The sequence below is a fragment of the Rheinheimera metallidurans genome (genome assembly GCF_036983985.1).
Lineage (GTDB): Bacteria > Pseudomonadota > Gammaproteobacteria > Enterobacterales > Alteromonadaceae > Alishewanella > Alishewanella metallidurans.
Window position 1 is genome coordinate 346,029 of the sequence record NZ_JALAHQ010000003.1, and the last position, 57,671, is coordinate 403,699.

Genomic DNA, 57,671 nt, shown 5'->3' on the forward strand with positions numbered 1-57,671 from the left:
CTTAACAGTGCCGAAAAAACAGTGCTTAAAAGTGAGAAGTTAGTTAATTACTTGCGTGGTGAAACGGTTAATGAAGCGCCAGCAAGTGAGAATTTTCGTTCACGTAGTAGCGTACTGGGTGATATTTCTAATTCATCACCACTTTTTGTTGCTGAGCCGATAAATCGTAATTTAGGTCGTCATAGCTGGGCTGGTGCCAGCAGCTATAATCAATTTGTTGCCGCTAATAAAAGCCGAGCACCACGAATTTATGTTGGTGCTAATGATGGGTTTTTACACGGCTTTGATGCGAACAACGGGGCAGAAACCTTTGCTTACATGCCAAAAGCCATGCTTACGGCGAGTGCTAATTTAGTGTCGTATAGCGATCCGTTTTATGAGCATAAGTATTTTGTTGATGGTTCGCCGGTTGCAGCTGACGTCTATATTAATGGCGCATGGAAAAGCATTTTAGTTGGCTCATTAGGTCGTGGCGGCAATAGTTTGTTTGCATTAGATGTAACAAATCCTAATAGTATGCAAGCGTCAAATGTATTATGGGATAAGTCATATAATAACTTAGGCGTAATTACAACGAGGCCAGTTATTACCCGCATGAATAATGGTAAATGGGCTATCGTGGTTGGCTATGGTTATAACAACGCAAGTAAGGGATCCGGTTTACTTGTTATCGATATTGAAACCGGTACTGAGCTTGCCAATATTGCCGCGCCAAATACTGTGAACGCGAACGCGCATGGCCTAGGTCAAATAGAAGGTTGGGATGCTGATCGCAACGGAACAACAGATTGGTTTTTTGCTGGTGATTTATTAGGTAATATTTGGAAGTTTGACCTATCTGGCGCTAGTGCGGCAGATTGGAAGGTAGCCTATTCTGGCTTTCCTTTATTTAAAGCCAAAAATGCGACTAATCAAGCTCAAGCTATTACCGGCGGTTTAACCCTTACGTCTGAACCTGAAACTGGCCAATTATGGGTGTTCTTTGGTACCGGTAAAATGCTAGCGGCGGCGGATGTGAACAATACCGATGTACAAAGTTGGTATGGCATTAAAGACGTAGCGGGTATTAATGACCGCAGTAACTTGAAAAAACGTGATATACAAAACGTTATTTATACCGATGCCTCAGGTAGCCGCCCGGTAAGATCTGTGTCTGAGGCCACTGATAATGATATGGCCGGCAAGTTAGGCTGGTATATGGATTTAATTGACAGTAAAGAGCGTATTGTCACGCGGCCAGTGCAAGTTGGGAATAACTTAGTTATTAGTACAGCGATACCTAGTGGTGACGACTGTAAACCAGCCGGTGATGGCTATGTTATGTCGATTGATCCGTTTAAAGGTGCGCGTTTAAAATATCACTTTTTTGATTTGTCTAAAGATGGAAAGTTTGATGCAGGCGACGGTATTAACGCTGGTGCAAACAAAGTGCCAGCTAGTGGTATTAAGTTTAACGGTACACCTAGTGAACCGGTGGTATTTGAAGACAAGATAGCTATTGGCTTGGCAACAGCAAACATTGCTGTAGAGAGCTACAATGGCGGCATAAGACGTGGGCGTGTATCATGGCGGGAGTTAACAAATTGATGATAAATAAACAGCTAGGGGTAACGTTAATAGAGTTAATGGTCGCTGTAGCAATAGTTGGCATACTAGCGGCCGTTGCTGTGCCATCTTACCAAGCGCATATAGTGCGTTCTAACCGCACTGCTGCATCAGCTTGTTTAGCTGAGTATGCGCAGTTTATGGAAAGAAACTATACGTCAAATATGAGCTATAACCCTGCGGGTTTTACTATGCCAACCTTACAATGTCGCAACGATGTTGCTAGACGTTATACCCTAGGAATAGCCAATTTAGCTGCTCGTACTTATCGACTAACCGCAACCCCAACGTCGTTACAAAATGATCCGGATTGTGGGGTTTTGACGCTAGATCAAGCCGGGGCTAAAGGTGCTAACGGTGGCTTTGCTGCTGCCGATATACAAAAGTGTTGGTAATTTTGTGTTTTTAATTTGATCTTTTTAAAACATGTTGTAACTTTATAGTTAACTTTAGTTAACCGTGAGCATAGGGATATGCGACTACAACATGGCTTTAGTCTGATTGAAGTCTTGATAACCTTATTAGTGTTAAAAGTAGGTTTATTGGGATTATTAGCTGCGCAAACACTAAGTTTGCGCCAGCTACAAGATGCGATACAGCGTACGCAAGCTGTAGCCATGAGTAACGCGCTGTTTAATGAAATCTGGGCTAATCCGCGTTTAGCAGATGCTATTGCACCACAAATCACCCTTCAGTTTGAACCCTTAACTACGCCTGTTTGTAGCCAAAATACCCCTTGTAATGCGCAGCAACTTGCCATCGTGCAGTTAAATAGTTGGTTTGAAACGCTGCAAGCGTTATCAAGCACATTGCATCAACCGGTGTTCTGTTTTCAGTCACAGGCTAATACTGCGCAGCTTCAGGTAAGTTGGCAGCAACGCTCAGCGAATAGTGCGCCTCAGTTAGCGTCCTGTGATGCTAGTGCCGGGCGTGGTGCATTTGCTGTGCAAGGTGGAGCTTGGTAGCAGTGTGGCGCAAAAGTGGTTTCACCCTGACAGAGCTACTTATTGCTATGTTATTAGGCGTGTTTTTGCTGGGTATGGTAATAACCGCATTTAGTACTGTTAGTCGTTCAACTCGTCAGGCTCAGCAATTGGCCGAGCTGCAGCAAAACGCACAGTTGTTAATGACATTACTACAAAATGAGCTTACCAATACCGGATTTTGGGGTGGTAGAAGCATGCCTGAGCAAGCCACGTTATTTGCATTGCCAGCTATACCGAGCAACGACTGTGCTGAATCTATTATAGATAGCGGCAGTTTCCCGCAGTTAGCAAAGAGTTTTGTTACCTTATACGCGAAAACGATCACGAGTAATCAGCAACAACTAAATTGTGTTAATAACCCACTACCGCAAACTGAATTGTTACAGGTGAAGCGTTTAATTGGTTTGAATACACCCGTGAGTGAGATGCGACAAAATCGCTTTTATCTAGAAACAAATTGGCAACATGCGCGCTTTGTTGATAGTGACAGCCCTGCATTGCATCAGAGCTACAGCTATTATCCCTATCAACATCTGGTATTTTACTTAGCGCAGCAGCAGGTTAACGGGGAAAATATACCGGTATTAATGCGTAAACGCTTAAGTAGAAATCAAGCAGGACAAGCGGTGATGAGCACGGACTCAATACTTGACGGTGTTGAACGTATGCACTTTGAATTTGGTGTCGATAGCACTTTTGACGGTGAGTTAAACTATTACCAAGCGACCAACCAAGTACCTGCAGAGCTATGGCAGCAACAAAGTGGCAGAATCGTTAGTCTTAGATACTATTTATTATTACGCGCTAAACAGGCTGACTCACATTACACCAACCAGCAGGTATACGTTATGGGGCAACAACAGTTTGTTGCTCCGAGCGATAATTATCGGCGCTTGTTGGTTAGTAGCAGTATTTATTTTCATAATACGGCGTTATAGGAGCACTGATATGGCTGCGGTTAGGGGAATAGTATTAGTGATGGCATTGATATTTTTATTAGTTATGACGTTGTTGGTTTCTGCCATGCTATTAGTTAGTCAATTAAGCCATAAAGCCGCATTTTCTGGGCAACAGCAGCTGCAGTTATCCCATCAAGCGTTGCAACAACATATGCAGCAGATCCCGCAATTAGCCGATGCTGCTATTGCACCAAATGAGTTATTAACCACTTGTCCGGCAGAGTATGCAGCGTGGTCGGTTGGTAGTTTAACCTGTGAGGTATTGCAGTTAGATACTGACGTTTATTCTGACAATCGTTATTTTTATGCCAGTTATAGCAGCGTAGTTCTAAGAAAAACTGTGGTAGAAAACGAGGAGTAAGATCATGCAACGTTGGTTTTATCTCAATTTGCTTTTGCTTAGTGGTGCGGGTTTTTGTTGCGATTTAAATAGCCCTGTACCAATTGAAGTAAATATTCCTACTGTGCAAGATGTGCATACACCGCGCAAGGTGCTGTTAAGTAATAATGTGCAACTACAAGTGCCGCAAGCTGATGGCGTGCTAAAAATGCATAGCGCTGACACATTAGCGTTGTTAGACGAAGTTAGTAGCTGGCCGACATTAACGAGCAGTATTGGTCGTATTCAGGCGCAGCCAATAGCGATTGATCTTAATTATGACGGTTTAGCTGATGCGGTATATAGCATTGATATTACTGGGCTACTTTGGTTTGTTCCGCTCTCAGCGCAGGGGTTTGCATCACCCGTGTTGGTTGCCGATTTTAGTCAAACTCACGCGATCTTTAACCAACCACTGCAACTAGCTCAAGTAACGACACCGGATAGTAATGGTGTAATGCGCCGACAAATTATGCTGTTGGTGATTGCAGGAACTTCAGCTGGTGATATTTTGATTGCCGTTAAACATCAAGCTGGGCAAATAACGCCATGGCAGCTTACAGATCTTAGTGATCGCACAAACCTTACTGCTGATGAGCCGCTATATGGCATTGATGAGCTACTTTGGTCACAAATACAACAAGGCGGAGGTTGGTTTATGAGGCTTAATCAACGCATTACGGCAACACCACAAGTGTATGCGGGGGTGGTGTATTTAACCAGTGCACCTGCAGCGGTTGTTAATACTGATTGTTCAATTGCGCCGGGCGCTAACTTGGCGTTGCATGCGGTGCACTTACACCATGCCGGCTTAATTTATGCTAACCGCAGCTGGCTACTTAATACTACTGAGGCCGGTAAGCTGGTGTTGAAAAAGAATCAGCAAGGTGAGTTAGCACTAAGTTTACAAAATGCACAACTAAGCCAAACGCTTCTGACCGAGCTGTTGGCCATTAATGCCGACTGTGCTGATTGTGTCGATGAATTATCACAAACGGAATTTCCGCAATTGATAAGGCTTGCGACCTTTCAAACTGAGCATGGTGCACATTAAATGCAGCTGCTACGCACTAGAGGTTTTAGTTTAATAGAATTGCTAATTGCGCTGGCTATTATTGGTATATTGGCGGCAATTTGTTATCCAAGTTATCAGCATTACGTACTGAGAAGTTATCGTTCAGATGCTATTACCCAATTATTACAACTGGCCAACGCACAAGAGCAGTATTTAGCAGATTACGGTAGTTATTCTAACGACTTGATTATACTAGGGCTGAATACGCAGGGTGGTTCATCGCGTTATCAGTTTAACGTTACGATAGATAACACAGAACCGCTTTATGAAATTAGCGCAGAAGCTATCGGCGCTCAACGTGCTGATAGTAGCTGTTTGCTATTTACATTAAATCAAGCTGGGCAACGCAACGTAAATAACCTATCAAGTTTACCGTGCTGGGAATAGTTAATTAGGACAAGGCGTACTAAGTTTACTTAGACGATTTCGCCCAGCTTGGTTTACAGTAAGTGTATAGTGCCAGGTTGCATCATCTTTACCGCAGTAGATAAAGGTGCCATTGTCAAAGCCATTTAAGCTGCCATCACGACGAAAAGTTATCGCATCACGGTTAAAAGTTAACTTATGTGCTGCATAAACTTGGGGTAGTTCGCGAAGTAGTAAGCTGGTGTTATTGGGATATTGCAGTGCCAATTGTACAGGTGTGCTTTGCCATTGATTAACACATTGTCCAGCTTGCAGCGGGCAAACTTGCACCGGTAAATTGCTGCTAGTGGCGGCAACTCGGGCATAGGCCAAATGTTGGCTAAATTGTCGAACATAAGCGCTAGCGCGCTGCTGATCTATAAATTCCAACATATTAGGTAGCGCAGTACCAGCAAAAATAATTAAAATGGCAAGCGTAACCATGAGTTCGGGCAAGCTAAAGCCTGCAGATATGCGTGGCGACATACTATGCTTCCTGCAATGTTGAACTTATAGGAAGCATAGCGTTTATTGCTAACATGTAAAATATTTGCTTTTAATTTGTGTGTTTCTTAGCTAGTGCAGAGGCAACTAATTATAAATTGTAGGAATAGCTTGGCGTTTATGTTGAGATTTTAAGTAAATGCTAATCAGTTTTTCACTAACGCTAGCCGCTACGGGTTTACCTTCTAAAAAATCGTCTATTTGCTCATAACTAAGGCCAAGTGCTGACTCGTCAGTTTTTAGTGGTGCCAAACATTCTAAATCTGCGGTGGGTACTTTAGTCGTCAGTATATCTGCGGCGCCAAGGGTTTTAGCTAATAATCTTACTTGGCGCTTATTTAAACCAAATAGGGGGGCAAGGTCGCAAGCACCATCGCCCCATTTAGTATAAAAGCCGGTAATGTTTTCTGCCGAATGATCGGTGCCTAGCACTAAACCGCCGGTTAATGCGGCAATATGATATTGCACAATCATCCGCGTGCGGGCTTTTACATTACCTTTAGCAAAATCGGTTTGTGCTGCAGTAGTATTGGTTAGGTCTAGAGCCGCCATTGCGTTCCAGGTTGCGTCGTGTATGCCGTCGGCACCCGGTTGTACGTTTACTGATAGTGCTTTAGTGGGTTGAATAAAGTCTACTGCCAGTTGTGCATCAGCTTCATCTTGTTGTGTCGCGTAAGGTAGGCGCACAGCAATAAACTGATAACCGCTGTTGGTTTGGTTTAATTCGTTAATAGCTAACTGCGCTAAGCGACCGCAAACTGTTGAATCAACACCGCCACTAATGCCTAGCACTAAGGTTTTCATGCCTGAGTTTACTAGCCGGGTTTTAATAAAGTCGACTCGACGTTGGATCTCAAATACCGGGTCTATCTGCGGTAACACCCGCATTTCGGCAATAATCTGTGCTGCATTCATACTATTTTGGCCTCTGCTGAAAATACCAGTCTATCTTATCGTGTTTTACCCTCAGCAGATCAAGTGATTCTTAGTGATTAACTGCTGAACAGCATCCGGCCTTGTATTATACTGCCAATACCACCGACGCTTAACTGACGGAAATTGTGATGAAAAAAATTGAAGCCATTATTAAACCTTTTAAGCTGGATGACGTGCGTGAAGCGCTGGCAGATATCAGTATTACCGGTATGACAGTTACTGAAGTTAAAGGTTTTGGCCGGCAAAAAGGCCATACAGAGCTGTATCGCGGCGCAGAGTATATGGTCGATTTTTTGCCTAAAGTAAAACTGGATATTGTGGTTACCGACGATCAGGTAGAACGCTGTGTTGAAGCTATTATGAAAACCGCACAAACCGGTCGTATCGGCGATGGCAAGATTTTTGTGTTTGATGTTGAACGTGTAGTACGTATTCGCACTGGCGAAGAAGACGAGGATGCGATATAACAAGGTTAATAATTATTTAACCTGAGAATGTTATGCTCGTATACAAGCAGCTTTATATTTTGGTTGTTGGGCTCAGTTGCCTGAGCCTTATTGCTTGTAGTTCTGCTCCGGCGCAAGTAAGTAATACAGCTGTTTTACCTTACTCAGCGTTGTTAGAAAGCGCTAATGCTAATACGCCGACGGTCGATGATATTTTTCAGCTGTCAGCGTCGCAACAAGCAGAATTTCTTGCATATTTTAATGCCCCTGAGAATCAGGATATCGCAGGGCACCGGCGGGTATATAACTTTCTGGAACAACATTTAGCTGGTTTTGATTATCAGGGAAAAAACTACACGGCAACAGAGGCTTACGCACTTAAAAGCGGCAACTGTATATCCCTGGCCGTCTTGACTAAAGCGTTGGCAGATTTGGCAGGTGTGCAAATAGAGTTTCAAAGCATAGTATCTGCCCCAGTTTTAAGTTTTGAGCAGAATTTAATGGTGTCTTCAGATCATGTCAGAACTTTTCTATATGACCCGGATTTTACCCCCGAGAAAGATAAGCTTTATTTTATAAAGCCTTCGCTGGTAGTTGATTATCTGCCATCAGCAGCGGATATAACCGGCCCCAGAATTACCCAGCAAACCTTTATTGCTATGTTCTATCGTAATCTGGCGGCTGATGCTCTGCTGGCTGAGCAATATGACCAGGCTCTGGCACTGCTGAAAACTGCATTGCAATACGCTCCTGATTACAGTGCAGTTATTAATCTGACAGCAGTAGTTCACCGGCGTATGGATGAGATGCAACTGGCTGAGCAGTTTTATCAATATGGTCTTGATGTTTCAGCAAGTAAGGTCACATTGCTTACGAACTATGCAGTGCTAAAGCAAAGTCAGGGAGACCCGGATACTGCTCAGGAGATGCTACAATCCTTGTCGTCATTTAACGAGTATGACCCATACCTGTGGTATGTGCTGGGGAAAAACGCACAACAGAAAAACCAGTATCAGGATGCCGTAACTTATTTGTACAAAGCAGCAGAGCAAGCGCCTTATATGCATCAGTTACAACTGGAGTTGGCGTTGGCATATTACCGTAACAATCAGACTGGCAGAGCGCAGCAGGTGCTTAGCAAAGCGGCTGAGCTGGTCGCGGATAACAATACACAACAACGCTATCATGCAAAACTTGAAGCGTTAAAACTGCGGCAGTCTGCGCACTGATTATGCTCAGATTGCCTGTTGCTGCATTACTGCTAATCGCATTTTGTGCACAGGCAGATCTGCTGACAGATATCCAGAAACTGAGTGACACAGATATGCAGGGGCGTAAAACCGGCACTGCAGGTGCCGGTCTTGCCCGCGAACTGATTTCTGAGCGTTTTGCCCATTTGCGATTGGACAGGTTTAACAACAGCTATCAGCAGGCTTTTGTCTATTCATCCTGGCCTGAAAAAACCGGTATTAATGTGCTGGCCTGGCGCCGTGGGTGCACTTACCCGAATCACTATATTGTTGTTACAGCACATTATGATCATCTTGGCATACAGGGCAGAAAAATTTTCCATGGAGCTGATGATAATGCTTCCGGTGTTGCTGCTATGCTGGAACTGGCCGCCAGGCTAAACCACTTTTGCCCGGTGTATTCTTATATTTTTCTTGCCACCGACGCTGAAGAAAGCGGCTTACATGGCAGCAAAGCCTTTATCGCCAAACCGCCGGTGCCGCCTGGCAGCATAGTAATGAACCTGAATCTGGATATGATTAGCCAGCCCGATCGGCGTGGCAAGCTTTACCTGACCGGCGCCAGGCGCTATCCGGCGCTGGCAGCGCAATTAGATGCCACTTTTAGCACGCTGCAGTTTCTACATCATCGCGGCCCGGGCCGTATAGCACGCGACAATCCGCGTTACAACTGGCCTAATGCCAGCGATCACGGCCCCTTTCATCGTGCTGGTATTCCTTATTTATTTTTCGGCGGTCAGGAGCATGCGTATTACCATACGGTGCAAGATACCTGGCAGCGTATTGAGCCGGTATTTCTGGATATGGCAATGCAGGCTATCTGGCAGACAGTGCAGTGGCTGGAGCAACAACCCCCACAGGCACTGCGGCCGGATTCGCACTAACCAGCCGTTCAAACTCACTCCCAGTCAAAGCTAAGCTGATCCCGGCAAGCTATCTTTTTATGCGTTGCGGGCCTTTTGCGGCTGGCATGGCGCGTAAACACGGCTTGTTTTTGCTGTTGCCAGTCTGGTTTATTATGTTGCTTCAACCATTGGCTTAGCCGTGCTCTGGCTCGTTGTTGTGCCTGCTGTAAATCGACTATTGGTGCCGGATAATCCCGCGCTATAACACAAGCATAACGTTGTTGCAGTGCAGCGGGCATTAGCCAGGGCGTATGTAGCCAACTATCCGGCACCTGACGCAGTTCGGGCAACCACTGGCGGATAAAGCGGCCATCGGCATCTTTTTGCTGGCTTTGTTTTACCGGGTTATACATCCGGTTGGGGTTTATCCCCGTGGTACCGGCCTGCATTTGTATTTGGGCATAGTGAATGCCCGGATTATAATCGACAAAGCACTGGGCCAGATGCAAGGATACCGGCCGCCAATGTAACCATAAGTGATAGCTGGCAAAGGCCACTAACATGGCGCGGGCGCGAAAATGCAGCCAGCCGGTTGCCAGCAAACTGCGCATAGCAGCATCAATCAGCGGGTAGCCGGTTTGGCCGCTTTGCCAGGCCTGAAACAGCGCAGGGTTAAAATCGTGTTCCCGCAAGCCATCAAAACCACGGTGCATATTAAAAAACTCAATGGCTGGCTCATCTTCCAGTTTTTGCATAAAGTGGCAATGCCAGCGTAACCTGCTGAAAAATGCCTGCAAGCCCTGCTGTTTGCGTTGTTCTGTGCTGTGCTTTAACGCCGTAAAGCTGTGTTGTTGCAACTGGCGCAGGCTAAGCTGGCCGTAGCTGATATAAGGGCTGAGCCTGGAGCAGCTGCTTAGCGCTTTTGCCGGCAGTGAAATGTGCTGACGGTAGTGCATACAGCGTGTGGCGATAAAGCTGTCAAAAGTGTGGTTTGCAGCAGTCGCATCTTGCAGCGTAGAGCAAAGCGGTAAATCAGTTTTACGGCAGGGTGCCAGTTCCGTCAGGTTCCACTGTACGGCAGTTAAAAATGGTAGTGCTGTTACTGTTGGTGCCAGAGATGACTTTAGCCAGCTATCGGCCAGGTTAAACCAGTTATCCCGGTCTTTCAGTTTACGAAATACAGCGAACTGCCGGTACTGCTGCCAGGGTATATTCAGCTCGTGTAATAGCCGTGCTACTGCCAGATCACGCTGATAAGTCCAGAGGTTACCGGTTTCTTCATGGCTGCATACGCGGCTGATGGCAAATTGCTGGCAGAGTTGGCGCAGCACCAGGGTGGCCGGGCCTTTCACTATCAGCAAAGGTTGGCCAAGTGCAGTTAATTGTTGGTTAAGTTGCTGCAGTGCCGGGGCGATAAATTGCCAGTGGCGCAGCGATACATCACTTTGTTGCCAGTAATCCGGTTCAATAATGTAAACCGGTAATACTGCACCTGCTTTGGCCGCCTGATACAGCGGCTGATGATCATCAATGCGTAAATCGCGTTTAAACCACACCAAAGTGTTCATGACAGCGCTGATGGCAGCATAGCTTTGACGAATGCGCCTTGCGGATCATACATTTGCGCCTGTTTGCTGATATTAAACTGCCGCTGGGTACTATTGCCGGTGCCGGCAATATAGGCCCAGTTTCCCCAGTTGCTGGCGCAGTCATAATCGAGCAGGCGCTGCTCAAAATAAGCGGCACCCAAACGCCAGTCGATATCAAGATTATGCAGTAAATAGCTGGCAACATTCTGTCTGCCGCGGTTGCTCATTAAACCGGTTTGGTTTAACAGGCGCATATTGGCATCAATAAACGGCTCACCGGTATTGCCCTGGCACCACAGGTTAAATTGCTTAAGCTGAGCTTTGCTAAGTTGTGGCTGGCTGAAATCCGGCTGGCCTTTTATGGCACCTTTACTAAACCAGAGATTGGCGTATTTGCGAAATTGCCAGCGGAAAAACTCACGCCACAACAGCTCAAATTTAAGCCAGTAAGTAGAGTCGTTAGCCTGTACCTGCTGCTCAAAGCTGACAATCTGCTGCCATGAACAACGTACAGACAAACTGCCAAGTGACAGCGGCACTGAGAAAAAACTGGCGTAATTCTCGCCCATCAGCTGATTGCGGGTTTGTTTATAGTGCAAAATATGTTGCTGTTGCCAGATATAATGCTGCAGCCTTGCCAAAGCAGAAGCCTCGCTACCAATGCCTGCTGTTGAATAAGTATGGTATTGCTGGCTTAGCTGCATAAAAGCACTGTTATAAGGCTCGGTTTGTGCCGGTAACAGCCAGTTTTGGTCGGGTGCCTGCATTGCTGGCTCACTTACCTGCAGCAGCGGCTCGCGCTGTTTACGAAACGGCGTAAAGCTGTCTGGCATCATGGCAAGGTTGGGCCTTAAACTATCACCCAGCAAAGAATTACAATCGAGTTGAGTAACGTTAAGAGTCTGCTTCAGGCGGTTAATGGCGGCATATTCATAAGAAGCAACCGGCTCTGCACAGTACAGCTGTTCTGCTTTTAATTCACCGGCCAGAGTGCTGATACAGCTGGCAGTATCGCCAACCAGGGTGATAAGGCCAATATGCTTTGCCGCCAGAGTATTTTTTAGCGCAGCAATAACAGCTATCTGTTGTTGTAAACGCTGCAAATTGGCTCTGGGTAAACCATACTGGCGGCCAAAAAATGCGGCTTTATTCAGCACAATTACGGCTGCTTTGGGGCCTTCACAGGCGTTTAACAGCGGATTGTCGTGCCAGCGCAATGTGTCGTTTAGCAGTACCAGGCTGATATTCATAGCTGTTCCAGACGGTTTAACGTGTCGGCAGCTTTGGCCAGAATGGCGGCTTTGTCGCTGTCGCTGCGGTTTTGCCAGTTAGCAAAGGTCAGTGCCAGGCGCGGGTTAGCGCCAAATTGCTGCTGATGCCGGTGAAGAAAATCCCAATACAGTGCATTAAACGGGCAGGCATCAGTTTGTGTGGTGTGTTTAACCTGGTACGCACAGTTTTTGCAATAATTACTCATCCGGTTGATGTAAGCACCACTTGCGGCATAGGGCTTGGATGCCAGTACACCACCATCGGCAAACAATGCCATACCAAGCGTATTAGGCAGCTCAACCCATTCATAGGCGTCGGCATACACAGCAAGATACCAGTCAGTAACTTGTTTCACCGATAACCCAGCCAATAGTGCAAAGTTGCCGGTGATCATTAAACGTTGGATATGGTGCGAGTAAGCGTGCTCAATAGTGCTACTAATTGCTTGCTGCATACAACGCATCTGGGTTTTGCCGTGCCAGTAAAATTCAGGTAAATTACGCTGTGCATTTAACTGATTATGCTCTGCATAGTTTGGCATTAGTAACCAATATAACCCTCTAACATACTCGCGCCAGCCAATTAGCTGCCTAATAAAACCCTCTGCGGCATTAAGCGGTACATCGCCGTTATGATAGGCTGCGACGACCTTATTGCACATCCAGCGTACATCTAACAAGCCGCAATTTAGATACACTGAGCAAATGCTATGAAACAAAAAGGGTTTATCGAACAGCATGGCATCTTGATAATCGCCAAATTGGGGCAATTGCGTAGCGACAAAATGTAAAAATGCTTGTCTTGCATCTTTGCCGGTAACGGCGTAACTAAAATTATCTACTGAACCCATATGATCAGCAAACTGTTGCTGTACTAAACGTTTAACCGTGTCGGTTATGTCATCACAAGAAAATTGCAGCGGCATAATGGGCGTAGTGTTACTGGGGCAGGCTTTCCGGTTTTCTGCATCATAGTTCCACTTGCCACCTAACGGCTGGTTATTTGCCATTAGTAAACCAGTGTAACGGCGCATATCGCGATAAAAATACTCCATGCGTAGTTGTTTTTTACCCTCTGCCCAGCGAGTAAACTGTGTTGCAGAGCAAATAAACCGGTCGTCCTCTAGCTGGGTTACAGGTATAGCGAACTTTTGCGGCCAACTATTTATGGTTTGTTGTAGCCGATATTCACCGCATTGCGTGATCACAATTTCTTGTATGCCGCAGTGTTGTTGCAGCGCATAAGCTACTGCGTCCGTCATGCTGCGTATGCTGGCGCTCTTGTTGTATTCTAGGTAGCACACTTGCTTACCTTGCTGTTGCAATGTCGCAGCAAAATGACGCATAGCGCTAAAAATTAATATAATTTTGTGCTTATGGTGTTTAACGTAGCAGGCTTCTTCGGCCACCTCTGCCAGCAGTATTATGTCGTCAGGACCAATTTTTTGCAGGCTAGCTAAAGCAGGGCTTAATTGATCACCTAATACCACAACAAGCTTTGCCATAATTGTTACCTAGTTTAAATATTATGGGCATTACGGTTTGTGCTTGTGCATCGATCATAAGCTAGCGAAGACAATAAATTATGTGTTATGTTGTCACATAATTATTGGCTTATATTAGGCTCGATGCCATGAAGTTTTCATTATTATCTAGTTTGTTTTTTGCTTGTAATCTAATGTTATCAGGCACTGTTGTAGCACAGGAGTTTGCCCAATCTACAAATGAGCATGCTGCTCATGAACACGAAGATATCACCTCTCTTGGGTCTCACGTGCATGGCCATGGCATACTAACTATAGTGTTAGAGGGTAATGAAATGCAGTTGGCGTTTCAGGCAGCGGCGCAAAGTGTTGTTGGCTTTGAACATAAACCAGTGACGGCAGAACAACAGCAAGAAATAACCGCAGCTATTGTGGTGTTTAACCAAGCTGCTTGGTTTAGCTTTAATGTCGATGCTAATTGTGAGTTGGCGCAGGCTGAAGCGAGTACTGATTTAACCCAGCTTCATACCAAACAAGGGCATGCGGATTTTTATGCTAACTATGCGTTGTTATGCCAACGGCCTGCGAAGTTAAATGAGTTACAGCTGCATATTTTCAACTTAATTCCGACGCTAGAAAATATTGAGGTGCAGTGGGTTATAAATGGCCAACAAGGCGCGACTAATGCTACATTTGGTAATAGTACAATAAAATTTTAGTCATAGAAAAACCGCCAGTTGGCGGTTTTTTTGTTGCACGTTAAACGGATAATCAGTTTATTCTTCGTCGTTATCTGCTTCAATAATTACTGGAATTGCTTTACCCATGCTAGTCAGGATCTGGCGCACTTCTGCGGGGATCTGATGAGGGTTGTCTTTACGTAAATCTTCATCTGCAGGCAGCGGCTGTCCAGTAAAGGCATGTAAAAACGCTTCGCATAATAATTCACTATTAGTTGCATGCCTTAAATTGTTAACTTGACGGCGTGTACGCTCATCCGTTAGCACTTTTAATACGTTCAGCGGAATAGACACAGTAATTTTTTTTACGAGTTCTGATTTTTTACCGTGTTCCGCGTACGGGTGAACATATTCCCCATTCCACTTAGCCATATTGTTACCTTGTAATTAAGTCATTATGTTTTGTTGCTCGCGCAAGTGCGGAAATTCTATCGTGTTATGGCAACTAGTCAAATAGCGTGCAATAAATAATAATTTTAGACGTCTAAATGCTTTGACATCTAAATATCTAAATGTATACTTTTAGACGTCTAAACATCTAGAAGAGATTTGATTATGTCAACGGGTCATGCTGCAACTATTGCAGCTCAGGCTGGCATTGCAAAGGATACTGCATTTTCTGCGGTGATCCCGCCATTGTACTTAAGTACAACCTACAAGCTAGGCGCGTTTCAACAGCCTGAGCAATACGATTATTCGCGGTCAAATAACCCAACCCGCGATCTATTGGCAACAACGTTGGCTGACTTAGAAGGCGGTAGCAAAGCCATTGTTACTAGCAGCGGTATGGCCGCGTGCTTATTAGCACTGCAGTTATTAACACCTGACGATACCTTAGTAATACCCCATGATTGTTATGGTGGTAGTTACCGGCTATTTACTAATTTAGCTGCCAAAAAACATGCGTTTAAGTTATTAATTATTAATTTTCAGCAAGCGGGCTGGCAAGCGCACGTTAGCGCTGTGCAACCAAAGATGATCTGGTTAGAAACACCGTCTAATCCGTTACTACAAATTACCGATATTCGCGCAGTTTGCACATTGGCAAAAACGTTAGACGCATTAGTGGTTGTTGACAACACCTTCTTATCGCCAATATTACAGCAGCCTTTGGCTCTTGGCGCCGATCTTGTTGTGCATTCAACCACCAAATATATTAATGGCCACAGCGATGTAATTGGTGGTGTATTGATATGCAAAGCACCAGAGCTAGGCGACGAGTTAAAATGGTGGGCTAACTGTTTAGGCATTACTGGTGCGCCCTTTGATTGTTATCTGACGTTACGTGGTTTGCGTACACTGCCGCTGCGTATTGCGTTACAGCAAGATAATGCCGCACGCGTTGTTGATTTTCTTCTGCAACAGCCTTTGGTTGCTAAGGTGTATTACCCCGGCTTGCCTGACCATCCTGGGCATAGTGTTGCCGCTAATCAGCAGACTGGTTTTGGTGCGATGTGTAGCTTCGATTTAGCATGTGACGTTAGCCAATTACCGGTGTTTTTCTCTGCATTGCGTATTTTTACCCTCGCGCAATCATTAGGTGGTATTGAAAGCTTGATTTGCCACCCGGGTTCAATGACACAAGCGTCGATGAATGCCCAAGCACAAACTGAAGCAGGCATTGGGCCAGCTTTACTGCGCCTATCATTAGGCATAGAAAATATCGATGATTTGCTAGCCGATTTGCAACAGGCGTTAGCGGCCCTTGCGCTGGCTGTTGGAGACACACGTTATGCAGGCTAAATCAAATCCAACCTTGAGTACCGGGTTAACGCAGGTACATAAATTTGGTGGTTCTAGTTTAGCTACGGCGTCACGAGTTATTGCCGTAGCCGATATTGTTGCGACACAAGATAGTCGCCAAGCATTATGGCTAGTGGTGTCAGCTCCTGGCGATACCACCGACTTATTACTGCATATTATTGCGTTAGCTGATGACATAGCTAAGCGTGATCAAGCCGTATCGACGTTGTATCAGCAATTGGCATTGCTCATTAATGAAACCTTACCGGCTATAGCAGCACAACAGCTTATTGTGCTGCTACAACACTATTTAGCCGCAATACCGGAGGCTTTAGCACAGCAGAGACATAACGATGTGCTGGCCATAGGCGAGTTAGTATCCGCGCAGTTATTAGCTGAACTATTACGTCAACGCGGTTTATCGGCTGCGGCAATAGATGCCCGCGATTTTTTGCGGTTAAAGCAGCATCAGCCTGATTGGCTGCACAGCACTGAGTTATTACGCAGCCATATTCAGAACGTCGTTATTCATGTGGTCACCGGTTATATCGCCCGTGATGAACAGGGTACGAGTATTACGTTAGGGCGAAATGGCAGCGATTACAGCGCCTCTTTATTGGCTGCTTTACTGCAAGCCTCCAGTGTAACTATTTGGACTGATGTTAAAGCCATTTACAGCGCCGACCCGCGTAAGGTGCACAATGCCATTCCTTATCAGCAAGTAAGTTGGTCACAGGCGTGCCAGCTAGCACAGTTAGGTAACCCCGTATTGCATGCGCGTACGTTGTCACCGCTTACTAGCGGTAATACGGAGCTTATTGTTCGCAGCAGTTTTGAGCCCCAACTTGCTGGTTGCAAAGTAACGCAGCGCGCAGCGCAGCAACAAGGTTTTATTACTGAATTACAAAATGTCAGTTTACTGACGTTGCATCAAGCTAATCGTAGTAGCGCGGCCGAGCTGTCCCTGCAATTACAGCAACCGGTAATTGCTCTGCCGCAGTTAGGTGAAAATATAAGTTGGTTATTACCAACTGACGCAACCGAAAGCGCATTAGCGTACTTAAATAAGCAAAATATTAGCGCAGTACGCGATACCCAAGAATACTATGCCTTGGCGTTTTTAAAGCCTAATACCAGTGCACAAGTATCGGCAGTGGCTGAGGCCTTTATTCAAGCGCAGGGTGTGTTGCATCGCTATGAAAACGAGCAGCAAGTAATTTGGTTATTTGCCGCCGCTATTGCTAACTACACCTTAGAAGCAATACATCAACAACTACTGAAAGTTAAACCCGGGCTTAAAATTATTGTCGCTGGTAGCGGTAATGTCGGTACGGAGTTTCTATTAATGTTAGCCGCTCAGCAGCAACGCTTAGCAGCAGAAATACAGCTTGAACTCGTTGGCGTGCTTAATTCGCGCTACGCTTTGCTGCAACCTCATTTAGATGCGACAAATTGGCAAGATGCACTAGCGGGGGCTGATACGTGGAATGCGTCGGGGTTACTCGTTTATTTGCAAGAACTTAGCGGCGCCAAGGTGCTAATTGATATTACGCCTAGCCGCGAGTTTACCGCGTTGTATCCGGCAATTATTGCTGCTGGTTGTGACATTATTAGCGCGAATAAACAAGGCGTAACCTTACCTAGCGCTGAGTATGCCGTTATTAAGCAGACACTGGTGCAGCATCAACGGCAATGGCTAAGTAATACCACTTGCGGTGCAGGTATTCCGATACAGCGTACTTTACAAGAGTTGCGCAGTGCCGGTGATAGCATTATTGAAGTTAGCGGAATTTTCTCTGGCACCTTATCTTGGTTATTGTGCATGTTTGATGGCAAAACTGCGTTTTCTGATTACGTAGAACAAGCACAACAAGCCGGGCTAACGGAACCCAACCCACTAGATGATTTATCCGGTACTGACGTGCAACGCAAACTATTAGTGCTAGCCCGCGAGCTAGATGTTGCGCTTGAGCTTGACGACATCGCGTTAGCACCCTTGTTACCACTCGATCTGAGTATTAATAATTGGCCAGAGTTTTTGGCTAACCGAGCGCAGCTTGATCGGCGGATGGCAACGCTATATGAGCAAGCCGCAATTGCAGGCAAGGTATTGCGTTACGTAGGTAGCTTGTCGCTAGCAGAGGGTAAAGCAACGGCCAGTGTTTCACTGCAGCAGTTTAGCGCTACACATCCACTTGCGGCTATTGCGCCTTGCGATAACGTATTTGTTATTCGCTCTGCATGGTATGCCGACAATCCGCTGGTATTAAAAGGCCCAGGAGCTGGGCGTGTGGTAACTGCAGGTGGCTTACATGCCGACTTAGCAGTTCTGGTAAAACAATTAGTCGCTAAGGCGGCTCAGCCGGTTTTACTGGCGTAACGCGAAGAGAACAAATATGGCTTTTGCAAATGCACAATATTTAGACGCAATTAATCGAAATTTGCAGGATATCGCCGGCAAAGTTAACGTTAGTTTTGAATTTTTTCCACCGAAAACCGCGCAAATGGAACAAACACTATGGCAGTCCATTGAACGCTTAGCGCCGCTGGCACCGTCTTTTGTTTCGGTAACCTATGGTGCTAATTCGGGCGAGCGCGATCGCACGCACGATATTATTAAGTCAATTAAACAGCGTACAGGCTTAATTGCTGCTCCACATTTAACGTGTGTTGATGCATCAAAAGACGAGTTAGTTGCCATTGCCAAAGACTACTGGCAAAGCGGTATTCGTCATATCGTTGCGCTGCGTGGTGACTTACCTGCCGGCAGTATCGGTAAACCCGATTTATATGCGGTAGATTTAGTACATATTTTACGGTCAGTGGCTGATTTTGATATTTCAGTGGCAGCTTACCCTGAAGTACATCCAGAAGCGCCAAATGGTCAGTTTGATTTGCTTAATTTAAAACGCAAAGTAGATGCTGGAGCATCTAGAGCCATTACCCAGTTTTTCTTTGATATTGAAAAGTTTTTACGTTATCGCGATCGTTGTGCGGCAATTGGTATCGATGTTGATATTATTCCGGGCATTTTACCTGTAACTAATTTTACCCAGCTCCAAAAATTTGCTGGCCTAACCAATGTTGCTATACCGCAATGGATGTACAAAGCCTATGACGGATTAGAGCATGATGCCACAACCCGCAATCTAGTTGGTGTGAACATCGCGATGGAAATGGTTAAGGTATTAAGCCGAGAAGGAGTTGATCACTTTCATTTCTATACGCTTAACCGCAGTGAGCTTAGCTATGCTATTTGTCATTTACTGGGTGTTCGGCCAGCAATAGCTGCATAGTTAAACTTGGTGGTTTAAGCAATTTGCGGTAATCTTAAACAATTGCTGTTGTAGCAATTGTTTAACGAGCAGAGACTTACCGCAATGTTTGATGTATCTAAATACTCTTTTTTATTGCGGTTATTATTCGTGAAAAGTAACACGCTAATACTCGGTTTTTTACTACTAAACATAGCCTTGCCGTTAAGCGCTAGCCCTGCCAAATTAAGCCATTATTTCCAGGAAAGCTGGACTACCCGTGACGGCTTACCTCATAACACCATTAACAGCATTACCCAAAGTAACGATGGCTATTTATGGTTAGCGACTTGGGAAGGCGCGGCCCGTTTTAACGGTCGGGAATTTGAAGTATTCGGTCGAGGGCCGTTAACCGGTTTACCTGACTCTGGTGTGCGCTCGTTAACGCTTGACCATAACAAAAACTTATTACTGACTGGTGCTAGAGGTGGTGTTAGTAGGTATACCGCAAAAGGCTGGCAAAACTGGCCGTCATTTAATGTGTTGATTAACGCTGTTGCGGAAGACGCTGATGGTAATTTTTGGTTAGCCAGCGAAGGCCAAGGTTTGTTCCGCCAGCGGCCAGATGGCACTAGACAGCAGTTTAGTATTACTGCAGGTAAAACCAGTGATGTGGTACATAGTTTACTAATAGATGATAACGGACGACTTTGGGCTGGCACACCGCGTGGTTTAGTGTGGCTAGATACCAACGCGGCGAATCCCGAGATTAACTTGGTTAATGCCCTGCCTTCAGCGGCGGTTTTTGTGCTGCGACCCTATGCTGGCGGTTTGCTTATTGGTACAGAGCGAGGCTTATTTCGCTATAATCAAGGTGATATCGCACTGCTTTCAACAGCGCTAGCCGATATTGCGGTATCGGCACTTTTAGTACAGAACGATCAAATCTGGATCGGTTCTACCGACCAAGGTTTGCTTCGCTACAGTGAGCTAGGTGTTGAAACGCTTAATATCGCTGGTGGCTTACCCAATAACCGTATCTTGTCATTATATTTAGATAACGAAAATAGCATCTGGGCTGGCACTAATGGTGGCTTAATTCGTTTACGTGCCGCGCCTTTTGTAACCTACACTGCCGAAAATGGTTTAGTGGGTGATTACGTGCGCGCATTATTAGCTCACTCTGATGGCTCAGTCTGGGTTGGTACCAGCCAAGGCATAAGCCGGCGCACTGCTAGTGGTTTTGCAACCGTAAGCTTATCTGCCGCAAGTAAAGGACAATCGATACTAAGTTTAGCAGAGGGTAATGATGGCGGGCTTTGGATTGGCACTTATACCGACGGCCTACTGCGTTATGCTAATGGTAAAGTAACAACTCAGTACGATAGAACCTCCGGTTTATTAGCCAATGAAGTAAGGGCGATATTACCGGAAAAAAATGGCGGAGTGTGGATTGGCACTTCGCAAGGGCTGAGCTTTATTAATGCAGACGGTGTTTTAAACTATAGCAGTGCCGATGGGTTACCCACACCCTTTGTTATGACGCTTTATCAGCATACTGACGGCAGGTTGTTTATTGGTACTGGCGGCGGTGTGGCTATTCGGCAACCTGATGGCCGTATGGCAACCTTAGATACTACTACCTTAGATAACGCAGAATATGCCTTTGGTTTTGCCGCAGACCCTAAAGCTAATGTGTTATGGATAACTACAGACCGCGGGTTGGTGGCTTACGATCTCAATACTGATAGCGCACAAATTATTGGCCGCAATGCTGGCTTACCTTTTGATAAAGTGTTTCAAGCTGTAATAGATCAACAACAAAATTTATGGCTAAGCAGCAACAGAGGCATATTGCGCTTAGACCGAGAGTCCATTAATCAGTTTTTGTCTGGCACGTTGCCATCTGTTAGCTATGAGCTATTTGGTGAAGGTGACGGCATGCAAAGCGCTCAAGCTAACGGTGGCTCTATGCAGGCGGCTACTATTACCGCCAGCGGCAGTATTATATTTGCCACATCCAAAGGTATCAGTGAGGTTTATCCTACTGATTTAAAAAAACTTTATATAAATAGTTTACCGGTAGTAATAGAACACTTAAAAGTTGATGGTGCACTTATATCTTTGGATCAAGAGTTACAACTTGGTGCGGGCATGCACAGGTTAGAGCTACAGTTTGCTGGTCTGGGTTACATCATGCCCAAGCATATTCAGTACAGCACTAAACTAAATGGTTTTGATAGTTCTTGGGTTGCACGTGGCAACAATACTATTGCTGAATACACTAATCTGCCATCTGGACACTATCAGTTCTCGGTGCGGGCGTCTTATCCGCAAGGCGCTTGGAGTGAACAAGTTGCTAGTTTTAATTTTATTATTCTGCCGTACTTTTGGCAGCGGCCTATTTTCTGGTTCAGTGCGATGCTCGCGGCATTGCTACTTATTGCTATAGTACTGCGCTGGCGGTTTACCGCACAGCATAAACGCGAGCGTAAATTACGTATACAGGTAGCGAACAAAACGCTTGAGCTGCAGCAACAAGCTGACAATTTACAAATAATTGATAGAGAACGCTCAGAGTTACTGCAACATATCCGGCGACAAGCACAAGAGTTTGAATTACAAGCTAGGTTGGATGCGTTAACTGGTTTAGCGAATCGCCGAGCCTTTGATGAAGCCTTGGCACGAGAGTGTGCTAGAGCACGTAGAAATAAGTTACCGCTATGTTTAGTGCTGCTTGATGTTGATCACTTTAAACAGGTTAATGACACCTTTAGCCATAGTATTGGCGATAAAGTACTGCAAAAAGTTGCGGTGGCTATTCGTCGTTATTGCCGAGAGGATGACACTGTGGCGCGTTGGGGTGGTGAAGAGTTTGCCGTATTACTGCCCAATACCACAACTCAGGTTGCGGCCGAGATTTGTGAGCGCATGCGTCAAGCCGTAGCACAATTAGACTTTTCCGAGTTTTCGCCTAACTTGCATATCACAATTAGTATTGGTATCGCTCGTTATGCTGATGGTATGCAACATGACAAACTATTATCGCACTCTGATATGGCCTTATATCAGGCAAAACAGGGTGGTAGAAATAAAATAGTGGTGGCTGAATCTTAGCTAATAGATAAAAAGAAAATTTGTATAAAAATTCACAAAAACAGCATAAAAATTCTTGAATGTGCATGGCAGTCGTTCTACACTAACGGCTGTTTCGTGCTATACCTAACGGGTATTTACTATTTGAGAGTTGTTTCTAATGTCAGCAGCTAACCAATCTAATGCTTTAATTCGCAGTATCGTGCTGGGCGCCGCCGGTTATAGTGGCGCTGAGCTTGCTGTTATTTTAGCGCGTAACCCTTTTTTTGAACTTTGTGGTGCCTATGCATCAGCTGGACGTACGCCAGAATCATTCTCATCGCTGTACCCACGTTATAAACAGCAACTCGATATTATGGTGCAGCCTTGGCTAGATACGCTAGCAGCTGAATTAAGCGGTAAAGTTGATGTCGCCTTTTTAGCATTGCCACATGAAGCCAGTGAAGCGGTAACGCCGCTACTGCTAGCGCAAGGTATTGATGTTGTTGATTTATCTGGCGCATTTCGTTTAAAGCAAGCCGAGCTCTATCCGCAATATTACGGTTATGAGCATCAGCATCCTGAATTATTACAAGAAGCGGTTTACTCTTTAATGGAATGGCAAACAACGCCGTTGCCAAGGCTAATTTCTGTGCCTGGCTGTTACCCGACAGCTTGCACATTAGCTCTACTGCCAATAATTAAAGCCGGCTTAGTAGCAGATAATTGCATTCCAGTAATCAATGCCATTAGTGGTGTGTCGGGTGCTGGCCGTAAAGCGGCATTAAGTACCTCATTTTGTGAAGTTGGCTTAAATGCTTATGGCTTCTTTAAACATCGGCATCGGCCAGAAATTGAACAGAATTTAGGCCGAAAAGTGGTATTTACACCACATTTAGGTAATTTCAAACGTGGCATTTTAGCTACTAGTGTCGTGACGTTAAAACCAGGCGTTAGCGCCAATGAAATAACTAGCGTTTTTACACAGGCTTATGCCAATAAACCCCTAGTGCGTCTACTTTCTCATTCGCCCAACGTCGCTGATGTTGCAGGTACGCCGTATTGCGATATTTTTTGGCAACAAGATGGCGAGCAGCTAGTGGTGGTATCCGCGATTGATAATTTGCTAAAAGGCGCTGCAGCGCAAGCGATGCAAGCGGCTAACGTGCGTTTTTCTAAACCAGAAACAGCAGGCTTATTTGCCGGAGTAGTAAATGAATAATACGCCATTAGTACTAAAAATGGGTGGCCGGTTATTACAGGACGACGCTGCTTTAGATGCCTTGTTAGCGGTATGCGCTGAGCTAAAGCAGCATTACCCATTGGTGTTAGTGCACGGTGGTGGCGAGCAGGTTGATCAATGGTTGGCTAAATTTGGTTTTGCCACTGAAAAACTTGATGGCCAGCGTATTTCGCCGCCAGAACAAATGCCCGTTATAGCGGGTGCTTTAGCAGGAGCGGTAAATGCACATTTGGTCGCTCGAGCCTCGTTGCAAGGTTTAAACCCAGTTGGTTTAACCTTAGCCGCAGGTAATAGCTGTCGGTTTGAACTTAACAGCCAACTCGGTGCTGTAGGTGTGGCAAAGCCGCAAGACGCTAGGTTGTTACAGAGCTTATTAGCCGATGGCTTTACGCCCGTGTTCAGCTCTATTGGCCATGGTGCGCAGGCTCAATTACTTAATGTGAATGCTGATTTAGCCGCAGCGGCTATTTGTCAATTAGTACAAGGCCAGCTGGTATTACTTACCGATGTACCCGGTATTTTAGATGGCGAAGGCCAGCTGATTACTGAACTTAACGCAGCACAGGCTGAGCAATTAGTGCAAAAAGGCATTATTAAAGGTGGCATGAAAGTAAAATTAGATGCCGCGTTAGATACCGCACAAGCGTTGCGACGAAGTATCACCGTCGCGGGCTGGCAACATCCGCAAGATCTGTTAAATCTGATGCGACAGCAAGCAGTAGGCACCCGCATCGTCTGTTAGTCCCTTAAACAAGGATGCCGCAGCAGCGGCAAGTCGATTGAAATGAGTAAACTGAACCAATTATTGAGCTTGGCTGAATTAAGCCCAGTAGCACTTGATGCTTTGTTAAATTTGGCGTTAAAGGTAAAACAGCAACCGCAAAACTATACTCAGGCGCTGGCCGGTAAAAGTATTGCGCTGATATTTGAAAAGCCATCGCTGCGTACGCGAGTCAGCTTTGACGTGGGTATATATAAGCTCGGCGGACACAGTGTTTATTTAGATCAACAAAATGGTGCAATGGGAAAACGGGAAACGATTGCCGATTTCGGTAGTAATTTAGCCTGCTGGACCGATGCCATTGTGGCGCGAGTTTTCTCGCAAAACACCTTAGAGCAATTAGCTAACGCCAGCCAAAAACCGGTCATTAATGCGTTAAGCGATATGTATCATCCGTGCCAAGCGCTGGCTGATTTATTAGCGCTTAAAGAACGGTTTGGCGATCTATCTAAGGTGCATCTAGCTTATGTCGGTGATGGCAACAATGTCTGCCACTCATTAATGCTTGGCGCGGCATTAAGTGGCATGACTATGACGGTAGTTACGCCACCCGGTTTTGAGCCTAGTGCACAAGTGATGGCACAAGCGAAACATATTGCTAAGCAAACCGGTGCGCAATTGTTATTAAGTCATCAGTTAGCCGCAGCTAAAGGTGTTAATGCCATTTACACTGATACGTGGCTGTCGATGGGCGATAAAGCTGATCCTGCCGTTATCGAACACACATTTATGCCTTACCAAATTAGTAGCACGGTAATGCACAGCTTAAACATTCAATATTTTATGCATTGCTTACCAGCACATCGCGAACATGAAGTAACCAGCGAGGTGCTCGATAGCACTGCGTCATTAGTGCTGTTGCAAGCAGAAAACCGCATGCATGCGCAAAATGCCGTATTAATTAGTTTATTTAGTTGAGGATTTTATGAGTATTAAAAAAGTGGTTTTAGCTTATTCTGGCGGTTTAGACACATCAGCTATCGTGCCTTGGTTAAAAGACAATTATAACTGTGAGGTTATCGCCTTTGTTGCCAACGTAGGGCAGGGTGATGAAGAGCTAGCCGGTGTTGAGCAAAAGGCCATTAACTCAGGTGCAAGCTCTTGTTATATAGTAGATTTGCGCGAAGAGTTGGTAAAAGAAGTTATTTACCCAACCCTAAAAACCGGTGCGGTTTATGAGGGACAATATTTGCTGGGTACATCCATGGCGCGGCCAGTCATTGCCAGAGCTCAGGTTAAACTAGCACTTGAGTTAGGAGCCGATGCGTTATGCCATGGTTGCACCGGAAAGGGTAATGATCAGGTACGCTTTGAAGGTGCCTTTGCCGCCTTAGCACCGCAGTTAACCGTTATTGCGCCTTGGCGTGAATGGCTGTTTAACTCGCGCCAGTCGCTACTTAATTATTTAGCAGAAAAAAATGTTCCTACTACAGCTTCAGCAACTAAGATTTATAGCCGCGATGCTAATTTGTGGCATATCTCTCATGAAGGTGGTGAGCTAGAGGATCCGTGGTGCGAGCCATCAGAACAAGTATGGATGTGGACCAAATCACCCGAGCAAGCGCCCGATAAAGCGGCTTATGTTGAACTTAGTTTCGACAAGGGCGAGCTAGTTAGCATTAACAATCAAGCCATAGCGCCGGTTGCTGCCATTGAATTATTAAACGAGCTTGGTTCTGAGCATGGCGTTGGCCGAATTGATATTGTTGAAAACCGTTTAGTGGGTATGAAGTCTCGCGGTTGTTATGAAACGCCGGGCGGCACTATATTAATGGCGGCCTTAAAAGGTTTAGAAGCGCTGGTATATGATCGTAGCTCGTTAAAGTACCGTGAAGAAGTCGGCTTAGAATTTGCGCAGTTAGTGTATGACGGGCGTTGGTTTACGCCGTTAAAAGACGCATTATTAGCTGCAGCAACCTCGTTGGCAGAACAATTAACCGGTGATGTAGTAATTAAACTGTATAAAGGTAATGTCACTGTGGCTAAGCGTCGCTCGCTAAACTCACTGTACTCTGAAGCCTTTGCCACCTTTGAAGGTGACGAAGTGTATAACCAAAAAGATGCCGCCGGCTTTATTCGGCTTTATAGTTTATCTAGCCGGATCCGTGCATTACACCAGCAACAAAAGGGTTAATTATTATGGCAATGTGGGGCGGACGCTTTCAAGAAGCAACACTGGCGGAGTTTCGTAGTTTTAACGACTCACTTAGCTTTGATTATTTGTTAGCGCAACAAGATATCCAAGCATCGCGAGCTTGGGCGCAGCAGTTGGCTAAAGCCACTATTATTACGCACGATGAAGCCGCGCAACTTGATGCCGCATTAGCCGATTTAGCTATTGCGGTAGAGGCTGATCCTAAGTTGCCGTTACAAACCAGTGAAGAAGATATTCATAGCTGGGTTGAAGCGCAGTTAACGCAGAAGTTAGGCGCCGTAGCAAAAAAACTACATACCGGTCGTAGTCGTAATGACTTAGTCGCTACAGACTTAAGGCTATGGAGTAAATTAAATGCACAGAGCGTGCGGCAATCGTTACTTGGCGCTATAGCGTCGTTAATAACTTTTGCTGAACAAGCGGCTAGCGCGGTAATGCCCGGCTTTACGCATTTGCAGCGAGCGCAGCCCGTGTTGGTGGCGCATTGGGCATTGGCTTATGTCGAAATGTTTAAGCGAGATCTAAGCCGCTTAGACGATGCATTGGCACGTCTAGATGTTTGCCCATTGGGCTGCGGCGCACTAGCTGGCACTGGTGTAGCCGTTGACCGCCAGCAGCTGGCACAGCGCTTGGGCTTTGCCAGTGCTGCGCTTAATAGTTTGGATGCGGTATCAGATAGAGACTATGTGGTTGAGCTGTCAGCTTGTGCCAGTATTTGTATGACCCATTTATCGCGCTTATCTGAAGATGTCATTTTCTTTTGTTCAGGCGAAGCGGGTTTTTTCAAATTAGGTGACGCAATAAGTTCTGGCTCGTCATTAATGCCGCAGAAAAAAAATCCAGATGTGTTTGAGTTACTACGCGGTAAAACCGGGCGAGTGTTAGGGCATTTAGTAGCAATTTTACACGTGCTTAAAGGCTTGCCGCTGGCTTATAACAAAGATATGCAAGAAGACAAGCAAGGCTTTTTTGATTTAATGGCAACTTGGCAACAATCATTACTAGTATTAGCCACGGTTTTACCTCATCTAACTATTAATGTAGCGCTGTGTCGAATAGCCGCAGAACTGGGTTATAGCAATGCTACTGATCTTGCAGACTATTTAGTCAGTAAAGGCATGCCGTTTCGTGATGCGCATGAAGTAGTTGGCGAGCTAGTTGTGCATGCAGCAAAACAACAGTTAGCATTAGAAGCGCTGCCACTAGCCGAATTGCAGCAATTTAGCGCGTTAATAGTTGCTGATGTTTATCCTGCACTAAAATTAGAGGCCGGTTTGCAAAAGCGCTCAGCACTTGGCGGTACAGCACCACCGCAGGTAGCTAACGCATTAGCACACGCACAAAACTGGTTTGAGACAATACAATCTACTATTTAAGATAATAATAAAGCCCGCTAAGCGGGCTTTATTATTAGAATAACTCAATCTCTTCTGCTGGTGTCTCGGTTTTTTTATCAGACGCTTTATCAAAACTAATTTGCTGAACATCGCTACCCGCATACTGCGTAGGTTCACTGCCTGGCTTAAAATACTCAAAAGCGCTGGTATGGTCCGTGCGTCGGCTAAGTAAACCACTTTGTAAATCAATTCGAACTGAGGCTAAACCCACAGGTGGTGATACGTGCTTTGCTGGCAAACCTTTTAACGTAGTTTGCATGTAGTGTAACCAAGCGGGCAGGGCGGTACGAGCGCCAGATTCACTACCTGCGCTTTGTTGCTGCCCCATATTAGCATGCCATTGGGCACGGCCAAGGCTGCGGTTAGCATCGTCAAAGCCTACCCAAACTGTTACCGCTAAATCAGGCGTAAAACCAGAGAACCAAGTATCTTTATAATCGTTAGTAGTACCAGTTTTAGCTGACACATCGCGGCGTTTTAAGCTTTGTAAGCGCCATGCCGTGCCATTCCAACCTGTGCCATGATTCCAGCTGCCACCACCCCAAACGCTACTCGTTAATGCGTCAGCAATTAAAAAGCTATTTTGTTCTGAGATAACTTGCGGCGCTAGTTTAGTTTTTTGCTCGCCAACTACTGATAATTGACTATCAACAGCATTGTCGCTATTAACCCCCGGTAACGGATTATTTAACAAGAGATCTAACTGTGCTTCGGCATCAATGGGTTGTTGGATAGGTTCTGATTCTGGCTCTGGTGTATTGACGCAATCTTGACAAGCAATAGCCGGATTATGCTGTAATAGCACTTTGCCATCTTCGCTTAATACTTGCTCAATAATATACGGCGTTACTAAATAACCGCCATTAGCGAACACCGCATAACCGGTAACAAGTTCTAGCGGCGTAAAGGATGCCGAGCCAAGCGCAAGTGTTTCGTTACGTGGTAAATCGGTGGCGGCAAAGCCAAAACGCTGTAAATGGTTAATCATGTTATCAATACCCACGCCGCGCAATAAGCGAATCGAAACCACGTTTTTCGATTTTGCCAGAGCTTCGCGGATACGAATCGGCCCATCATACACTGCTGGCGAGTTCTTCGGCCGCCATGCGATGCCTGCGTTATCGTCCCATTGATGGATCGGCGCATCATTCATAATAGATGCAAGGGTATAGCCGTGTTCTAACGCGGCAGAGTATACAAAGGGCTTAATGTTCGAACCTACTTGGCGTTTCGCTTGTGTCGCCCGATTAAACTGGCTTTGGCTAAAGCTATAACCGCCAACTAAAGATCGAATCGCGCCATTGTGAGGATCAATAGCCACGATAGCGCTACTTGCTTCCGGTTCTTGCGATAAGCGCCACGCTTGGTTTTGTTGGCGCACTAAAACATGCATGCCAGGGCTTAAAATAGCATATGCCGTTTTCGGTGCAACGCTTTGGCGTTCGTCACTAATAAAATGCCGTGCCCATTTTAAGCCATCCCAGTTCAGTTCAATTTCTTGCCCACCAGCGAGTATTGCGGTTACTTGCTCGGCATTAACTTTAGTAACAACAGCGGGGTGTAAATCTTCTAAGCTGGTTTGCTTATTAAGATAATCAAGTATGGCATCACGCTCAAATGGCTCTATCTGATTGAAGGAAGGTTCCGCAGAATCAGTTTCAACCAGCTTTGACTGCCAAAGTTGCGCAACAGGCCCACGATAACCATGACGCTCATCGTAATCATATAAATTTTGTTGCAGTGCTAATTTGGCTGCTGCCTGTTGTTTGCTATTAATAGTGGTATAAACACGCAGCCCAACAGAATAGGCCGTTTCTTCGCCAAATTGATTAACCACCTCTTGGCGCACCATCTCAGCGATATAAGGTGCAGAGGCTTTTATTTGTACACCATGTAACTTACTAGTGATTGGCGCCAAAATAGCTTGTTGGTATGTTGCTCGGTCTATAACACCAATGTCGAGCATTCTACCTAAGACAACGTTACGTCTGGCTCGGGCGTTAGATGCAGAGCGAATAGGGTTTAAGGCTGAAGGCGCTTTAGGTAACCCGGCGATAATAGCCATTTCGTCAACGCTTAGTTCATTTACGGTTTTACCAAAATAGACTTGAGCTGCGGCGCCGACACCAAAAGATCGCTGGCCCAGTTCAATTTTATTGAGATAAAGCTCTAAGATCTGATCTTTTGATAACAGCTGTTCAATATGGATAGCTAAGAAAATCTCTTTAATTTTTCTCGAAATTTTCTTTTCTCTAGTTAGGAAAAAGTTACGCGCTAATTGTTGGGTGATAGTACTGGCACCCTGACTAAAATCGCCAGAAGACGCAACAACGGTCATTGCGCGAAAAATACCAATGATATCTATACCAGGATGCTCATAAAATCGAGTATCTTCAACGGCTAAAAAAGCTTGTATTAATAAAGGCGGCATTTCCTCTAATTTAAGCGGAATGCGGCGTTTTTCGCCGAATTGCGAGATCAGTTCGCCATCAGCAGTAAAAACCTGCATAGGGGTTTGTAGTCTAACGTCTTGTAGGGTTGTAACATCAGGTAGATCATCTTTGAGATAATAATAGATCCCAGCGATCGTTGTGATGCCAAGAACACCCATAACAAGACATAGAATTAAAAGTTTTTTAACCCAAGACACTGAATAGCACCAATTTTTACTCCCAATTCCTTTACAACGCTGCTAGTATATATTTATTAGCATTAGATTAAACGCTTTTTCTTGCCAAAAATTAGCGACTAAGCTAAAAATTAAATAATAATTATAACTATAAATTGGCCGCAGGAAGCTATGATAAATCGCCTGTTCAGTAAACAAACACCAATGATGGTGGGCATAGATATTGGTGCTCACTCAGTAAAAGCTGTGCTACTTAGCCAACATAATGGCGTTTACAAAGTAGAAGCGTTTGCTGTCGAACCCATGATCAAAGGTGCTATGTCTGATCGAGAGATCCAAGATATCGAAGCCGTAGGCAATGTGTTGAGTAAGATCCGTAAAAAGATCCCGCGCTCCGTCAAATTTGCCGCTGCAGCTGTATCTGGATCCACCGTGATCAGTAAAGTCATATTTATGGATGTGTCCTTAACTGATGCTGAATTAGAAAGTCAGATCGAAGTTGAAGCCGACACCCTAATTCCCTACCCACTAAATGAAGTCAGTTTAGATTTCGAAAAGCTTGATGTTAATGAAGCAGATCCGTCTAGAGTAAACGTGCTTTTAAGTGCTGCACGCACTGAAAGTATAGAGGCCCGGGTTGCGGCTTTAGGCAATGGCGGATTTACCGCAAAAGTTGTTGATATCGAAAGCTACGCTTTAAGCCGAGCTGCCGAGCTTTGCTTTAAACAATTACCCGATGACGCAGCAACTAAAGTGGTTGCTATGGTAGATATTGGTGCCACGATGACACTGCTAAGTATCATTGAGAATGGCAAAACGCTTTACACTCGTGACCAAATGTTTGGTGGCGATCAATACACTCGTAGTATTTTATCGTACTACAACAAGAGCTACGAAGAAGCTGAATTAGCCAAAGTGAGTGGCGATTTACCCCCTAACTACACTTTTGAAGTACTGGCGCCGTTTCAGACTATGTTATTGCAACAGGTCCGCCGTGGTATACAAATGTACTTAACGAGCAGTGGTAAGGATGCGGTGGACTACCTTATTATCTCTGGCGGTACGGCATTAATTGAAGGCATTGATAGACTCCTTATCGATGAGCTTGGCATTCATACCATAGTGGCAAATCCATTTAAAACAATGGAAATAGCGACGTCGGTTGATCGCGAGCAGCTTAATCGCCATTCTTCGCAATTAATGGTTGCCAGTGGTTTAGCATTGAGGAGTTTTTCGTCATGGCATATATAAACCTATTGCCGTGGCGCGATGCAGCGCGTAAAGAGCGGCAAAAACAATATCTATCAGTATTAGCGATTACAGCAGTGCTAAGTTTTCTGTTGGTGTTTGTTATTAATATGACATACAACGCAAGAATTGAAGGCCAGTTAGAGCGCAATAGCTTTTTACAAAATGAAATTAAAGTATTGGATCAGCGTATTGCCGAGATTCGTACTTTGAATGAGACAAAGAAAAGCTTACAGCAGCGCATGGCGTTAATTTCACAATTACAAGGTAGCCGAAACTTGGGTACACAAATAATGGATGAAATTGCCAGTGCTGTACCTGCTGGAGTTTACTTAACTCAATTAGAGAAAAAGGGCACATCGCTACTATTAGTCGGTAAAAGTGAATCTAATAACCGTTTATCGAATATGTTGCGTGAGGCTGAAGAGTCTGAATTGTTATCAAATCCTTATCTTGAGTTTATTGAGGCGGGTAAAGATTCCATAAGTTTATTGAGTAACTTTAAAATGCATCTAACGGTAAAAGGTTATGAAGCGGTACAGGGCTCTGATACACCAGCTAAACCAGCAACTCCGGCTAAGGCAGGTGCTAAATGAGCCTTAATATTAAACTTTCAGAAATCGATATTAATGATCTTGACCTAGAGAATATGGGGTCATGGCCTGCAGCAGCAAAAGTAATATTTGCCGCTTTGCTCGCTATTGCGGTAATTGTGTTGAGTTACTTTTTATTGGTTGATAGTAAAATTGATGAATTATCGACTGCAACCAATAAAGAGACCGAGTTACGCCAAGTGTATCGTACAAAATATGCAGCAGCGGTAAATTTAGATTTATATAAACAGCAAATGGTAGAAATGGAACAAACATTTTCATTCCTATTAAAACAGTTACCTACAACGCATGAAACACCTGGTTTGTTAGACGATATTACTTATGTTGGTACAACTAGTGGTTTAACTTTTATACGTATTAACTGGGAACCGGAAATAGAAAAAGAGTTTTATACCGAGTTGCCGATAAAAATTGAAGTGGTTGGTGATTACCATCAATTTGGTAATTTTGTTAGTGAAGTAGCGAAATTACCACGGATCGTTAGTCTTCATGACTTTTCGATTACAACCGAAAAAGATGAGCGTTTGCGTTTTAACGTAGTGGCTAAAACTTACCGTTATAAGGAGGTTCAGCCATGATAAGACGTTTATCAATAGTTACACTGGCTGTGCTAGTAAGCGGATGTTTTAGTGATCTGAGTGATGTGCAAAACTATGTTGCAGACGTTAAGGCTGCAACCAAGGCTCGGGTTGAACCTTTGCCTGAAATAAGCGAGTTTCAGCATATCCCGTATCGCTCGCAGAATGCGCGCAGCCCGTTTTCAGCACCACGGCCTGAGGCAATCCAGGATAAGTTTTTACAAGTTCAGGATTGCTTACATCCTGATCCTCGACGCAGAAAAGAGCCATTAGAGAAATACGCCGTCGATAACTTAAAGATGCGTGGTACTCTTGGTGATGTTGGCAAGATCTGGGCTTTAGTTGAGGCATCAGATAAGACGTTACACAGGGTAACGCTTAATAATTATATTGGCTTATTTCATGGTCGAGTAATTAACGTTGAACCGACTCATATTGAGTTGCTTGAGTTAATCCCCGATGGCGCCGGTTGCTGGAAAGAACGGACGACCATGTTGCAGATGGCCGACGCGTCGTCAGCGGCAAGTAATTGATAGGTATGCGAGTAAATCATGGATAAAATAATTAAAAAAATGTCTGGCGCACTTCAGTGCACGTTACTGTGTTTTGCAACCTTAATGTTAATTTCATTACCTGCTTCGGCGGTACCACTACTATATGATATTAAATATAACCCGCTACTAACCGGTGAAACAGAAATCGAATTTATTTTCGATGAAGAACTGTATGCAGACCCGAGCATTCAGGTATTTAATGAGCCTGCGCGTATAGAATTGTTTTTTAACGATTCAGACTACGAAGAAAAGCTTAAAGAAGTAATGATAGACAAGTCTGGCGTAAAGCGCGTTGTCTCAGAATTTGAAGGCGAAGGTTTTAAAACAGTTATCTATTTAGATTACCTGAAAATATACCGTACTCGTGTTAAGGGTAACGTATTCTATATTCATATATCGGATAACCCAACGTCTGACTCAATTGGCCAAGCCGCTGACGTTAAACCTACTTATATAAACCGTATTAACGCGATTGATTTCCGTCGTGGTGATAAGGGTGAAGGCAGGGTGCTGGTGTTTTTACGCGATAACACCGCAGCAGTGGATGTGCGCGAACGCTTAGGTAAATTGGAGGTTGAGTTTCACAATACCGATATTCTAGACGATTTACTGTATCAGTTAGATGTGGTTGATTTTGGTACCATTGTTAAAGGCATTGAAACCTTTAAAGAAGGTGCTTCATCACGTTTAGTTATAGATACCACCTCGGAGTTTACCTTTACTTATTCGCAAATAGATAACATTTTTACGTTAAACGTTGAACGCGATACCACCAATCGTAGTATTTTAGGTGGCGGCAAAGAATATAAAGGCCGTGCTATATCATTAAACTTCCAAGATATTTCTGTACGTACCGTGTTACAAATTATTGCGGATTATAACGGTTTTAACTTGGTAACTAGTGATTCAGTAACCGGTAATATTACTTTACGTTTAGACGGTACACCTTGGGACCAAGCACTTGACATCGTGCTGCGCGTAAAAGGTTTAGATAAACGTATGGAAGGTAATATTCTGATGGTTGCGCCAACAGACGAGCTGTCTGCGCGTGAGGCCAGGGAGCTTGAAGCCAAGCAAACTGTAGCCGATTTAGAACCTCTGTACTCCGACTTCTTAACGGTAAACTATGCCAAAGCTGCTGATATCGCTAAGCTGCTTAGCAATAAAGACGCAACCATGTTGTCTTCAAGAGGCTCAGTTAACGTTGATGACCGTACCAACACCATCTTAATTAAAGATACGGCGCTTAATATTGAAAGTGTGCGTAAACTAATTGAGCGTTTAGACGTTCCAGTGCGTCAAGTGCTGATAGAGTCGCGCATGGTTACCGTACGTGACAGTGTTTCGGATGAGCTAGGTATTCGTTGGGGCTTTAGTGACCAGCAAAGCAGCAGTGGCAGCAATAAAGGTGTTTCGGGCAACGCACAAGGCGCCAATAGTATTGCTAATGGCACCATGCCATCGTTAGACAACCGTTGGAACGTGAACTTACCTGCGGCAAACCCTGCCGGTAGTATTGCGTTTCATATTGCCCGTTTAGCCGACGGCACCTTGCTAGATTTAGAGCTTTCAGCACTTGAGCAAGAAAATAAAGGCGAAATTATTGCTAGCCCACGTATTACTACGGCGAACCAAAAAGAAGCACGTATCGAGCAAGGTGTTGAAATACCTTATGTGCAAGCTTCATCAAGTGGTGCAACAACCGTTGAGTTTAAAAAGGCAGTATTAAGCTTAACGGTTACACCACAAATAACGCCGGATAATAAAATTATCTTAGATCTCATTATTACGCAGAACACGCGTGGTGAGACAGTGCAAACGCCAACAGGCCCAGCAACGGCGATAGATACGCAACAAATACAAACCCAAGTATTGGTAGATAATGGCGAAACTATTGTGTTAGGTGGTATCTATCAGCAACAGATTTTATCAACAGTAAGCAAGGTTCCCTTGTTTGGTGATATCCCATTTGTTGGCGCGTTGTTTAGATCAAAACGCGAGATAAATGAGAAAAATGAGCTACTGATTTTCGTAACACCGAAGATCATAACTGATGGCCTTTAACCGCTAAAGACCACCGCCGCGATAATCGCGGCGGTGCGCTGTTTCAGAATTAGCTTGCTAACAAAAGGCTATTCCTGACATAATTCAGCGCTTCAAATTTTCGTGGGAGCCTTTTGGTCCTTGAATTCAACTTTTCACTGAGTTAGCTGATTAGTAATGGCAGAAAAACGTAATATCTTCCTCGTTGGTCCAATGGGTGCAGGTAAAAGCACAATTGGACGACATCTCGCAGACATGCTTCACCTTGAGTTCTACGATTCAGACCAAGAAATAGAGCGCCGTACCGGTGCAGATATTGCTTGGGTATTTGATCTAGAAGGTGAAGAAGGCTTCCGTGTACGTGAAGAAAATGTCATTCAGGATCTAACCGAATTACAGGGTATAGTGCTGGCTACCGGAGGTGGTTCTGTGCTGAGTAAAGAAACCCGTAATCGTTTATCCGCCCGTGGTATCGTTGTGTATTTGGAGACACCAATAGAGAAACAGGTTGCTCGCACCCAGCGTGACAAGCGTAGGCCGTTATTGCAAACGGAAGAAGCGCCAAAAGAAGTACTAGAAAGATTGGCGGCTGAGCGTAATCCACTTTATGCTGAGATAGCCGACTTTACGGTACGCACAGATGAGCAAAGTGCTCGTGCTGTGGCAAGCCAAATTATTGACCAAGTAGGTTTTTAATTTAATTCTAATTGGGAGCTGCTGATGCAAAAAGTTGACGTACAACTTGGCGAACGCAGCTACACCATTTCTATTGATAACAACTTTGCTAATCTTGCGCCGTCGTTGGCGGCAAGACAGCAAGTTGTGGTTATTTCAAATTCCACTGTAGCGTCACTATATTTAGCCGCAATACAGCCACTGTTTCCGGCGGCAAACGTACAGCATTTCTTAGTGCCCGATGGTGAAGAGTACAAAACGCTAAGCTCGTTTGAACAGGTACTGACGTTCTTACTGCAGCAGCATGTATCTAGAGATGTATTACTGGTAGCTTTGGGTGGCGGCGTTATTGGTGATCTTACGGGTTTCGTTGCGGCGTGTTATCAGCGTGGTGTCGCATTTATACAAGTACCTACAACATTATTATCGCAAGTAGACTCTTCAGTGGGTGGTAAAACTGCGGTTAATCATTCGCTGGGTAAAAATATGATTGGCGTGTTTAACCAACCAGAGCAGGTATTAATTAACACTTCGGTTCTGTCTAGTTTACCCGCACGAGAATTTTCAGCTGGTATGGCCGAAGTCATTAAGTATGCCTTAATTAGCGATATAGATTTTTTCCATTGGCTGGTGCAGTATCAACGCCAGATAAAACAACTTGAGCCGGCTATCTTGGCGAAAATGATTGCGCATTGTTGCCAGATGAAGGCTGATATTGTCAGTCGTGATGAAACCGAGCAAGGTGAGCGGGCGCTACTCAATTTTGGTCATACCTTCGGTCATGCCATAGAAGCGTGGCTGGGTTATGGCCGCTGGTTACATGGCGAGGCGGTAGCCGTAGGTATGGTTATGGCATCTCAATTAGCACAAGCTCGTGGTAGTTTAACCGCCGAGCAGTTGCACCGTATTATTAGCTTGTTGCAAGCATTCAATTTGCCAACACAGCCGCCTACGGCAATGAAAATAGCCGATTTTATTCCCTTTATGAAACGAGACAAAAAAGTACGCAACGGCTGTATCCGTTTTGTCTTGCCAACGACATTTGGTCAAGTCGCTGTAGTTGACGATGTTATCGAAGCAGAATTGACAGAGGTATTTACCAATGGACATTACTAATTTACAGCGACGTTTACCTGAACTTACGCATTTGTTACCGTCACAGCAAGAATGGATGGAACGGTTACTACTGCAATTAGCCTTTAATGACAATAAACATATTTATATTGTTGGAGCTGATGGCAGTGGCAAGTCTACTTTAGCCATGAATATTGCTGAGCTCTTTTCTGAACAGCACAATATCGCGCTGTTAAATTCGACAGTTGAAGAAAGCCAGGTTCATGCCCAGCTGATGCAGCAATGGTTTAATTTACCCGCTGATCCTAATTCAGCATTGGTTGAACAAGTATTAGCCGCGTACCAGCAGCAGCCATTACTGGTTATTATTGATGACGCTGAACGATACTCCGCCGAGCTACTGCAGCAAATTAGCTTGCTGCCATGCCTGCAGTTTTGTTTTTCTGCAGATACCCAAGACAACGCGGCATTAACCTTAACAATAAACCGTATTTCTAGCGCAGATGCACAGCAACTGTTATCGCATGAAGAGTTAAATAGTATCGAGCTGGCAGAGCGGTTAGCCAACGCAAACGGCAATATGCACTTACTATTGTTGCCGGTTCGCCAAAGCTATAACGAGCGCGTAGTAGCAGATAACACAACCGCATTAGTTAATAAAACGCCGCTTTATATTGCTATTGCAGCCGTGCTACTGGTTATTTTGTTATATATATTCTGGCCAAAGGCCGAAAAGCCCGTGCAAGAGATCCGTTATCCTGTTGCGCGCGATTTTGAAGCTAAACCTGTGCCTGTAGTGACTGAAACGCCACCAGCTGTGAACACCGAAGCCGAACTTAGTAAAAATGAGCAGCAACCACTAGGCTTAGATGTTAGCGAGCCAGTCCAAACTGAACTAGCTGAAGCAACAAAAAGCAATACATCAAGCATTGCTGAAGCAAAACCGGTTGCTGACGCTAAACTGGACGCTGGCGCTAGCGTAAAGCCAGAAGTTGCGCCGGTACAAGCTGTTGATACGCCTGTAGTTGAGAATACTAGTGCAGAGCCAGTATATGCTTATGATGAAGCTCTGCTGCTGAAAATGCCAAAAAATCAGCTAGCGGTGCAGTTAGCCGTGCTATCTAGTGCCGCAGCCCTGCAACGCTTTAAGAAAACCTATCCGCAATTAACCACATTAAGTTATCAACGTAACTGGCAGGGTAAAATGCAGTTGGTGATATTATTGGCACCCTTTGCAGATGCTGCATCGGCTAAAGCGCAACTGAAGCAGCTACCTGAGGCACTGCGCGCCACCGGTCCGTTCGTTAAAGTATTACAATCGGTACAAACCGAGATAAAAGCACGACAGTATAGTGCGCAGGATTAAGCATTAAATATGGCTGCTAAGCAAAAAAGTCGCGCTTTTTTAAAATGGGCTGGCGGAAAATATAATCTCATCCCTGCACTATCTGGCCATTTACCGGCTAGTGACTTGCTAATAGAGCCGTTCGTTGGTGCCGGCTCAGTTTTTTTAAATACAGATTATTCACGCTACCAACTAAATGATATTAACGCTGATTTAATCGGGTTATATCAACTACTAAAAACGCAGTATGAAAGCGTTATTGCCGATGCCAGAAATTTATTTACACCGCAAACTAACCAGCGTGATGCCTACTTGCAATTCCGGCTACAATTTAACCAGAGCAGTGATAGTTATGAGCGGGCACTATTATTTTTGTATTTGAATCGGCATGGCTACAACGGCCTGTGTCGTTATAATTTATCGGGTAAATTTAACGTGCCATTTGGCAGTTATAAAAAGCCATACTTTCCTGAAGCAGAGTTGTATTTTTTTGCTGAAAAAGCACAAAAAGCAGAGTTTAGCTGCACTGGCTACGAGCAAATAATGCAGCAAGCTAAAACCGGTGATGTAATTTATTGCGATCCGCCTTATGTGCCCTTAAGTAAGACCGCTAGCTTTACCAGCTATGCGCGCCAAGGCTTTGACTTAGATGACCAAGCGCAGCTAGCTAATTTAGCTGAGCAAGCGCAACAGCGCGGCGTAGCGGTAGTAATAAGTAACCATGACACCACTTGGACCCGGAAAATTTATCAGCAAGCGGTGTTACATAGCTTGCAAGTTAATCGTTCGATTAGCCAAAAAGGTGCGAGCAGGGGTAAGGTGGCGGAATTATTTGCCGTGTATCAAGCTATGCTAGTGCCCATGACACCAAAGCTAGCAGTGTTGCGACAAAAAGTAGGGTAAATAGAATACCGACCACAATGTAGGGCAATGGCCCGCTAGCGGAGAAATCTTGTTGACGTTGTTGTTCCGATTGCACACCAATCATGGCACCAAATACGGCTTTAATAACTTGCCTAAACTTGGTTTTTTGCTCTGGCATTAATTTGCCTTAGCGGGAGATAATCTAGTGAGCAGCTCTAGTAAATCAACAAAATGGAACTGTGTAGAGCGACTTTTTCCCTGAAACCAACTAAACCAACTTTGCTGGTTAGCATTAACGCATTGAGGTGCGGTGCTTACATCTGCAATAGTTTGGCATTTATTGTTGGTATGCACGGCAGGTAACATAAGACCAACAGTACCGGCAATAATGCCAGTTGAAATTAGTGCCGCTTTTAATGGCTTTGTAAATTTCATGTTAGATCCGTTTAACTTTATATTGGCTAGATAATAAAACAATTGAACTATTGATTCAAGCTGATTGTTTCTTCGCCATCTGGCGTTGGTGTTGCGATATTATTCTACTGCCACTTGTCGTGCTTTTTTTACTCAAATTCAGTAACATCAGCATTCTACTTATCTTTGGAATCATATTATGCAACCTTATTTGATTGCGCCTTCAATACTATCAGCAGATTTTGCCCGGTTAGGTGACGATGTTGCCGCTGTGCTTAATGCCGGCGCGGATGTAGTGCATTTTGATGTAATGGACAATCACTATGTACCTAATTTGACGATGGGGCCAATGGTGTGTCAAGCATTGAGAAATTATGGTATCACCGCACCGATAGACGTACATTTGATGGTAGAACCGGTTGACGCCTTAGTGCCACAGTTTGCCTCTGCAGGTGCTAGTATCATTACGTTTCATCCAGAAGCGTCTCGGCATGTTGATCGCACCTTGCAACTGATTAAACAGCACGGCTGTCAAGCAGGCTTAGTGTTTAACCCTGCTACGCCATTAAGTTATCTCGATTATGTGTTAGATAAAGTTGATGTTGTTTTACTAATGTCAGTAAACCCGGGTTTTGGCGGGCAAAAGTTTATTCCGGCAACGTTAGATAAGCTTGCTGCAGCACGGCGTATTATCGACCAAAGCAGCTTACCAATTCGTTTAGAAATAGACGGTGGAGTTAATGTCGATAATATTGCAGATATTGCCGCCGCCGGAGCCGATATGTTTGTCGCTGGTTCGGCAATTTTTAATGCCCCAGATTATGCGCAGGTGATAACTCAGATGCGGCAACGACTGGCAAAAGTAGCAACTAACTAGGCTTTTTTGCTGTTGCAAATAACTGCTTTAGTTATAATGCAGCACATTAATTTTGTAAGTGCTGAAAACCTGTTAGCAGCACGATATTTAAATGGATTGAACTATGAGCAGTAAGCCAATTGTGCTTAGCGGTGCACAGCCTTCTGGGCAACTTACCATTGGTAATTATCTTGGTGCGCTTCGCCAGTGGGACAAAATGCAGGATGATTATAATTGTTTGTACTGCATCGTTGATTTACACGCAATAACGGTACGACAAGAGCCGGCAGCCTTGCGCGCGGCATCGTTAGATAGCCTAGCGTTGTATTTAGCCTGTGGTATCGATCCAAAGCGCTCGTCAGTATTTATGCAATCGCACGTGCCTGAACACAGCCAATTAGCCTGGGTATTAAACTGCTATACCCAGTTTGGTGAATTAAGCCGCATGACGCAGTTTAAAGATAAATCAGAACGGCATACCCAGAATGTGAACGCCGGTTTGTTTACTTATCCGGTATTAATGGCGGCTGATATTTTATTGTATCAAGCCAATCAAATTCCGGTTGGCCATGATCAAAAACAGCACCTTGAATTAGCGCGTGATGTCGCTTTGCGGTTTAATGCCTTGCATGGCGATATTTTTACCGTGCCAGAACCCTTTATGCCGCCGGTTGCCGCACGGGTGATGAGTTTACAAGAACCAACCAAAAAGATGTCAAAGTCAGATGAAAATCCATGGAATTTCGTTGGCTTGCTTGAAGATCCTAAAATGATAAGCAAAAAATTCAAAAAAGCGATCACCGACTCTGAAGATCCGCCACGGGTTTATTTTGATATTGATGCTAAGCCCGGTGTAGCAAATTTATTGAGCATTTTAAGTGGTGTAACTGGCAAAGCCATTACTGCACTTGAGCGCGAATATGAAGGTAAAATGTACGGTCATTTAAAAGGTGATGTGGCTGATGCAGTAATTAGCTTGCTTGAGCCGGTACAAAAAACCTTTGCTGAATTACGTGCTGATCAAGTTACGTTAAATGCCGTAATGCGTTCAGGTGCAGAAAAAGCCCGAGAGCGAGCAGCAGTTACGCTGGCACGTGTAAATGACGCGGTAGGTTTTGTTGCCCCTTAAATTATCAGGCTAAACTTGCTATGTTGCTGTTGATAGATAACTACGACTCTTTTACCTATAACCTAATGCAGTATTTTGCTGCGTTAGGGCAGCAGGTCATGGTGCGACGCAATGACGATATTAGCTTGACGCAAATTGCGCAGCTTGCACCAGAGTTTTTAGTTATTTCACCAGGGCCAAAAACGCCTGACGAAGCGGGCATTTCTTTACAGGCTATTGAAGCGTTCGCGGGCAAATTACCGATATTGGGTGTATGCCTTGGTCATCAAGCTATTGCTCAAGTATTTGGCGCAAAAGTAGTGCGGGCGCGCCAGGTGATGCACGGTAAAAATAGCTTAGTAACACACAATAACAAATCGGTATTTAAGGGCTTATCTAACCCGTTAGATGTTACGCGCTATCATTCGCTGGTGGTGCAACTAGACTCGATACCAACTGAATTAGAACTTACTGCATGGACAACCAATGCCGATAATAGCCTAAACGAGGTGATGGGTTTAGCTCACTCTAGTTTAGGTATTCACGGTGTACAATTTCATCCTGAAGCTATTTTAAGCCAGCAAGGTAAAGACTTATTGGCGAATTTTTTACAGTCTAGGGTATAAGTAGTAATTTATATGCCGCACAAGGATAACGACTAAACGTGATAAACTCTGGGCCGAACGTAACCGACAACCTAAGCCAACGGTTTTTCGATCAGCTAGTGGGTGTTAACCCCGATAGCCAAAGGTTGGGGTATCAAGTTCGCGCCGGACAAGCAACTGGCGAGCGAACCTTGCTTGCCATTGAAGCTAAAGCTGAGCAGTTGCGTATGGCGGGTGTAAAAGCAAAGGCGCAGTTTACCGAGTTTGCTCAGGCAAATTTACACGAAGAAGTTGCCGATGAATTAGTACGAAAACTACATAATATTGATCATGTAACAGCGTCCTTGTTCGACCCAACAGCCGAGTTTTATCAACTACTTGATGCCTTAAGCACACGAGCTATTACCGTTAATAAGCTAGACCCGCTGATTTCTTGCGTAACTTGGCTATGCGAAGACTTGCTAAAGTTAGTTAATCAATCACAGTATCGTGGTCGGACATCGTCAGGTGCCATCGTAAAAGATATTAAAATCGCCGTGCGCTTTTTGGGTGTAGAAAGTTTACAGTTGATTGTGCCGGTATACGCCATGCGACGCATGATGCCACATTCAACCGACCCTTTTACGTTGTTAAAAAATAAACTGTGGGATTACTCTCTAGCCGTAGCTATTGCAGCTAAACGCCTAGCTGAAAATAGCGCAGAGCATCCTTATAATGCATTTTGTATTGGCTTATTTCATACCTTAGGCCACGCTGTGGTGACAAGAAACTATCTACGGACTTACCAACAAGTAAGACAAAACCAATTGTTACAAGCCCGCACCAGTCGCGATGTGCAATTGACAGATGCACTGGATGTGTTAGAGCCTGATGCCAGCTTTTTATGCGAAAGTATGCAAGAGTTCGCGGCCGTGCTTAGTGCTGATATTACGTCACGTTGGCAGCTGCAAACCTTACCATTGTGTCAAACGCTTGATCAGCTTGCTGAAGGGGTTGGTTATAACGGTAGTAGCCCGTTAACTCGTTTGCTGCAACAAGCACAAACTTTTGTGCAATGGCAGGCGTTAAAGCAGCAAAATAAGATCAGCGATGATGAAAGCAAACAGTGGTTTAACCGTGTTCAATTAACTAATGAGAGCTTTAGTCTACTAAAGCAAACCAATTTAAGGCGTCTTGGCATCGATATTTAAAAAAATATCACGCCATAATCATGCACTTTTTATAAAACATCAGGTTTTAAGCCGGTATTCATGCAAATACCTGTAGTAGCCTTAGGCAAGTAAATGCAGCTCGCTCTAAATAGCCTATCTATACCTGCTTACTTATTCAGTAAGTATGCAAATCTATCCGTAACCCCTGTCATTTCTATATTTACGGTCTTGCCGCAGGCAAGACAGCCTTAGTTGGATCTGTAATAATGCCTGATAATAAAGCAATAACTAGATAACAAAGGATCCTCGTATGACCACCCCGCTTCAGGTAACTCGCGAATTGTTTGATGACGTTATGGTGCCTAACTATGCGCCAGCAGGCATTATACCGGTAAAGGGCAAAGGCTCTAGGGTGTGGGATCAACAAGGCCGCGAATATATCGACTTTGCTGGGGGTATTGCGGTTAGCAGTTTGGGGCATTGTCACCCGGCTTTGGTTAAGGCAATACAGCAGCAAGCTGAACAGCTTTGGCATTTAAGTAACGTAATGACCAACGAGCCTGCACTGCGCTTAGCAAAAAAATTGGTTGACGCCACCTTTGCCGAAAAAGTGTATTTTGCTAATTCAGGCGCGGAAGCTAACGAGGCCGCGTTCAAGCTAGCCAGACGCTGGGCACTAGATAAATTTGGTGCAGAAAAAGATCAGATTATTTCTTTTAGCAAAAGCTTTCACGGCCGTACTTTTTTTACTGTTACAGTAGGTGGCCAAGCTGCTTATTCTGATGGTTTTGGCCCTAAACCAGGCGCAGTTTTACATGCTGAGTTTAACAATTTAGCTAGTGTTAAAGCATTAATATCTGAGCATACCTGTGCGGTAGTTTTAGAACCGATACAAGGCGAGGGTGGTATTATTCCGGCCACAACCGAGTTTATGCAAGGTGTGCGTGAGCTGTGTAATCAACATAATGCCCTACTTATTATGGACGAAGTGCAAACAGGCGTAGGCCGCACTGGTAAGCTTTACGCCTATATGCATTACGGTGTAACCCCGGATATTCTTACTACGGCTAAATCGTTAGGGGGCGGTTTTCCTATTGGTGCTATGCTAACCACCACAGATATTGCCAGCCATTTAAAAGTGGGCACACACGGCAGTACTTATGGTGGCAACCCGCTAGCCTGTGCGGTGGCTGAGGCAGTTTTAGACACGGTTAACCAGCCTAATGTTATGGCACAAGTATTAAGCAATGAGCAGTTATTTCGCCAGCAACTTAAGGCAATTAATGAAAAGTACCAGGTGTTTAGCGAAATTCGTGGCCAAGGCATGTTACTCGGTGCGGTGTTAAATAATCAATATAAGGGCCGTGCTCGTGAGTTTTTCTTAGCCTCGGCTGAGCAGGGTTTAATGGCGCTAGTAGCCGGGGTTGATGTGGTGCGCTTTGCGCCCTCATTGGTTATTACCCCAGATGAGATTACCGCCGGTATGCAGCGTTTTGAGCAGGCAGTAAAGCAGGTTATTGGCGTATAACCTTTAGTTTTCGTCATAAATTTAAGCAGCAATAAACACTGTATAACATGAAGCCATGGGGTAATTTTGCCCCAAACAATAAAGCAAAATTGGAGTAAGCGACGATGATGGTGATTCGCCCAATCCGTGCAGATGATTACCCCGCCTTATATGGTATTGCGGTGGAATCGGGGCATGGTTTTACTTCACTACCGGTAAATGACGAGCTATTGATGCGCAAGATCACCCGCTCGGAACAGTCATTCAGCAAGGTCGTTAGCCAGCCAGGTGATGAAGGCTATCTCTTTGTATTAGAAGATACCACCACTGGTGAAATTTGTGGTACCAGCGCAATAGAAGCCGCAGTAGGGCTTGAAGATGCGTTTTACCATTACCATTTAGGTAAGGTGGTACATAGTTCGCGCTCGCTGGGTGTATATAAAACCGTAGACATATTAACCTTGTGCAATGACTACACTGGTGTCAGTGAGTTGTGTACATTGTTTTTACGAGAAAACCGACGTGAGAAAAATAACGGTCGGTTATTATCAAAGATGCGATTTTTATTTTTAGCTGAGTTTTCATCACGTTTTGCTGATCGGGTTATTGCCGAAATGCGCGGTGTATCTGAAAGTGATGGTAGCTCACCGTTTTGGCAGTGGTTGCAAGAACATTTTTTTAGTGTTGATTTCCCTACAGCAGATTATCTAACCGGCATTGGCCAGAAGGTGTTTATCGCTGAACTGATGCCGAAATATCCTATTTATGTTAGCTTGCTGAGCAAGAAAGCGCAGGCAGTAATTGGCGAAGTGCACGAACAAACTAAACCTGCGCTTGCGCTGTTACGCTCGGAAGGTTTTTCTAATCGGGGCTATGTCGATATTTTTGATGCTGGCCCTACGGTTGAAGCTCGGGTAGAGCATATTCGCTCAGTGCGTAATAGCCAGCGTTTACAAGTGCAAATAGGCACAGTTACGCAAGGCCAACCCTTTTTAATTAGTAACACTAAGTTGGCAGATTATCGTGCTACCTGGTTAGCGTTAGATATAAATGAATATAGCGAACAGGTTGTTATACCCGCTGCGGTAGCTGAGGCATTGCAAGTGGCTGCAGGTGACTGGGTAAGAGTAACCCGTATTTAAACGGCAAGCTGAATTTAACAGAGGTATTTAATGAAACACGCGGAACAATTTATTAACGGCCAATGGTTGCAAGGTGAAGGCAATGTATTTAACTCACTAGATCCGGCAAAAAACGTGCAAATTTGGCAGGGTCATGCGGCCACTGCCAATCAGGTCGATATGGCGGTACAAAGTGCTCGCCAAGCGCAATATCACTGGGCCGGTTTAAGTTTTGAACAGCGTGTTGCCATAGTCAAAAAATTTGCTGAATTGCTAACAGAAAATAAAGAAGCTATGGCGTTATCAGTAGCGCAAGAAACAGGTAAAGCCCTGTGGGAAGCGCGTACCGAAATTGGCGCAATGATTGGTAAAATTGATATTTCAGTACGCGCTTACCAAGAACGTACCGGTAGCAAAGAAAATCCCATGCCACAGGGTAAAGCCTTTATTCGTCACAAACCTCATGGCGTAGTTGCTGTATTTGGCCCTTATAATTTCCCAGGTCATTTACCCAATGGGCACATTGTTCCAGCGTTATTGGCAGGAAATGCGGTGTTGTTTAAGCCATCAGAATTAACGCCAAAGGTAGCGGAAGACACCATGAAGCTATGGCAGCAGGCCGGCATTCCAGCAGGCGTATTAAATTTATTACAAGGTGAAGTAGACACCGGCAAAGCCATTGCAGGCCATGATGGCGTTGATGGTATTTTCTTTACCGGTAGCTCGCGCACTGGCCATTATTTACACCAGCAATTTGCTGGCCGTCCAGATAAAATTTTAGCCTTAGAAATGGGCGGTAACAATCCGCTGATTGTGCAAGACGTTAGTAACATTGATGCCGCAGTGCACGATATTGTGCAATCAGCGTTTATCTCTTCTGGTCAACGCTGTACTTGTGCCCGTAAATTATATTTACCGGTTGGCGCCCAAGGTGACGCGATTTTAGCGCGCCTGTTAGAGGTAAGCCGAAACATTACCGTGGGTATTTATGATGCAGCAGTACAGCCTTTTATGGGCTCAATGATTTCGGTTGCTGCAGCCAAGGGCATGCTGGCGGTGCAACAACAGCTGGTTGAGCTAGGTGGCAAGGTACTTTTAGAAATGCGTCATTTAGATGAAAGCACAGCATTGGTTACACCGGGTATTATTGAATGCTCTAACGTAACTGATTTTCCAGACGATGAGCATTTCGGCCCGCTGTTAAAAGTATTCCGTTTTACTGATTTTGACCAAGCAATTGATAGTGCCAACCTTACTCGATTTGGTTTATCGGCAGGCTTGTTAAGCGATAGCGCTGAGTTATATCAGCATTTCTTCCGTCGTATCCGCGCTGGTATAGTTAACTGGAACCGGCCAATAACTGGCGCTAGTTCTGCCGCACCTTTTGGTGGTATCGGCGCAAGTGGTAACCACAGAGCCAGCGCTTATTATGCTGCTGACTATTGCGCGTATCCAGTGGCATCGGTTGAACTAGAGCAAGTGGTGATGCCTGAACAGCTGTCACCAGGTTTAACGTTCTAAGCGAATAAAAAATAAATCTTATCGGGGCCTACGCCCCGATTTGTTTTATTTGTGTTATTTTGCTTAAATAACGATAACTTATTGGTGTTTCTTACCGCAGATCGGGTGTAAGCAAGTTATGGTCACAGACAAACCAGGATACGAACACTTGATCCAGTTTTTGACTGAGCATTTATCCTTGTTTGAAGCAACGGGTAATGGCGAGGGCAAGAAAACCATTGGCGAACTGCTTGAAGAGTCTATTGCTGAGCAAATCATCGCACTTTGTACTCAGCACACCGAGCTAGAAATAAATCACCGCAGTATGATTATTCGTGAAGTTGATGGCATCATGTATGACTTTCAGGAAGTGCTCGCTAGCGTGTTAGAAAAAAACGCCACTAACCAACAAGCTGAACTTATTAATGAAGTTTCGTTACTAATCAAAAATTTATTTGACAATGCTATTGCCGATTTACTCGATTAGCTCCCTCCCTGATAACAAATAGGCTAGATACCCTCGCTGCTTTTCCGTAGAATAGTCTCTTTATTTTTAGAAATAGGGGGCGGTAATGGAAGCAAGCGTCAAGTGGCAAGATAACAACACCTTTATTGGTCGTTCTGGCAGTGGTCATGCTGTAGTCTTTGATGGCAATAGTAGTGATAGTTGCGCGCCCAGCCCTATGGAAATGGTATTAATGGCCGCGGGAGCATGCTCCTCGGTTGACGTCGTTAGTATTTTGCAAAAAGCCCGTCAGCAAGTCGTAGACTGCGAAGTAAAGCTAAGCGCAGAGCGCGCTGAAACTATTCCTAAAGTGTTTACCAAAATACATCTGCATTTTGAAGTAACCGGTTTTAACCTAAGTGAAAAGCAGGTTGAACGAGCAGTGCAGTTGTCAGCTGATAAATATTGTTCAGTATCAATAATGCTATCGGGTAGTGTTGCAGTAACGCATTCCTTTAGTGTTAAGGCTTCAGATTTAAAGCCAACAGCAGAATAAACCAGAGTAATTTAATTTATAACCGGTGAGCGGTTTTTAGCGGAGAGCGTGTTAAGTGGTAAAGCCTTTTGAAAAATTGAAACTACACGGGTTTAATAACCTGACCAAAAGCCTGAGTTTCAGTCTTTATGACATTTGCTATGCTAAAACCGAGCAGCACCGGCAAGAATATATTGAATATATTGATGAGCAGTATAATGCGGATCGCCTTACCGATATCTTAACCGAAGTTACTGATATTATTGGCGCCAATATTTTAAACGTTGCACGCCAAGATTATGATCCGCAAGGCGCCAGCGTAACTATATTAGTAAGTGAAGAGCCAATACTGGTCGACCCTGATAACTCAGAAAACCCAGGCCCGCGCCCTGACGCTGTAGTAGCGCATTTAGATAAAAGCCATATCTGTGTACATACTTACCCAGAAGTGCACCCGCATGATGGTATTTGTACGTTTCGTGCCGATATTGAAGTATCTACCTGCGGTATTATCTCGCCATTAAAAGCGCTGAATTTTTTAATCCACAGTTTTGAGTCTGACGTAGTGACTATTGACTATCGTGTCCGCGGTTTTACCCGCGATATCAGTGGTACTAAGCATTACATCGATCATCCAATAACGTCTATTCAAAATTTTATGGATAATGAAACCAAACAAGCATTCCAGATGATTGACGTAAACGTTTACCAAGATAATCTGTTTCATACCAAAATGATGTTAAAAGAAGCCGACCTAAACAATTATTTGTTTGGTATGGGCACCGACTCTATGACAGCAGAAGAGCAAAAAACCATTAGCAAAAAGGTATTCCGTGAAATGCGCGAAGTGTTTTACGGCCGCAACCTGCCGGATATGAAGTAACGAATGACCTCTTTAGTACTAACTGATCATAAGTTTTCTATTGCGCCCATGCTGGATTGGACCGATAGGCATTGCCGTTATTTTCACCGGTTGTTAACTCAGCATGCGGTGCTTTATACCGAGATGGTTACTACTGGGGCTATTATTTATGGCAGTGGGGATTATTTAGCGTTTAATACCCAAGAGCACCCGGTGGTGTTGCAATTGGGTGGGTCTAACCCCGCTGATATGGCGCATTGTGCCAAGCTGGCAGAGCAGCGCGGCTATGATGCGGTAAATATTAACGTTGGTTGCCCGTCAGACCGGGTGCAAAACGGCATGTTTGGCGCGTGCTTAATGGCACAACCGCAACTGGTAGCTGATTGCGTTAAAGCCATGCAAGATGTTGTTAGCATTCCTATTACCGTGAAAACCCGCATTGGTATTGATGACTCAGATGATTATCAGTTCTTACAAGATTTTGTTGCTACAACAGCGGCAGCAGGTTGCCAGCAATTTATTGTGCATGCCCGCAAAGCATGGCTTAAAGGCTTAAGCCCGAAAGAGAATCGCGAAGTTCCGCCGTTAAACTATGCGCGGGTGTATCAATTAAAGCGCGAGTTTCCACAGCTAAATATCAGTATTAATGGCGGTATTAAAACGCTTGAGCAAGTGCAGCAGCAGTTGCTGCATTTAGATGGTGTAATGGTGGGGCGCGAAGCCTACACCAATCCAATGTTATTAAGTGCGGTGGACGAGCTAATTTATGGTGCTACTGGCACCGTTCGAACGCCGCAGCAGGTGGTGCTAGAGATGTTGCCGTACATCGAGCAACAAATGTGCGAGGGCGCGCGTTTTTGGCACATTGCACGGCACATGCTGGGCTTATTTCAAGGACTACCAGGTGCACGACAATGGCGACGCTTGCTGAGCGAGCAGGGGCATTTAAGCACGGCTACACCTGAGTTATTGCTACAGGCATTGGCAAAAGTCACTCCTGTAGCGGAATTGACTACCTAGTTAGCTAATTTAACCACATTTTAGTTTTCAGATAAAAGGCGAGCCGATGCAAAACGGCTCGCCTTTTTTGTTTTTAAATTTAATCAATGAGTTACGTGTTTTTTCATGGTTGGCACAGCACTTGAAACACCTAGTGTGTAATGCAGTAAATTGAGCTAACTATTTTAAGGACATAATAATGAAAGCACTTACTACACTTTTGATTACCACTACTTTTGCGACAAGCATTTATAGCACTGCAATATCGGCTAATGAACTATCTGAACAGATGCGTTCAGTGGCAAGCGTGCAACTTATCGAACTGCGCCATAGCATGCTACTAGATGTTAAATTAGCGCTAACAAAAACAGCTAACGAGTTAAATAGCCGGTTGGCTAAAACACCAGATAGTGCAGTGCGTCAGATGCTGGCTTATAAAGCAGACCAGCCATTGCAGCGCGCGGCTAAGTAAACCGTGCTCGTGTCATCTAGCTGGTTATTGCTGATTTTTTTAAGCCCTGCGCTAAGTATTTTGTCAGCGATGCTGTTGTGGCAGTGGCTTGCACCGTTAACGGAGTAAAAGGAATGAGCTGGATAAGCACTGAATTACTCACTTTTACGCTATTCATTGTATTGATGTGGATAGCAAAAAAAAATAATACACCTTATGACAACACAACCGGAGACTATACAAATGGCAACTTATGATACTAACCGTTGGTACTGCGCAAGAGCCTATCGCAAAGTTGCCGGAGTATGCGCTGGTTTTGCTGGTTATTATCAACAACCGCGGTGGTTAATTCGGTTACTCGCTATTGTATTGTTGCTGCTATTTCCAACCGCCATAATAGTCGCCTACTTGGTTGCTGCGGTTGTTTTGCCAGACCGTTAAACGGTATTACAAATATTGATTTACGTTACAGGCTGTGCGGTTAGCGAAACTGGTGTAATATAAGACAGTGACTTTCAAGGGGAAATAACATGCGATTATTTTTTACTGCCTTGCTGTTTTTAAGTGCCAGTGCATTTGCCACAACCGAGAGCGCTGTAACTGGCGATAGTGGGCAAGTGCGTTTGCCAATGCCTGGTCGCACGGTTACTGCGGCATATTTTACACTGCATAATAGTTCAGCCCAAGACCAAGTTCTCGTTGGCGCAACAACACCGGCGTTTGCGCGCGCTGAGTTGCATCAACATAGCCATAAAGACGGCATGATGCGTATGGAACAAGTTGAGCAAATAGTTATAACAGCCGGAAACAGCATTGCGCTTGCGCCCGGTGGTTTGCATTTAATGTTATTTGAACCGGCTAGCAGCCTAAGCATTGGTCAATCAATTGATGTTGTATTACAGTTTGCTGATGGTCAGCAGTTAACGCTGTCATTGCCCGTAGTGGCAATGCCGAAACGTTAAAGGATATAAAATGTTAAATAAAAAACTGATTGGTGCAGCACTCGCGCTAGTGTTGGTGTTGTTTTATATAACCGGTTGGTGGGTTAGCCAAGAGCCAGACATGCTGGTTGATGAAATTAAGCAAAGTCGACAGCAACTTGGCAGCGATGCGATGATTGGTTATAGCACCACAACGGCGTTAATAAGGGTAAGTGAAACCTTATTAGATAAGCGCGGTGGTTATATTTCGAATGATATTATGCCGCCGTTTGTGTTTTTAGATAATATGCCAGCATGGGAATTAGGCGTGCTAGAAATGTCGCGCGACCTAGCGCTAGCATTACGTAAAGACTTCAGCCGCTCGCAGTCACAATCTACAGAAAACGTACATTTAAAACTGGCGCAACCGATGTTTAATATTGATCATCGTAATTGGGCTATTCCCAGTGCTGAGTCTGAATACCGTAAAGCTATTGCTAAACTGTATTTGTATCGCACTGAATTGGCCGATCCTGCCAAACCTGACAGCCAATTTTATGCCCGTGCCGATAATTTACGCGATTGGTTAAATGCGGTACAAAAACGTCTTGGTAGTTATTCTCAGCGTTTAAGCGCCAGTGTTGGTCAAGACAGGGTGAACACCGATTTAGCTGGTGAAACTTCAGCACGCCAGTCAACTAATGTAGCTGACAGTTCAATGGTAAAAACCAGTTGGTGGAAACTAGATGACGAGTTTTACGAAGCGCGAGGCGCAAGTTGGGCGTTATTACATTTTTTAAAAGCCATTGAGACTGATTTTGCGGATGTACTACAACGAAAAAATGCCATGGTGAGTTTACGCCAAATTATTCGTGAACTTGAGGCTACGCAACAAACTATTTGGAGCCCAATGATACTTAATGGTAGTGGCTTTGGCTTAATGGCGAATCACAGTTTGGTGATGGCGAATTATATTTCTCGGGCAAATGCGGCGCTTATCGATTTGTCTGAATTATTAACACAAGGGTAAAACACAGTATGAAAAAAACAGCATTAATATTGTCGCTAAGCAGTATCTTGTTAAGTAGTGCGGTTAGCGCCGATACATTGCTTGGTTTGTATATAGGTGCCGATGGTTGGAACGCAGCAACCAAAGGTAGCTTTGCCGATACTGGGGCAATGCAGCAGTTTAAGTTTGATGATAAAACGCAAACGTCATTTTATGTTGCGCTAGAGCATCCTATTCCTTTATTACCTAATATTCGCTTGCAGCATAATAAACTGGAAGCCAGTGGCGTAACCACGCTTGATGCTAATTTTAGTTTTGCTGATAGCGGCTTTCTTGCTGGTAGCCAAGTTAATAATCAGGTTGATTTAACTAACACTGATTATGTTTTGTATTATGAAATTCTTGATAACGATCTGGTTAGCTTAGACTTTGGCGTTAATGGCAAATACATTAAGGGCAGTGTTGGTGTATCGCAAACAGCAGGCAACCTTGCTGGGGTGCAAAATGTATCACAAATTATACCTATGCTTTACACATCGGCTAACGTTGGTTTGCCGTTAACTGGCCTTGACCTGTTTGCGCAAGGTAGTTTTGTATCTTATAGCGGTAGCCGCTTATATGATGTACAAGCAGGCATTGGTTATGCGCTGTTAGATAATTTAGCAGTTAATATGCGTTTAAAAGCAGGCTACCGAGCAGTTAATTTAAGGCTTGATGATATCGATGATCTGTATGCCGATCTCGATTTTACTGGTGTTTTTGTCGGTGTAGAGTTTCATTTTTAATTTACTGGTGCGTTGCGGCTCACTGCAGCGCACCTTATATTATTACCGCATAGTTACCTTGTTACACTAATCGAATAGCTTTATAGTTACCGCATCCTTAATGGTTCAGGTTTAATTTTGCCCAATTATTTTCGGCAGATAATGCTGCCATGGTTAATTGCACTTATTGCTATGGCATCATTTATTGGGCTGTGGTTTAAATTTGAAGCAGAAACCCAACAACATATTCAAATTGAACAGATGGCTGCAATGTTGCAGTCTAGTATTCAACCATTACTAAAAACAAAAGATACCGAACTATTAAAGGCGCAGTTAAATAATCTACGTTATACCAGTGCCGTGCCTTTAAATGCCATCGCTATTTATAATCAGCAACATCAGGTACTTGTCACGACAGACGCCATTGGCGTAGTTAAAAATTTCACTTATAGCCAACCTGTTCATTCATTTTCTATACAGTCTTACGCCAATCAGCTATTAGCACTACAGCCACTTAATACTCAAGATGTTACCAATGGCAGTAAAAGCAGTAACGCATACTTAGAGCCGCATTATCTGTTACTGGTATTTGAACCAGTAATTGGGCTTGGGGATTGGTTGCCGCCCATTGGTATTGTGGGCTTAATCGGCCTCGTCGTGCTGATGATGCTGCAAAAGCATCTAATGCAATTGGCACAGCGTCAACATACCGATGTTAGTTTAATTGTGCACAAACTAAATCAACTATGCCACGGCCAGCTTAATGTTAAACTTAACGAAGAGTTGGTACCGGAATTAGTGATTTTAAAGCCAGCGTTAAATCGGCTAAGCCAATATCAATCGGAAATAATCACAGCAGCGGAACAAACCAACCAACAATTGCAGCAGCAGCTTGAGCAAGTGCAACAGCAGTGTGAGCAAATTCAGCAGCAATATTCTGCATTGCAGTTACAGTGTTCGTCGTCTGAACAGTTGATACAAAACTGTTTGTTTAGCTTGCAGCAAATACGGCAGCATGCCGAATTAAGTGATAACGAATTAACCGAGCATCTGTTAGCGCAAATACGATTACTAAAGCTAGAGCTTGGCGCTGCTAAAGAGCCACCGCAGCAGTTTAAACTGTCTACCTTTCTTGCTGATCAGCGCTCTGTACTGCAGCAATTATGTAGTAGTAAAGCGATAGAGCTTCAGTTATTTGAAACGGCTGATAATTTAAGCTACGAAATTAGTTTTTCATCTGCACACTTAGCAATGTTGCTGGTAACTATGGCACAAATAGCCAGTAGAGCTAAGTCTGTTTCTGATCTAACCTTGCGCGTACAGCTTAAGGTTAGCCAGTCTGATATTGCCTTACATCTTAGTATTACCGGAAATGGTGATGGTATTTCATCAAGGATCCGGCAGTTGTTAGCTGGTGATGACACCCGCTCATTGCAGTGGCATGAGAGTGACGTTGGTATTCTGATCGTATTAATGCGGCAATTACAAGCAAGCTTGACGATACAGTCTTTAGAAGGGCTAGGTTGCACAATTGCCCTAGTTTTACCTGTAACCGACGCAGTTGCACTAGTACCAACTAAAGTGCCTCATCTCTTACTATGTGATCAGCAGCATGCCAGCCTTGTAGAGCGAGCTGAAGGCTTAACACCGCTTGCCGAACAGTTGGCACAATGTACTAACTTAGCCGAGCTAGAACGAGCGGCTAAGCAGTTTTCTTATGACACTGCGGTTATTATGTTGCCGGAGCCTGCAGAGTTGTCGCAGTGGCGAGAGCAGTTGCAGTGGCTTAGTCGGCAACCTGGCCGTGTACTCTGTTATGCCTCTGCCGCGCAATTGCCAGTATGGCGTGAGGCGTTACAGCTAGAAGTAAGATCCAATCCATTTTGTCTTGATGATCTGCGCTTAACGGCGCCGACAACGCCAAGTCATCCTAGTTTGTTAGTAGTCGACGACAATGCAACTAACCTTGCGTTTGTACAAGTATTGTTAAAAGACCAACCAGTACAACTTTATACCGCTAGCTGTGGTATTGACGCCCTAAAGCTATGTCAACAGTATACTTTTGATACTATTCTACTGGATATACAACTACCTGATATTGCTGGAACAGAGGTCGCTAAGCAATTACGCCAGCTACCTGCCTATCTGCATACGCCCATACTGGCGTTTACTGCGCACGCGCTAGAAGAGGAAGTAAATGCGTTTGTTAGTGCGGGTATGAATGACGTAATTTTTAAGCCACTGGAAGCGACAAAGCTAGACTTAATCTTGCGTTGGTGTTTAATCGGAAAAGCTAACAATACCGACCAATAATTGTTTAAGGGCATCTAAATACTGCTGGTTTGGCTGAGTGCTTAATAGCGGTAATAACTCAGCGCCGCTGGCGGTATATTTATAATATTGTAGCACCACATTTTTACTGCTGATGGTACCAATGATATTCAGATGTAGGTATTGCCAGTTTAGAGCCTGGCCAATAGGCAACTCGCCGCTTTCAATTTCAGAGCTGTGTAACAAACCTATATCAATAAGGCTTAGTATTTGTGTGTAGCTTAAACCAAATTGATTAAGATTTAATACGGCTCGGCTGCGGCCGGTTAATACCCGCCATAATGACGGCCGGTGGCTATAACCAAAATAGATACGTGCGGTGGGGTCTTGCCGCGTACGGCAACTCAAATTCGCCGCTTGTTGCAGTGCTAGTGCTTCTTTAAAGCTCATACGTTTTAACGTATGTAGTGTTTTTAATGAAAACTTGCCTGGGCTGGCAATTTCGCCAGCCAAAATCTTGGCCCATAGCTGTTGCATACTAAAATTAGAAATATCTAGTGTTAGATCACAAAACTGCTGAAACCAATCAGGGTCAATATCCTGTGTTGACACATATTCCGGGCAGTACTCTAGCGCTAGCGCCATAATACGCTCAAGATTTTGTTGCTGCCGTTCTAGCTGCATTTGTATGCGCCGTTCAGCGCGCTGTGTTAACGTTAACCCTGCATATCCCGTTGCCACACTCGCGCCAGAGCGCGCAGATAGTTGACGATGCTTATCGCTAAATTGCCCTTGCTCTGAGTTGGTGCTTTTCCCTGCAGCTTCTACCGGTGGTATAACCGCACTACCAAACTGCGATTTAGCCAGTTGCTGTAAGCGCTGTTGGCCAGTTAGGGTATTTATTTTGGTCATTACAATGTTATCCACTAGACAGCAATGAGAATAGTCGTGTTGTTGCACTAATTTGTCGCAAGTAACACTATAAGGCTTGCTCAAAATAAAATATGTTATAACTTACCCTTATGCAAACTAAGCATGTATATTTAATGAGAATCATTATTTAAGGTTGAGTTATGGCATCATTGGATACGGATGAAGATTTTCTGTTTTTAGCAGAGGATGATCCCGCAGGGTCAGCTATAGAGCAGACGTTGGGTGAATGGCATCTGTTGATCGTTGATGATGACGAAGAAATACACACCGTTACTAAGTTGGCGCTGAACGATTTAGTGGTTATGGGACGACAGTTGGTATTTCATCATGCTTATTCTGGTAAAACCGCAATAGAGTTTTTGCGTGTAAACCCACAAATTGCCTTGGTGCTGCTAGACGTAGTGATGGAGTCTGATGATGCTGGGCTAAAGGTAGTACGCCAGATCCGTGACGAGCTGTGTATGGAAGAGCTGC

Annotated in this window: 57 protein-coding genes (2 of these 57 cut by a window edge); 47 read left to right on the forward strand and 10 right to left on the reverse strand. The window is 44.5% G+C overall.

Features of this window, described 5'->3' with window-relative positions; all coding sequences use genetic code 11:
* The 7 genes from MN199_RS10695 to MN199_RS10725 all read left to right on the forward strand — a co-directional run.
* On the forward strand, positions 1–1,587 hold the 3' portion of the coding sequence (locus tag MN199_RS10695; RefSeq protein WP_335739407.1) for a pilus assembly protein. The gene continues 1,656 nt to the left of window position 1, outside the view; the window shows 1,587 of its 3,243 coding nt (coding positions 1,657–3,243); its start codon lies beyond the left edge, outside the window; its stop codon occupies positions 1,585–1,587.
* Positions 1,587–2,000 carry a type IV pilin protein gene (locus tag MN199_RS10700; protein ID WP_335739408.1) on the forward strand — a complete coding sequence of 138 codons (414 nt, stop codon included), beginning with the start codon at positions 1,587–1,589 and terminating at the stop codon, positions 1,998–2,000. The genes MN199_RS10695 and MN199_RS10700 overlap by 1 nt, the downstream gene beginning before the upstream one ends.
* Positions 2,001–2,078: 78 nt before the next feature.
* The gene (gene pilV / locus MN199_RS10705; protein ID WP_335739409.1) at positions 2,079–2,570 is read left to right on the forward strand and encodes a type IV pilus modification protein PilV; all 492 of its coding nucleotides are present in this window, start codon (positions 2,079–2,081) and stop codon (positions 2,568–2,570) included.
* A 2-nt stretch (positions 2,571–2,572) separates the two neighbouring features.
* Positions 2,573–3,529: a PilW family protein gene (locus MN199_RS10710; RefSeq protein ID WP_335739410.1), complete on the forward strand. Its 957-nt coding sequence runs from the start codon at positions 2,573–2,575 to the stop codon at positions 3,527–3,529.
* 10 nt (positions 3,530–3,539) lie between these two features.
* Positions 3,540–3,911: a hypothetical protein gene (locus tag MN199_RS10715; protein WP_335739411.1), complete on the forward strand. Its 372-nt coding sequence runs from the start codon at positions 3,540–3,542 to the stop codon at positions 3,909–3,911.
* 4 nt (positions 3,912–3,915) lie between these two features.
* On the forward strand, positions 3,916–4,983 hold the full coding sequence (locus MN199_RS10720) for a hypothetical protein (protein WP_335739412.1): 1,068 nt from the start codon (positions 3,916–3,918) through the stop codon (positions 4,981–4,983).
* A complete protein-coding gene (locus tag MN199_RS10725; protein ID WP_335739413.1) occupies positions 4,984–5,391 on the forward strand; it encodes a type IV pilin protein in 408 nt (135 codons plus the stop codon).
* On the opposite strand, the gene MN199_RS10730 is transcribed toward MN199_RS10725, so the two are convergent.
* The gene (locus tag MN199_RS10730; RefSeq protein WP_335739414.1) at positions 5,392–5,895 is read right to left on the reverse strand and encodes a GspH/FimT family pseudopilin; all 504 of its coding nucleotides are present in this window, start codon (positions 5,893–5,895) and stop codon (positions 5,392–5,394) included.
* Positions 5,896–6,000: 105 nt separating this feature from the next.
* Positions 6,001–6,828, reverse strand: coding sequence for an ammonia-dependent NAD(+) synthetase (nadE, locus tag MN199_RS10735; protein ID WP_335739415.1), 828 nt, complete (start codon positions 6,826–6,828; stop codon positions 6,001–6,003).
* A 149-nt stretch (positions 6,829–6,977) separates the two neighbouring features.
* On the opposite strand from nadE, the gene glnB reads away from it, so the two are divergent.
* The 3 genes from glnB to MN199_RS10750 are packed head-to-tail and all read left to right on the forward strand — an operon-like array spanning position 6,978 to position 9,429.
* A complete protein-coding gene (glnB, locus tag MN199_RS10740) occupies positions 6,978–7,316 on the forward strand; it encodes a nitrogen regulatory protein P-II (protein ID WP_068228692.1) in 339 nt (112 codons plus the stop codon).
* Between the two features lie 32 nt (positions 7,317–7,348).
* Complete coding sequence (locus MN199_RS10745; protein ID WP_335739416.1) at positions 7,349–8,524, forward strand: tetratricopeptide repeat protein; 1,176 nt, start codon at positions 7,349–7,351, stop codon at positions 8,522–8,524.
* Between the two features lie 11 nt (positions 8,525–8,535).
* Complete coding sequence (locus tag MN199_RS10750; protein WP_335739417.1) at positions 8,536–9,429, forward strand: M28 family peptidase; 894 nt, start codon at positions 8,536–8,538, stop codon at positions 9,427–9,429.
* Between the two features lie 14 nt (positions 9,430–9,443).
* Here MN199_RS10750 and MN199_RS10755 read toward each other — a convergent pair whose 3' ends face one another.
* Genes MN199_RS10755 through MN199_RS10765 form a run of 3 tightly spaced genes read right to left on the reverse strand, consistent with a single transcriptional unit; the run spans position 9,444 to position 13,755 of the window.
* Positions 9,444–10,958, reverse strand: a complete 1,515-nt coding sequence (locus MN199_RS10755; protein WP_335739418.1) for a deoxyribodipyrimidine photo-lyase — start codon at positions 10,956–10,958, stop codon at positions 9,444–9,446.
* On the reverse strand, positions 10,955–12,229 hold the full coding sequence (locus MN199_RS10760; protein WP_335739419.1) for a DASH family cryptochrome: 1,275 nt from the start codon (positions 12,227–12,229) through the stop codon (positions 10,955–10,957). The genes MN199_RS10755 and MN199_RS10760 overlap by 4 nt, the downstream gene beginning before the upstream one ends.
* A complete protein-coding gene (locus MN199_RS10765) occupies positions 12,226–13,755 on the reverse strand; it encodes a cryptochrome/photolyase family protein (RefSeq protein ID WP_335739420.1) in 1,530 nt (509 codons plus the stop codon). The genes MN199_RS10760 and MN199_RS10765 overlap by 4 nt, the downstream gene beginning before the upstream one ends.
* A 128-nt stretch (positions 13,756–13,883) precedes the next feature.
* Between MN199_RS10765 and MN199_RS10770 the strand changes: the two genes are divergently transcribed.
* Positions 13,884–14,453, forward strand: a complete 570-nt coding sequence (locus tag MN199_RS10770) for a ZrgA family zinc uptake protein (RefSeq protein ID WP_335739421.1) — start codon at positions 13,884–13,886, stop codon at positions 14,451–14,453.
* Positions 14,454–14,510: 57 nt separating this feature from the next.
* Here the strand turns inward: MN199_RS10770 and metJ are convergent, their stop codons facing one another.
* Entirely contained in the window at positions 14,511–14,846 is a 336-nt protein-coding gene (gene metJ / locus MN199_RS10775; protein ID WP_132584983.1) for a met regulon transcriptional regulator MetJ, read from the reverse strand.
* Positions 14,847–15,029: 183 nt separating this feature from the next.
* On the opposite strand from metJ, the gene metB reads away from it, so the two are divergent.
* The 9 genes from metB (at position 15,030) to argH (ending at position 28,101) form a co-directional block, all read left to right on the forward strand.
* A complete protein-coding gene (gene metB / locus MN199_RS10780) occupies positions 15,030–16,217 on the forward strand; it encodes a cystathionine gamma-synthase (protein ID WP_418338091.1) in 1,188 nt (395 codons plus the stop codon).
* Complete coding sequence (metL, locus tag MN199_RS10785) at positions 16,207–18,597, forward strand: bifunctional aspartate kinase/homoserine dehydrogenase II (RefSeq protein ID WP_335739422.1); 2,391 nt, start codon at positions 16,207–16,209, stop codon at positions 18,595–18,597. The genes metB and metL overlap by 11 nt, the downstream gene beginning before the upstream one ends.
* A gap of 16 nt (positions 18,598–18,613) precedes the next feature.
* Positions 18,614–19,513 (forward strand): methylenetetrahydrofolate reductase, encoded by a 900-nt coding sequence (gene metF, locus MN199_RS10790; protein WP_132584977.1) that lies wholly within the window; start codon positions 18,614–18,616, stop codon positions 19,511–19,513.
* A gap of 129 nt (positions 19,514–19,642) precedes the next feature.
* Positions 19,643–22,588, forward strand: a complete 2,946-nt coding sequence (locus tag MN199_RS10795; RefSeq protein WP_335739423.1) for a diguanylate cyclase domain-containing protein — start codon at positions 19,643–19,645, stop codon at positions 22,586–22,588.
* A 139-nt stretch (positions 22,589–22,727) separates the two neighbouring features.
* The gene (argC, locus tag MN199_RS10800) at positions 22,728–23,768 is read left to right on the forward strand and encodes an N-acetyl-gamma-glutamyl-phosphate reductase (RefSeq protein ID WP_335739424.1); all 1,041 of its coding nucleotides are present in this window, start codon (positions 22,728–22,730) and stop codon (positions 23,766–23,768) included.
* The gene (gene argB / locus MN199_RS10805) at positions 23,761–24,531 is read left to right on the forward strand and encodes an acetylglutamate kinase (RefSeq protein WP_335739425.1); all 771 of its coding nucleotides are present in this window, start codon (positions 23,761–23,763) and stop codon (positions 24,529–24,531) included. The genes argC and argB overlap by 8 nt, the downstream gene beginning before the upstream one ends.
* Positions 24,532–24,573: 42 nt before the next feature.
* Positions 24,574–25,488: an ornithine carbamoyltransferase gene (locus tag MN199_RS10810; protein WP_335739426.1), complete on the forward strand. Its 915-nt coding sequence runs from the start codon at positions 24,574–24,576 to the stop codon at positions 25,486–25,488.
* A 7-nt stretch (positions 25,489–25,495) separates the two neighbouring features.
* Entirely contained in the window at positions 25,496–26,704 is a 1,209-nt protein-coding gene (locus MN199_RS10815; protein ID WP_335739427.1) for an argininosuccinate synthase, read from the forward strand.
* 5 nt (positions 26,705–26,709) lie between these two features.
* Positions 26,710–28,101, forward strand: coding sequence for an argininosuccinate lyase (gene argH, locus MN199_RS10820; RefSeq protein ID WP_335739428.1), 1,392 nt, complete (start codon positions 26,710–26,712; stop codon positions 28,099–28,101).
* A 34-nt stretch (positions 28,102–28,135) separates the two neighbouring features.
* Here argH and MN199_RS10825 read toward each other — a convergent pair whose 3' ends face one another.
* Positions 28,136–30,631 carry a penicillin-binding protein 1A gene (locus MN199_RS10825; RefSeq protein ID WP_335739429.1) on the reverse strand — a complete coding sequence of 832 codons (2,496 nt, stop codon included), beginning with the start codon at positions 30,629–30,631 and terminating at the stop codon, positions 28,136–28,138.
* 291 nt (positions 30,632–30,922) lie between these two features.
* On the opposite strand from MN199_RS10825, the gene MN199_RS10830 reads away from it, so the two are divergent.
* The 9 genes from MN199_RS10830 (at position 30,923) to MN199_RS10870 (ending at position 39,785) form a co-directional block, all read left to right on the forward strand.
* The gene (locus MN199_RS10830) at positions 30,923–32,002 is read left to right on the forward strand and encodes a pilus assembly protein PilM (RefSeq protein ID WP_132584961.1); all 1,080 of its coding nucleotides are present in this window, start codon (positions 30,923–30,925) and stop codon (positions 32,000–32,002) included.
* A complete protein-coding gene (locus MN199_RS10835; RefSeq protein ID WP_132584959.1) occupies positions 31,990–32,595 on the forward strand; it encodes a PilN domain-containing protein in 606 nt (201 codons plus the stop codon). Before MN199_RS10830 ends, MN199_RS10835 begins: the two co-directional genes overlap by 13 nt.
* Complete coding sequence (locus MN199_RS10840; protein ID WP_132584957.1) at positions 32,592–33,191, forward strand: type IV pilus inner membrane component PilO; 600 nt, start codon at positions 32,592–32,594, stop codon at positions 33,189–33,191. Before MN199_RS10835 ends, MN199_RS10840 begins: the two co-directional genes overlap by 4 nt.
* A complete protein-coding gene (locus tag MN199_RS10845; protein ID WP_132584955.1) occupies positions 33,188–33,724 on the forward strand; it encodes a pilus assembly protein PilP in 537 nt (178 codons plus the stop codon). The genes MN199_RS10840 and MN199_RS10845 overlap by 4 nt, the downstream gene beginning before the upstream one ends.
* Before the next feature lie 18 nt (positions 33,725–33,742).
* On the forward strand, positions 33,743–35,809 hold the full coding sequence (locus tag MN199_RS10850) for a type IV pilus secretin PilQ (protein ID WP_132584953.1): 2,067 nt from the start codon (positions 33,743–33,745) through the stop codon (positions 35,807–35,809).
* 156 nt (positions 35,810–35,965) lie between these two features.
* Positions 35,966–36,484 carry a shikimate kinase AroK gene (gene aroK / locus MN199_RS10855; protein ID WP_132584951.1) on the forward strand — a complete coding sequence of 173 codons (519 nt, stop codon included), beginning with the start codon at positions 35,966–35,968 and terminating at the stop codon, positions 36,482–36,484.
* A gap of 24 nt (positions 36,485–36,508) precedes the next feature.
* Positions 36,509–37,579, forward strand: coding sequence for a 3-dehydroquinate synthase (gene aroB / locus MN199_RS10860; protein WP_132584949.1), 1,071 nt, complete (start codon positions 36,509–36,511; stop codon positions 37,577–37,579).
* Positions 37,566–38,903 carry an SPOR domain-containing protein gene (locus MN199_RS10865; RefSeq protein ID WP_335739430.1) on the forward strand — a complete coding sequence of 446 codons (1,338 nt, stop codon included), beginning with the start codon at positions 37,566–37,568 and terminating at the stop codon, positions 38,901–38,903. The genes aroB and MN199_RS10865 overlap by 14 nt, the downstream gene beginning before the upstream one ends.
* Positions 38,904–38,912: 9 nt before the next feature.
* Positions 38,913–39,785 carry a Dam family site-specific DNA-(adenine-N6)-methyltransferase gene (locus tag MN199_RS10870; RefSeq protein WP_132584945.1) on the forward strand — a complete coding sequence of 291 codons (873 nt, stop codon included), beginning with the start codon at positions 38,913–38,915 and terminating at the stop codon, positions 39,783–39,785.
* Here MN199_RS10870 and MN199_RS10875 read toward each other — a convergent pair.
* Positions 39,730–39,924: a DUF2970 domain-containing protein gene (locus MN199_RS10875; RefSeq protein WP_335739431.1), complete on the reverse strand. Its 195-nt coding sequence runs from the start codon at positions 39,922–39,924 to the stop codon at positions 39,730–39,732. The genes MN199_RS10870 and MN199_RS10875 overlap by 56 nt on opposite strands.
* The gene (locus MN199_RS10880) at positions 39,924–40,181 is read right to left on the reverse strand and encodes a hypothetical protein (RefSeq protein ID WP_132584941.1); all 258 of its coding nucleotides are present in this window, start codon (positions 40,179–40,181) and stop codon (positions 39,924–39,926) included. Before MN199_RS10880 ends, MN199_RS10875 begins: the two co-directional genes overlap by 1 nt.
* Before the next feature lie 175 nt (positions 40,182–40,356).
* Between MN199_RS10880 and rpe the strand changes: the two genes are divergently transcribed.
* The 17 genes from rpe to MN199_RS10965 all read left to right on the forward strand — a co-directional run bounded on the left by rpe (position 40,357) and on the right by MN199_RS10965 (position 56,306).
* A complete protein-coding gene (gene rpe, locus MN199_RS10885) occupies positions 40,357–41,037 on the forward strand; it encodes a ribulose-phosphate 3-epimerase (RefSeq protein ID WP_335739548.1) in 681 nt (226 codons plus the stop codon).
* A gap of 103 nt (positions 41,038–41,140) precedes the next feature.
* Positions 41,141–42,145 (forward strand): tryptophan--tRNA ligase, encoded by a 1,005-nt coding sequence (gene trpS, locus MN199_RS10890; RefSeq protein ID WP_335739432.1) that lies wholly within the window; start codon positions 41,141–41,143, stop codon positions 42,143–42,145.
* A gap of 20 nt (positions 42,146–42,165) precedes the next feature.
* Positions 42,166–42,750: an anthranilate synthase component II gene (locus MN199_RS10895; RefSeq protein ID WP_335739433.1), complete on the forward strand. Its 585-nt coding sequence runs from the start codon at positions 42,166–42,168 to the stop codon at positions 42,748–42,750.
* A gap of 38 nt (positions 42,751–42,788) precedes the next feature.
* On the forward strand, positions 42,789–43,919 hold the full coding sequence (locus MN199_RS10900; protein ID WP_335739434.1) for an HDOD domain-containing protein: 1,131 nt from the start codon (positions 42,789–42,791) through the stop codon (positions 43,917–43,919).
* Between the two features lie 271 nt (positions 43,920–44,190).
* A complete protein-coding gene (locus MN199_RS10905) occupies positions 44,191–45,408 on the forward strand; it encodes an aspartate aminotransferase family protein (protein ID WP_335739435.1) in 1,218 nt (405 codons plus the stop codon).
* A 104-nt stretch (positions 45,409–45,512) separates the two neighbouring features.
* Positions 45,513–46,529 carry an arginine N-succinyltransferase gene (gene astA, locus MN199_RS10910; protein ID WP_132584932.1) on the forward strand — a complete coding sequence of 339 codons (1,017 nt, stop codon included), beginning with the start codon at positions 45,513–45,515 and terminating at the stop codon, positions 46,527–46,529.
* Positions 46,530–46,559: 30 nt separating this feature from the next.
* Positions 46,560–48,029, forward strand: coding sequence for a succinylglutamate-semialdehyde dehydrogenase (gene astD, locus MN199_RS10915; RefSeq protein ID WP_335739436.1), 1,470 nt, complete (start codon positions 46,560–46,562; stop codon positions 48,027–48,029).
* 118 nt (positions 48,030–48,147) lie between these two features.
* Positions 48,148–48,495, forward strand: coding sequence for a DUF3802 family protein (locus tag MN199_RS10920; RefSeq protein WP_132584928.1), 348 nt, complete (start codon positions 48,148–48,150; stop codon positions 48,493–48,495).
* A gap of 85 nt (positions 48,496–48,580) precedes the next feature.
* Positions 48,581–49,009, forward strand: a complete 429-nt coding sequence (locus tag MN199_RS10925) for an OsmC family protein (RefSeq protein ID WP_132584926.1) — start codon at positions 48,581–48,583, stop codon at positions 49,007–49,009.
* Between the two features lie 55 nt (positions 49,010–49,064).
* Positions 49,065–49,871, forward strand: a complete 807-nt coding sequence (gene speD, locus MN199_RS10930) for an adenosylmethionine decarboxylase (RefSeq protein WP_335739437.1) — start codon at positions 49,065–49,067, stop codon at positions 49,869–49,871.
* A 3-nt stretch (positions 49,872–49,874) separates the two neighbouring features.
* A complete protein-coding gene (dusA, locus tag MN199_RS10935) occupies positions 49,875–50,870 on the forward strand; it encodes a tRNA dihydrouridine(20/20a) synthase DusA (RefSeq protein ID WP_335739438.1) in 996 nt (331 codons plus the stop codon).
* 178 nt (positions 50,871–51,048) lie between these two features.
* Complete coding sequence (locus tag MN199_RS10940) at positions 51,049–51,321, forward strand: hypothetical protein (protein WP_335739439.1); 273 nt, start codon at positions 51,049–51,051, stop codon at positions 51,319–51,321.
* Positions 51,322–51,543: 222 nt separating this feature from the next.
* Positions 51,544–51,741 (forward strand): PspC domain-containing protein, encoded by a 198-nt coding sequence (locus tag MN199_RS10945; protein ID WP_132584918.1) that lies wholly within the window; start codon positions 51,544–51,546, stop codon positions 51,739–51,741.
* An 89-nt stretch (positions 51,742–51,830) separates the two neighbouring features.
* Complete coding sequence (locus MN199_RS10950) at positions 51,831–52,262, forward strand: copper chaperone PCu(A)C (RefSeq protein ID WP_335739440.1); 432 nt, start codon at positions 51,831–51,833, stop codon at positions 52,260–52,262.
* 10 nt (positions 52,263–52,272) lie between these two features.
* Entirely contained in the window at positions 52,273–53,250 is a 978-nt protein-coding gene (locus MN199_RS10955) for a DUF2333 family protein (RefSeq protein WP_335739441.1), read from the forward strand.
* A gap of 8 nt (positions 53,251–53,258) precedes the next feature.
* Positions 53,259–54,014 carry a TIGR04219 family outer membrane beta-barrel protein gene (locus MN199_RS10960; protein ID WP_335739442.1) on the forward strand — a complete coding sequence of 252 codons (756 nt, stop codon included), beginning with the start codon at positions 53,259–53,261 and terminating at the stop codon, positions 54,012–54,014.
* A 141-nt stretch (positions 54,015–54,155) separates the two neighbouring features.
* A complete protein-coding gene (locus MN199_RS10965) occupies positions 54,156–56,306 on the forward strand; it encodes a response regulator (protein ID WP_335739443.1) in 2,151 nt (716 codons plus the stop codon).
* Here MN199_RS10965 and MN199_RS10970 read toward each other — a convergent pair.
* Positions 56,274–57,176, reverse strand: a complete 903-nt coding sequence (locus MN199_RS10970; RefSeq protein ID WP_335739444.1) for a TIGR03899 family protein — start codon at positions 57,174–57,176, stop codon at positions 56,274–56,276. The two genes, MN199_RS10965 and MN199_RS10970, sit on opposite strands and share 33 nt — an antisense overlap.
* Before the next feature lie 161 nt (positions 57,177–57,337).
* Between MN199_RS10970 and MN199_RS10975 the strand changes: the two genes are divergently transcribed.
* A protein-coding gene (locus tag MN199_RS10975; RefSeq protein ID WP_335739445.1) for a bifunctional diguanylate cyclase/phosphodiesterase crosses the window boundary here: on the forward strand, positions 57,338–57,671 show its 5' portion. Its footprint extends 1,889 nt past the window's final position; only the first 334 of its 2,223 coding nucleotides appear in the window; its start codon is at positions 57,338–57,340; its stop codon lies beyond the right edge, outside the window.

Excerpts from the sequence above, each read along its gene's own strand:
- MN199_RS10700 (WP_335739408.1), top strand. The coding sequence starts at position 1,587 with ATGATAAATAAACAGCTAGGGGTAACGTTAATAGAGTTAATGGTCGCT.
- pilV (WP_335739409.1), top strand. The coding sequence starts at position 2,079 with ATGCGACTACAACATGGCTTTAGTCTGATTGAAGTCTTGATAACCTTA.
- MN199_RS10715 (WP_335739411.1), top strand. The coding sequence starts at position 3,540 with ATGGCTGCGGTTAGGGGAATAGTATTAGTGATGGCATTGATATTTTTA.
- MN199_RS10720 (WP_335739412.1), top strand. The coding sequence starts at position 3,916 with ATGCAACGTTGGTTTTATCTCAATTTGCTTTTGCTTAGTGGTGCGGGT.
- MN199_RS10725 (WP_335739413.1), top strand. The coding sequence starts at position 4,984 with ATGCAGCTGCTACGCACTAGAGGTTTTAGTTTAATAGAATTGCTAATT.
- MN199_RS10730 (WP_335739414.1), bottom strand. The coding sequence starts at position 5,895 with ATGTCGCCACGCATATCTGCAGGCTTTAGCTTGCCCGAACTCATGGTT.
- nadE (WP_335739415.1), bottom strand. The coding sequence starts at position 6,828 with ATGAATGCAGCACAGATTATTGCCGAAATGCGGGTGTTACCGCAGATA.
- glnB (WP_068228692.1), top strand. The coding sequence starts at position 6,978 with ATGAAAAAAATTGAAGCCATTATTAAACCTTTTAAGCTGGATGACGTG.
- MN199_RS10745 (WP_335739416.1), top strand. The coding sequence starts at position 7,349 with ATGCTCGTATACAAGCAGCTTTATATTTTGGTTGTTGGGCTCAGTTGC.
- MN199_RS10755 (WP_335739418.1), bottom strand. The coding sequence starts at position 10,958 with ATGAACACTTTGGTGTGGTTTAAACGCGATTTACGCATTGATGATCAT.
- MN199_RS10760 (WP_335739419.1), bottom strand. The coding sequence starts at position 12,229 with ATGAATATCAGCCTGGTACTGCTAAACGACACATTGCGCTGGCACGAC.
- MN199_RS10765 (WP_335739420.1), bottom strand. The coding sequence starts at position 13,755 with ATGGCAAAGCTTGTTGTGGTATTAGGTGATCAATTAAGCCCTGCTTTA.
- MN199_RS10770 (WP_335739421.1), top strand. The coding sequence starts at position 13,884 with ATGAAGTTTTCATTATTATCTAGTTTGTTTTTTGCTTGTAATCTAATG.
- metJ (WP_132584983.1), bottom strand. The coding sequence starts at position 14,846 with ATGGCTAAGTGGAATGGGGAATATGTTCACCCGTACGCGGAACACGGT.
- metB (WP_418338091.1), top strand. The coding sequence starts at position 15,030 with ATGTCAACGGGTCATGCTGCAACTATTGCAGCTCAGGCTGGCATTGCA.
- metL (WP_335739422.1), top strand. The coding sequence starts at position 16,207 with ATGCAGGCTAAATCAAATCCAACCTTGAGTACCGGGTTAACGCAGGTA.
- metF (WP_132584977.1), top strand. The coding sequence starts at position 18,614 with ATGGCTTTTGCAAATGCACAATATTTAGACGCAATTAATCGAAATTTG.
- argC (WP_335739424.1), top strand. The coding sequence starts at position 22,728 with ATGTCAGCAGCTAACCAATCTAATGCTTTAATTCGCAGTATCGTGCTG.
- argB (WP_335739425.1), top strand. The coding sequence starts at position 23,761 with ATGAATAATACGCCATTAGTACTAAAAATGGGTGGCCGGTTATTACAG.
- MN199_RS10810 (WP_335739426.1), top strand. The coding sequence starts at position 24,574 with ATGAGTAAACTGAACCAATTATTGAGCTTGGCTGAATTAAGCCCAGTA.
- MN199_RS10815 (WP_335739427.1), top strand. The coding sequence starts at position 25,496 with ATGAGTATTAAAAAAGTGGTTTTAGCTTATTCTGGCGGTTTAGACACA.
- argH (WP_335739428.1), top strand. The coding sequence starts at position 26,710 with ATGGCAATGTGGGGCGGACGCTTTCAAGAAGCAACACTGGCGGAGTTT.
- MN199_RS10825 (WP_335739429.1), bottom strand. The coding sequence starts at position 30,631 with ATGCAGGTTTTTACTGCTGATGGCGAACTGATCTCGCAATTCGGCGAA.
- MN199_RS10830 (WP_132584961.1), top strand. The coding sequence starts at position 30,923 with ATGATAAATCGCCTGTTCAGTAAACAAACACCAATGATGGTGGGCATA.
- MN199_RS10835 (WP_132584959.1), top strand. The coding sequence starts at position 31,990 with ATGGCATATATAAACCTATTGCCGTGGCGCGATGCAGCGCGTAAAGAG.
- MN199_RS10840 (WP_132584957.1), top strand. The coding sequence starts at position 32,592 with ATGAGCCTTAATATTAAACTTTCAGAAATCGATATTAATGATCTTGAC.
- MN199_RS10845 (WP_132584955.1), top strand. The coding sequence starts at position 33,188 with ATGATAAGACGTTTATCAATAGTTACACTGGCTGTGCTAGTAAGCGGA.
- MN199_RS10850 (WP_132584953.1), top strand. The coding sequence starts at position 33,743 with ATGGATAAAATAATTAAAAAAATGTCTGGCGCACTTCAGTGCACGTTA.
- aroK (WP_132584951.1), top strand. The coding sequence starts at position 35,966 with ATGGCAGAAAAACGTAATATCTTCCTCGTTGGTCCAATGGGTGCAGGT.
- aroB (WP_132584949.1), top strand. The coding sequence starts at position 36,509 with ATGCAAAAAGTTGACGTACAACTTGGCGAACGCAGCTACACCATTTCT.
- MN199_RS10865 (WP_335739430.1), top strand. The coding sequence starts at position 37,566 with ATGGACATTACTAATTTACAGCGACGTTTACCTGAACTTACGCATTTG.
- MN199_RS10870 (WP_132584945.1), top strand. The coding sequence starts at position 38,913 with ATGGCTGCTAAGCAAAAAAGTCGCGCTTTTTTAAAATGGGCTGGCGGA.
- MN199_RS10875 (WP_335739431.1), bottom strand. The coding sequence starts at position 39,924 with ATGCCAGAGCAAAAAACCAAGTTTAGGCAAGTTATTAAAGCCGTATTT.
- MN199_RS10880 (WP_132584941.1), bottom strand. The coding sequence starts at position 40,181 with ATGAAATTTACAAAGCCATTAAAAGCGGCACTAATTTCAACTGGCATT.
- trpS (WP_335739432.1), top strand. The coding sequence starts at position 41,141 with ATGAGCAGTAAGCCAATTGTGCTTAGCGGTGCACAGCCTTCTGGGCAA.
- MN199_RS10895 (WP_335739433.1), top strand. The coding sequence starts at position 42,166 with ATGTTGCTGTTGATAGATAACTACGACTCTTTTACCTATAACCTAATG.
- MN199_RS10905 (WP_335739435.1), top strand. The coding sequence starts at position 44,191 with ATGACCACCCCGCTTCAGGTAACTCGCGAATTGTTTGATGACGTTATG.
- astA (WP_132584932.1), top strand. The coding sequence starts at position 45,513 with ATGATGGTGATTCGCCCAATCCGTGCAGATGATTACCCCGCCTTATAT.
- astD (WP_335739436.1), top strand. The coding sequence starts at position 46,560 with ATGAAACACGCGGAACAATTTATTAACGGCCAATGGTTGCAAGGTGAA.
- MN199_RS10920 (WP_132584928.1), top strand. The coding sequence starts at position 48,148 with ATGGTCACAGACAAACCAGGATACGAACACTTGATCCAGTTTTTGACT.
- MN199_RS10925 (WP_132584926.1), top strand. The coding sequence starts at position 48,581 with ATGGAAGCAAGCGTCAAGTGGCAAGATAACAACACCTTTATTGGTCGT.
- dusA (WP_335739438.1), top strand. The coding sequence starts at position 49,875 with ATGACCTCTTTAGTACTAACTGATCATAAGTTTTCTATTGCGCCCATG.
- MN199_RS10940 (WP_335739439.1), top strand. The coding sequence starts at position 51,049 with ATGAAAGCACTTACTACACTTTTGATTACCACTACTTTTGCGACAAGC.
- MN199_RS10945 (WP_132584918.1), top strand. The coding sequence starts at position 51,544 with ATGGCAACTTATGATACTAACCGTTGGTACTGCGCAAGAGCCTATCGC.
- MN199_RS10950 (WP_335739440.1), top strand. The coding sequence starts at position 51,831 with ATGCGATTATTTTTTACTGCCTTGCTGTTTTTAAGTGCCAGTGCATTT.
- MN199_RS10955 (WP_335739441.1), top strand. The coding sequence starts at position 52,273 with ATGTTAAATAAAAAACTGATTGGTGCAGCACTCGCGCTAGTGTTGGTG.
- MN199_RS10960 (WP_335739442.1), top strand. The coding sequence starts at position 53,259 with ATGAAAAAAACAGCATTAATATTGTCGCTAAGCAGTATCTTGTTAAGT.
- MN199_RS10965 (WP_335739443.1), top strand. The coding sequence starts at position 54,156 with ATGCTGCCATGGTTAATTGCACTTATTGCTATGGCATCATTTATTGGG.
- MN199_RS10970 (WP_335739444.1), bottom strand. The coding sequence starts at position 57,176 with ATGACCAAAATAAATACCCTAACTGGCCAACAGCGCTTACAGCAACTG.